Source organism: Paenibacillus sp. MY03, from assembly GCF_002165585.1.
Classification (GTDB): Bacteria; Bacillota; Bacilli; order Paenibacillales; family Paenibacillaceae; genus Pristimantibacillus; species Pristimantibacillus agaridevorans.
The window spans coordinates 1-53547 of sequence record NZ_MXQD01000063.1; the positions used below are offsets into that span (position 1 = coordinate 1).

Genomic DNA, 53547 nt, shown 5'->3' on the forward strand with positions numbered 1-53547 from the left:
TTCACCTGTCTACCTAAAGGGGAGCATATCAATATCTGGCTGACCTAATAATACGAAGGGGCTGTCCCAAAAGATATAAAAACAATAGTGAGCCAGTAATATACACAGTTAGACACGGAAATGGTCGGTCAGGATACCAATCCTTGACCAACCACTGTAACAAATACATCCCATTGGCGTTATTAACGACTATGGAGCTCGTAACAGCAACAAATACATCCCATAGGCGTTATTAACGACTATGGAGCTCATAGCAGCAACTATAACGACGTTTCGGCTGCCAAAGGTAAGACTTGAAGTCGGGAGGCTTTCGCTCGCTCACAATTTCTCAAGAAGGCGGCAATAGACCAAAAGCCAGAAATGGCGGTGAAGGGATAACGCCCTAGCACCGCCATTTCTTCATTTTTGACGTTTCATTCATCAAGTGAGCTATTTCATCAAACGAACTATCATGCTTTCGAGAATTGTTGGACGGATCTCCGTCGGCGTCGCCTTTATTCCCTCATCTTCCTTTGCCAGACATATGGCTCGTCATACGACCATGAATCCCGATTTATAAATGCCGCCACCAGTGCGATTAACGTCCCGGTGATGCTAAACAAACCGATCAGCCAAATGGATAATATCGCGTAACCCGATGCCATCCTATTTCCTCCTCGCGCCTTTTTATTACCATATGCGCTGCAGAGAAGGAATAGTAGAAGCACTTCCGCCCATCACAAAGGTATATTAACAATCTATTCAGATAGGCCAATATGGTATCGGCGAAGCGTCTTCCCATCTGCCTATCCTTGACTCCCATCGTCGCCCCCACGAAGACAACCAGACGGGTGGACATCACCATGATCATGGTGGAGGACATGGAAACGGAGATAGCGGAAGCAGCGACGGCGGAAGTGGTAGTGGAGGCGACGGCGGCGGAAGCGGCGGCGACTAAAGGACGCCTCCCTCCCACGCTTTTGCTTCAACCTTTCCCGCGAACGACTTTATTCCCCGCTATGAGGTCATGAATGCGGCGTTTGTCCTCGCGCAGCCCAACCATAAACAAGTAGAAAGCGATGAAAATGCCTGCAATCGGTTTGACGTGAAAAGCACGGTTCATTCGTCGTCGCCTAAATGGCATATACCGGGGACCGGACGGCGCCGAATTGCTCGGGTCCATCTGGAAGGCCCGTTCCTTCATCCGGGTCGCGGCGGAGCCCAGGACAAACGGCATCTCCGTTCCGCGACCAAGGATGCACCGAAGCGCCATATCGAAGCGTCACACCCCCATTATTTGTATTGTAAAGAGCCGGCCCCGATTCCGCACAACGGCTGTCTTTTCTTTTATAGATCGAAACGATACAATACTTGCATTTATTGAATAAGCTTGAAGCGTTAAGGGAAAATAAGGAGGTCTTGCCCATTAAACCAGAGGAGTGTTGGATATGCGAGAAGGAATGATTCCGGCCCTGCTAGGAACTGTCGTAACGGCTTCCGGAGCCGCTCTAGTGAAGAGGAACCATAAGCTGATCGGAACCGGCATTCTGGGATTTGGACTTGCTCATATCGTGCTCGGAGCCATCGATTTGGTCGAACACCGATAGGTGCGGCAAGACGACGGAGGATGCGTATGATCGCATCCTCCGTTTTTCCAGATCTTTGTTTTTGTTGTTTTTTGAATACCGGTCCGCGTAGTAGCCGCTTAAAATAACCTGTCCTCTCTTTCCCGTTCAGCCGAACATTAGTCCGGCCACCTGACCTGGCAGAAAGTGCCAGTCTCGGCGGACTCCTTAGCCTTCAGACACAATAAGGTGCTGTTCAAGCCATCCTCCAGCGTGGACAAGGACGTTTGAGTCTTCCCCTGCATGATCGTGATGAAATTTTCAAGCAACGTAGCGTCTCCCCCTCCATGGCCGACTGCTGTTGCCGCGTGATCGATCTCGTACGATTCGACTCTAGGCGTATGATGCATATACACCTGAATTCGATTCGTGGCCCAATCGAATTCGACCGTCCCTTTGTAACCGAGAAAACGTGCGCCTCTTGCGGCCGCTTTTTTTCTGACGAAAAAATTTTGCGAATAGGATACGTGCATGCCGGATTCATAAGCGATTAATGCACTGCCCGAATCCTCGTTGCCGGTATCCTCAGCGAAGCAACAGTAAGGTCCAAGCGTTTCCTCGAAAGCAAGTCTCCGAAGATTGTCCGGACTTTCCGGACATGTGCTCGTCTCTTCGCAGTCCTAAGCATTGCATCCCCGCTCGCTTGTTCCCCTTGAAAATTTGCTTCGACGTCATCGCGCATACGGTTATGTGCTTCAACCCCAGAATATGATTGATATAATCGAAATCGTGCGTCGCTTTCTGTACGAATAATCCTCGCGTTCCGACGAAAATGCCATCGAATTCCCCTCCGTTCAGCATGTCATCTGCATTCTCGAAAAATGAAATCCCTGACATGTCGACCCCGTCGGCTTTCATTCGCTCGCGTATTTCTTGATGGCGAACGTCCGCTATCGCTGAAATTCCGCAATCGCTGTCCATCTCCTGCATCATACCCAGTAGTCTTTTGACTTGTTGACCGTACCCGACTACCCCTACTTTACTCATATTTTTTTCTCCTGATCCATTTAGCCCTTGACTCCGCCCATTGTTGCGCCTTCAATAATTCTTCTCTGAAATAACACGTATACGATAACGGTAGGTATGATCGTGATGACAAGACCCGCGAGCAGCGTTACCCAATCCGCCTTGAATTCCATCATAGCGTTGGCATTATACATGTTCACGCTGATCGGATACTTGTCTGGATCGCTGATGAGAATAAAGGGACCCAGGAAATCATTATATAAGCCCACAAACTTGAAAATGCCGATCGTGACGATGCCTGGCATCGACAGTGGCAAGATGATTTTGCAGAAAACCTGAAATAACGTGGCCCCGTCGATAAACGCGCTTTCATCCAGTTCCTTAGGCAAAGAGCGCATGAAGCTGCCGAGCAAGAGCAGTTCGAAGGCCCCGACAGGCAGACCGGCTAGGAGCACCAATCCGTTCAGACTGTTGGTCAGATCCAAGGCGCGCATCAACGTATACTGGGATACGAGAATGTTGATGCCCGGCAAGAACAATGAAATCATGATAACGCTCCACAACAAGGATCTCAACTTCCATTGGATTCGCGTGAAGGCGTAAGCGTTCACCGTGGAGACAAACAGACTGATAAGCAGACTCAGCCCTACATAATAAAGAGTGTTAATCACCGATTTGCCGATGCCGAGCTGCGTCCAAGCCTTCTCGTAATTGCCCCATTTCAGGTGCGATGGGAAGGCCCATATATCGGCAAAAAACTCTTGATTCGTTTTAAGAGATTGATACAAAATCCAGAATAAAGGAAGCAGGACGGTAAGCGCCCAAACGAACAACACCATTCGCCATAGCCATGAAGTGACCCTGATTCTCATAGAACCCCTCCTTTCAGTACTCGACGCTGTCTTTGGCGAAAAATTTGTCCACGACCAGCTTCAGACCGACGAGCAGGACGAAAATCATCATGCCGATCGTGGAAGCGTATCCGTAAAAATGCTGACCGAGGTTTAAGCCGCCGAAAGCAAGATTGAACATATATAGGGAGATGACTTCCGTCGAACCGCCGGGACCACCCTTGGTCATGATGAGCATATATTCGAAGCCTTTGATCACGGACAGAATCAGGAAGATCGTCCCGACCCGAATGACACCGGACAACAAAGGAAGCGTAATCTTCGTAAACCGTTGCATATGCGTGATCCCGTCCAGAGTGGCGGACTCGTACAGGGATTTAGGAATACCTTGCATGGCATTCATGAATATAACGACGTAAAACCCGACGTAACACCATACGTATAACGGAATCATGGAGAGCAGCGCCGTACTTTTACTGCCTAGCCAGTTATGTTCTCCGCCTAGGCCGAACACCTGAAGCAATCCGTTCAACAAACCGAAAGTACCGTCGTAGATGAACGACCAAATGAGCGCGATGACGACTAGAGACAGCACGTTCGGGAAAAAATAGAGGACTTTATAAAACGAATTTTCCCCGAAGGTACGGTTGACGAGAAGATCGGCTAGTACCAACGAAATCGCAAGAGTAATGGGAATGACCGTAACGAGCAAAATCAGATTGTGCTGCAAAGCCCGCGAGATGAACGGGTCCTGGAACAGCCGGATATAATTGTCCCATCCAATAAATGTTTTGACGCCTATGCCGTCCCAATCCAAGAAAGAATAGAAGATGGAGAGGGCATTCGGATAGAGTGTGAATAACACATAGGCTGCAAACGCCGGGGCCACGACAATGAAAAGAAATATCGCTTTTTGAAAACGTGCGCTTTTCAAGAAATGCATAGTGGTCTTCTCTCCTCGCATATCACGGTCGAAAGGCAGTTCGGAAGACTTCCTTTCGACCGCTTATTAATCCACCTACTCTTTGTTTTGGGCTTCCTTGTCGTTCGTAATGGCGTTCTGCAGCAGCTTCTCCGCGTCTTGTAAGAACGGCTCGGGTTGTTCCTGCCCCGTCAACACAAGAGCCATATTGTCTACGATAACCTTTAGCGATGCCGCATAATCGGGATGCGTGAGCTCGATCTTGCGATTTTTCAGTTCGAGCACGACCTGATTCTCCTTCATATACGTGGCGATCGATTTCTGCAGCGGCTTCATATTGTCCGCCCGCGTCGGAACGTCTAAGTAATCCTTGCGCAGCGGAAGCGCGCCACCCTTCTCGACCAGCTCTTGCTGGACTTCGTTCGACATGAGCGAGAGAAGGAACTGCTTCGCCCATTTTTTGTTCAATTCCGGCTTGGCCGCCCAAATTTCGAAAGAGTAACTCAATCCGTTATTCATATAAATCGGCCCGTCCGGATTATTCGTGAACGGTACCGCCATGTATCCCCATTGGAAGTCGTCCGGAGCGGATTCCTTCATCTCATTCTCGATCCAATCGCCCGAAGGTACCATGGCCGCTTTATGTTGAAGAACGAGCATTTGCGACTGCGTGTGATTCATGCCCACGCTTTTTTTGCTGATATACCCCTTCTTGCCCATGTCGTAGAGTCGTTTGTACACTTCGATATTTTCCGGAGAAGTATTCTGCGGACCATTGAAATACTCAAAATCATTGCGGAATTGATTGTTTTCGTTTTCTTCCGCAATTTCGAATATTTTTGTATCGAAAGCAAACTGCGCGTAATTGTACAAGCCGGCATACACGATCGGATCAATGCCTTTGCTCTTGATCGCTTCGCAAAGTTGGATAAACTCGTCATACGTCTTAGGACTCTTGTTCCAGCCATTCTCATCGAACAGCTTCTGGTCGAAGAACATGCCGCCAATGTAGTTCGCAATCGGGAATACCCAGGCATTATCTTTATAATATTTCTCCGGATCGTTGAAGCCCGGAACAATCAGATCGTTCAGCTTCTGCCCTGGCGCGTCGTCCGGCGACATCTCGAAAATACCGGTTACCGGCTCCAACTTGTTGGCATTGACGTATTCCGTCCAGGTGTCGCTGTAGAACAAATCGAACATATCTTCGTCGTTGCCGGCGGATGCCTTAGTCGAGACAAGATCACCGATCTTCGGAGATGCCGTAATATCGAATGTAACGTTTGGATATTTTTCCGTGAAAAGTTTGACGGCATAATCGAACCATTCTCTTCCATACCCCGATTCGAGCAAGCCGACCTTTAACGTCACTTTTTCATTCCTAGGCAGCCCGTTCTCGTAATTGTCAACTTCTTCTGATGATTGTTCGCCTGTCGCGGGTGTCGTGGATCCGGGATTTGTGTTGCTTGCACCGCCCTTTGTATTTGCAGCATTCGAGCATCCGGCAGCAAACAAGACCATGCAGAGTATGAGCGCTAAAGAACTCCATGTCATTTTTTTATTCATCGTTAGACCCTCCCAGGTTTTTACTTGTATTTTCAATAAATCGAAAGACCGGTCAGCCAAGCGCCGTCATCATCTTTCAACCGCTGATCGGCTTTACATCCTCCTATGAAGCGGAAGTCCAGTTAAATTCTCGACTACCACCTTGTAGTCCGGTGGGGCGTCGATTTGATATTCCACTCGTCCGTCCACCTTTGACCATTCTAAGCAAACCGCATCGTCCCCTAGAGGAAGCACCCCCTCGCAATAGGGAATTTCCAGATCGCAGAACCTTAGTGTAATGGTTTGCGCGATCGGGTCGATTCTGTAGATGCCTAACACGTCGCGAATCAAGCTGTGTACGACATGGGAAGCGAATCCGTGATTGCAGCTGGCATAATCCCCGTCGTTCTCCCAGAGCGTCCCGGTTCGCTCAACCATGTAATGGAGGTAGTCTGCGGATTCGTCAACCGCCTGCCGCACATATCCGCACCTTGCCAGCAATTCGAGACGTAAATAATTCCCGATAAAGGCATTCGCTTCATGAACGTCTGGATATGTGTTCGTCTGATTTCTCGACGGCCCAAACCGGGTTAACAGCGTATTCCAAAGTTCGGGACTGCTGTCGGGGTCGGCCGTTCCGAAATAGAAAGCGTAATACTGACAAATTTCGCTCCTATTACGAGTAAGAACGAGGCTGCCGTTCAGCCGCACGGCATTGTCGATGAAAAATTCTCCATCATAGGACTGCCTTCGGATCACCTCATGCACCTTCTCGGCTTCATGCAACAGATCAGGCAGTTGGTATAATCGACCCGCGGCAGCCAGCGAGGCTGCATAAAGCATATTGGTTGGATAATTGACGTCCTGCACGAAATCGTTCGCCTTTGACCATTCCAGGAATACCCAACTTTCAAGACTCTCCAGCAGCCCGTCTTCGTTCTTGAACCGTTCGAAGTAGTCGAACAATTCAAGGATTCTCGGCTTCAACGCATCGATCAACTGCCTGTCTCCGCTCCGTTCCAGATATTCCTCCAGTTCTATAACGAACCATAGCGACCAATTCGGAATAAAGACGCCGTCGTTATGATCCGCTGGATAGCACATCGGAAGCATGCCGTCGGGCAAATGCGGGAAACGATCGGGCAAGAGGTAATTCTCGAAGAAGGCTCGCTCCACCTTCGTCTCCCCCGTCAAGTTGAATGCGGCTCGTCCCATGAAGAAGCTGTCGCAAAGCCATCCTGCGCGTTCCCTTGAGGGACAATCCATGAACAGATCCACCACGTTCTGTCGAAATGTTTCCCTCCCAGCCTCGAAGATTGCGTTGAGCCGTTCGTCGCCGGATCGAAACCTCGCCTTGCCGGCATCGGCGTTCGCATATTCTCTCATGTAAATGCCCGAAACCTCGCATTCCCCTTCGGCTGCGATCCACTTCATATAGCGAAGTGTATACGGCTCGAACGTTTCCAGCCTGTAGGTTCCGGGTTCAAGCTCATACCGCAGAGCATTGACGCAGCCGAACCGCAAATGATCCACATCGTCTTCACGCAGAACTTCGTCGAATGTCACATACAGCAAGGTCCTACGGCTGCAACGGACGGTGCCGCCAATGAACCCGGTCCGGTTGATTCCCATATCCAGAATTCCGAACTCGTGTGTAGCGAGCAACACAGAATCTTCTTGCTCATGCGGTTGCTGAACGATTTTTTTGCTACGAACCGGCAGATCGGCCAATTCATCCGACAAAAAGAAGGTCAGATCTTTCATTTCGAAGCCTCCATACTGAGGGCCTACGCCTGTCAAAGAACGATCGCGCCAATAATCTCCTTGCAATTCCCGGTGAATCACTTCTCCCCTCGCATATACCTTAAGCGGATAACGCTGGGTGAATTCAGCCATGGGGACGCCTCTAGAAATTAACGTCTTTGCGACCGTCTCCATACAGGCAACCCGGTTGAAGGAAATACTCCCATCCACTCTCCAGCGGTCAAAGCCAGGTTGGAGCGAATAAGCTTCTACGAACGTTCTTTGAAAGCTGAATCGCTGCGCCTTCTGTACGCGTTCCTTCAAGATCGTCGCCTCGAATCCGTCATCGCCTCCCGTCGCCAGAACGGTTTCCTTGCCTGCTTGAACCTCCGCCTGCAGGAAAGATGGCTGGTCGAGTACGTAATAGCTGTTGATATTATAGCCGGCCACCTCAATGGCAATGAGGTTATCGCCCTCCTTCGCGAATTTGCTCAAGTCCCATACATCGACTCGATAATGCCCATGGGGTCCGCGAGCAGGCCCGTGCCCGACGAAATTGCCGTTTATATAGCATCGGTAGAGGGTTGACGCGGCAATATGCAACGTCAAACTTGCATCCTTGCTTGCAGTTGCTACACCTCTGAACCCGGCAGTGATATTTTTTTCCTTTTCCATTTCCTTTGGCCATATGGGTTTTGCCGATCTAAAATGATTGAGATTTGACGTACTAGTCACCTTGTGCCTCCTCCAACCTCTTGATAAGAGACCTTTAGTCTGCCTGTAAAAACGACGCCATTGCCCTTCATTCGCGTGCTTCCTTGCTGGCGGCCGCTATGGATTGCCCTGGATGATCGCCAGTCGATAGAAAGTCGGTCTGTGGGCAGAAGAACGCTTTAATTGCTTCTTGTTGGTTCAACAATTCTATGGCTTGATCATAATCCGCGAATGACGAATGATGAGTCTGAAGGCATTCGGTATTAAGACCCTTATTCATGACAAGATCGATTAACAGTTGATGATCCCTTGGACCTACGGGCCTGTATTTGTACGATTCCAGCTTTGTACCCCGTGCCCACAAGTCTTCCGAATAAGTAATATCTCCGCGCAGCACTCCGAAGATGACAACATGCTCATTCACATGCGACAGTACATTCTGAACGGAAGAGGCCGCGCCCACGCAGTCGTAACCGAGCTCGAATCGTTGATTCTGCAATTCGTTCGCATGCATGACCGTTCCAAGTCCTAAATTTCGAACATATTGAATTCTGCTCTCGTTGACGTCGATCCCGACAACCTCTGAAGCCCCCCACAGACGAGCCACCTGAACGGCAAGAATGCCGGCAGGGCCGAGACCCGATACCAGAAGCGACTTTCCTTTAAGATCGCCTAGCTGCATTAATCCGATGACCACACATTTCAACAGCTCGAACGAAACCGCCTGCTTAAACGTTATGCTGTCAGGAAGCTTAATCAGTTCCTCCTCACGGAAAGCGGCGTACTCCGCATAGGCTCCTTTAGGGACGATATGCTCTAGAGCCGCGACACGATCTCCAACGGCGAAGCGGTATACACCGGATCCTACGGCCTTGACGACGCCTGCCATCTCATGCCCCGGAAAACCAATAGGCAGCGGATACTCCGGTGATTCGGCATAATTAAACATATCTCGACCAGCCATCATGTTGATGTCCCAGCGCGGGCAAGTCGATACCATCTGTATTTCGACCAGTACTTGATGATCCTGAAGATCGGGCAATTCGGCATCCACGATTCGGAATTGTCCGGCTCCGACGATTTGTAACGCTTTCATTGTTGTTCCTCCCAGCATATATTCGGCTAAATGCCTCTAGCTTAATTTTATTGTACTAGGGTAATAAAGCTGCGTCTTTGCAGAGTTTATTGTTATGCTTCGTATGACTTGACCATCATTAGGGCATTCGAACGGCGTTTGCGATAAGACGTTTGCACTATACTGACTTTCGCTTCGACTTTCATCGACTAAACGGCCAACTGTCCCAATTAGAAAACCGTCAGAGATACGTTCGCTCCCTGACGGTTTCTAAATAAGGGGACTTCATTTTCCCTATGATATTGAGATGCATTCATTCTGCGGAGCTGCCAACTCTTGTCTAGCCTTTCACGCTACCCACGACAATTCCCTTTATAAAGAACCGCTGCAGAAATGGGTACACCAGCAAGATCGGCAACATACCGACGAAGATTTGCGCGGTCTTCACATTTCGTGTCGTCACGTTCATCATTTGCGATACATCATGTAATTTGGACATGTCGGGTTGAGTAATGATCGTCTGCAAGAAGGTCTGCAACGGATAATTCTCCGGACGGTTCAGATAAAGCAGACCATCGAACCATGCATTCCAATGTCCTACCATTGCAAACAGGGAAATCGTGGCTATCGAGGGCAGCGAAAGCGGCATATAGATCTTGAATAGGATCGTCCAATGACCTGCGCCGTCAACGAATGCCGACTCCTCCAGCTCCCTTGGCAAACCGCGAAAAAAATTGAGCATGAGAACGATAAAATAAACGGATACGGCTCCGGGTAATATGAGCGCCCATAGGCTATCAATCAAACCATATGCTTTGATAGCCATATAATTCGGTACGAGTCCCCCACCTATGAGCATCGTCAGCATAAAATACCAAACGTAGACGCTCCTAGCTGGAAAATGGGTGCTTTCTTTGGACAGCGGATAGGCGACAAGAACGCAAAGCAATACATTGATCAAGGTTCCGAGAACGGTTCTTTGCAAGGAAATCCAGAACGCTGAGCCGAATTTGGAATCGCCTAAAATATAAGAATAGGCATCCAAATTGAAATCGACCGGCCACAGCTTAACAAGCCCCCCGTTGACTGCTGCCGAATCGCTGAAGGAGATCGCCCAAATATGAATAAACGGCAGCAAACAAAACAAAGATAAAGCGATCATGATGGAATAGTTTGCTGCATGAAATAGTTTGCGCGATAGGGAGTTTGGTTCTACCATAATCCTGGTCCTTTCTTCAGAAGATGCGGTAGTTGGCAATTTTATATACCAATCGATAAGAGATGATGATCAGCACCATGCTGATGACGGATTTGAACAAATTAACAGCCGTCGAGACGCCATATTGAAAATCCTGAAATCCGATTCGATAAACCATCGTGTCGATAATGTCGCCAGAGCGATATACCTGTGGACTGTATAACATAAAAACTTGTTCGAAGCCCGCGTTAAGTACATTGCCAAGGCTAAGCAGCGCAAGAAGCACCACGATCGGACCAATCCCAGGCAAAGTAATATGCAAAGTTTGTTTCCAGCGATTGGCTCCGTCAATATATGCAGCCTCATAGAGCGATGGATTGATGGAAGTTAGCGCAGCTAAATAAATAATAGTCGAAAAGCCAAATTCCTTCCAAATGTCAGACGCGATCAGGGTAATGGGAAACCAGCTATTGCTGCCTAGAAAAAAAATAGGCTCAATGCCAAACACCCCAAGCAACTGATTCACTATTCCGCCATTCGTCGAAAGAACATCTACGAGTATACCGCCCAATATGACCCAGGAAAGAAAGTGAGGCATATAGATGAGCGTTTGCACAGTTCGGACAACTCTTCTGTTGCGCATTTCATTAAGCAGCAACGCGGCCATGATGGCTACAAATTGCCCTAAAACAATTTTCGACATCGCTATGAGTACGGTGTTTCTGACTACATCGTAAATATCCGGCATGTTGATCATGTACACAAAGTTGGCAAATCCCACCCATTCGGATCCAAAAAGCCCCCGGTTCGGGATAAACTTCTGAAAAGCCATCGCAATTCCGCCCATCGGAATATAGGCGAACAAGAAAATAAGGATCACGCCAGGTATAATCATGAGATGAAGAGGCAGATTGCGCTTCCAACGATTGCTTTTCATTTCATCGTTTCCTTCCTGCAAAGTATAAGGGGGATCGAAATCCCCCCTTAACATGACATCCTGCACATCCGTGCATGGATATGGATTAATTCATTTCGTTGACTTCTTTAGTGATTTGCTCTCCGCCCTGCCTGTTCCAATCCTGAACAAATTTATCAAACTCTTCGATGCCTACATCCCCCATGATAATTCTAGTCATCATGGTAATTTCCATCTTGTTCAACGTAGACATCTTCTCGCTCATCGTTGGCGTTGTCGGGACGTTCAACGCATTATTTACATATAATTGATTGTCCAAATACGAAGCTACGACTTCCATGGCGCTATGACCCTCTCCGAATATACGATCCGTCAACCATCCCCCTACATCTTTAGGGTTTTCACGATAGGCTTTGATCGATTCGATTTTAATTTGCGAGTCTTCTGAGATTGTTGACGTGTCACCGCTCTGGAGTGCCTTGACCACTTCATTGTGTTGCGTCAGGTGAATAAGTGGAGGCGAGAAAGACAATATCGCATAAGGGTAATACGCAACGCCGGTCTCGGCATTCTGTCCAAGACTCCGATCAACATCCACATACTGAGTATGAACCCAATAATTTGCCAACTTTACGGCAGCCTCCGGGTTTTTGTAACCTTTCTTGACCACAAAGAACGAGCTCGCTGTCGATCCAAGATAGGCATTCGCCGGTGTCCCGTCGACCGATGGCAATGGATAGGCATTCCAAACCGCACCGTCCACGTTAAGAATCGTATCCTTGTTCGCATAGATAGGAGAGGCGAAGTCTCCGTAGAACATACCCGTTTTGCCAGCGTTCAGCGACTCAAATACCTTGGTCGAATCTTGTACGCCGAACTCTTTGTCTATCAGCCCTTCCTTGTACATCTGATTCAGCATCTGCAGGGCCGGCTTCATCTCCGGAAGGATGCTTCCATATACAACTTTGCCGCTTGAATCTTGAATCCATGAGCCGGGGTAAGCGCCGAACCCTTGGAATAATCCGTCCACGCCAGGCGCGTTCCACATGCTCGTGATATCCTTGTTAACGCTTAAACCATACGTATCCTTCTTGTTGTTTCCATCAGGATCATCATTCGTGAATGCCCGCGCAATCTGTAATACTTCTTCTGTAGTCTGAGGCGGCTGCAATTTCAATTTATCCAGCCAATCCTGGCGAATCCATAACATCTTAAGCGTTCCGATCGCCGGTGTCAGTGCCGGTATGGCATACATTTTGCCATCGAAGCTTGATGCATGGATAGCCTGATTGTTATCCTGACCCATAATTTCCTTGAGGTCTTCGCTTGCATACTTCTCGTAAATCTCCGTTAAATCCTCGATCATACCGGCCTCTACAAGCGTCTTAAGCTGTATTGCGTTGACGCTCAAGAGATCCGGAATATCATTGGAGGAAATCGATACGTTTAATTTGCTTTGAAAGGCCTCGCCGCTTGGCACAGTCCACATATTGCTGACTTTAATGCCCAAGTCACGTAAGTAAGCGTCATACCAGATATTATCGTCGATCGTGTTCTCATCGTCGAAAGTCAACCATTCTGTCGATCGCACTACGGACAGGTCGATGGGCGGATCGTATTTGCCCAACGGGTCGATTGTTTCATCTGCAGCCGAGCTTTCACCATTAACTGGGTTATTCTGCCCAGTCGCTGGTGGAGAAACGGATTCTCCATTGGACGACGTATTACTCGTCGAACAGGCGCTTAAGGTCAACGTTACGGCGAGCAATGCAACCATTCCTGTTAAAACATGTCTTCTACCCTTTGACAATTGAATACCCCCAGGCATGTTATGTTATTTATGCGTCCGGTAAACGCCGGGTTATGATCAGTGGCCACCATCATAAAATCTGTCCCGTTATTCATAATTGTAAGCGTTGTCTCAACTTCCAACAACGCTATTCGATTGTCAAAGTTCTCATTTATTGCTCACTTCCAACGCATTTGCAACTTACCGTTCATCAGGCCATGCAATCTGCTGGAAGGTGCCCTTCTCCGCGGATTCCTTCGCTTTCAGACAGATCAATGCGCTCGATAATCCCGCCTCTAGCGGGGCGACAGATTCCATGGTTTCTCCCCTCATAATGGCTGCAAAGTTGTCCATAAGTACCGAATCCCCGCCGCCATGGCCACCTGCGAATGCAGCCGTATCAATGGTATACGTCTCGACACGAGGCGTATGATGCATAAACAGCTTCACCTCATTGGAGGTCCAATCAAATTCGACCGTACCTTTGTAGCCCATGAATCGCGCTCCGCGCCTGGCAGCTTGCTTGCGAATAAAGAAGTTCTGCGAATAGCTGACATGCATGCCTGATTCATATTGAACCAGGGCGCTGCCCGAATCCTCATTGCCGGTATCGATCGCGAACCCGCAATATTCCCCATGTCGACCTTCGCCAGAACGCAGCAAGTTTTGCGGACTCTCGGGGCAAGTCACCTGTTCTTCGCAATCGACACATTTCAACCCTGCAGGTTTATTACCCTTGAAAATTTGCTTCGATTTCATCGCGCATACTTGGATAGGTTTCAGACCCAACACATCATTGATGTAGTCAAAATCATGAGTTGCTTTCTGGAGAAACAACCCTTGCGTCTCAAGCTCATCCCTGTACCAATGATGGAAATAGATAGATCCATACGAAACGTTGTTGACGGCCTGAACATGTTCGACCGTACCGATCTTCCCCGATGCGATAATTTCCTTGATAAGCTGCGTATGATATGTAACTCGCAGCGGAAAGGAAACGACGACCGGGCTATTCATTCTCCGATGCGCATCCCGTAGACGCATCAAATCATCTATCGATGTGGCAACAGGTTTCTCCAGATAAAGTGGAATCCCTCTGTCCATCACCTTTAAAGCCATCTTTGCATGCTGCGAACAGCGGGTGCCGATGAATACGCCATCGTATTCTCCTTGCTGCAACATCTCGTCGGCATCGTCGAAGAAACGGATCGCCGAGCAGTCAGTCCCTGCTTCGAGCATCGACTGCCGGATAGCCGAGCTCCGCATATCCGCGATCGCAGCGATGCGGCATTCGGGATGCCTTTCCTGTAAAATTCCGATTAATCTGCTCACCTGATTGCCGTAACCGATTACAGCGATTCTTATCACATGCTCGTCCCCCTCATATTTAGAAAACTGGCGTTGTTGAAGTGCGGATCGTTTATTCTGCCTTTGAATCCTAGCGACTCTTGGAAGGTACAGCTGGAATCAGTGGAACGAAAGCTTCATAATAAATGCGATGCCCATAATCATTTGGATGATTGATATTGTTGAGCAGCAGACTTTCATGCGTCTTACCGGCACGCAGCTCTTCGTTCCATAACCGATGTACATCTGCAACCGCAATGTTGCATTCCTTGCCTATCCGTTTAAGAATATCCGCATAGATCGCCAAATCCCCGCTGGAATGCTTCCACTGCGGATTCGATTCACACGGCGTAACCAATATGATGTCTGCACCCGTTGCTTCCTGGATACGAGTAACCATCTGTCGTATATTTCGTTCGAATTCACCTGGAGGAACTCCATTCCTGATCTGCTCGCTCATCGTGCACTGATCGTTCATCCCATATCCGATACTGACAATATCCGGTCGAAGCGCGATCACGTCATCTTCAAACCTCTTTAATCCGTCCACGCTGGTTTCGCCGCCGATCGCACGATTGACCACCTCAAACTCCATCCCCTCGAACCTCTTTCTTAATTCGCCGGCAAACAATTGATAGAACGCATATTCATCGCGGCTCGCATCGCCGCCAGCGCTTATACTGTCACCGAAAACAACATAACGAATGTTTTCGCCCGCCGCTATTTTTGCTCGAACCCGCCGCAGTTGTTCGCCTTCCGCATCCGCGCAATCCGCGTGCGCTTCCTCAGACTCCTCGATATATTCATAATCCACGTAAACAGTGAACTTTCGGTTGCTGCAATCCGCGTAATCCCGATGGTCAAAACTTTCCTTGCCATACACGACATGACTGCGCCAATCTGGAATGGAACTATTCTCCGTTCGGGCAATCGTCCCGGCTTCATAATCAATCACGAAGTCTTCCTGTTCCATATAGGTCACATCTTTCGGATGATCCGACCCTTGACCGGTACCGACGCTTAAACAACGAACCACGTTTCCATGGCGAAGCTTCTGCGGCGTTTGCCCAACGAATACAACACTCTCACCTTTATGCATTTTGTTCAACATCCTTTGACCCTCCTCAAGTAGAAAAATAACAAACATTGGGCATCCAAGCTTGTTATTATTGTAATATGGCAATATGGCCGCAACTACGGCAATCCCTTGCACTCTTTATAATCTATTGCCGAGAATCCTATGACTGATAGCTTTGCTTATACTCCTTGGGTGACATCCCCAGGCTGTTCCTGAAGAAAGTCGTGAAGTAGGGGACATTCTCAAAGCCTAATTCGGCCGCTACATCCTTGATTTTGATGTCGTCCTGCAACAGCAATTCCTTTGCGCGATTCAGCTTTTGCTCTTTGATTTTCTGATAGATTGGATATCCTCTTTGAGAATGATACAGTCTGGATAAGTAGAATTTGCTTAGATGCACATGATCAGCGAGCTGCTGCAAAGTTAGATTCCGACTTAAATTTTGGATAATGTAGTTGTCGACTTTCTCTGCGATTTCCTGCTTTTGCTCCTTGGCGTCATCTCCGACGATTAGAAATAATATTTCAGCAAGCCGCACACAGTAGTCCCCGAAGGACTGCCAATCCGTATGTTTGTTGAAGTTGGTCAAATAGGTTAAGTCCAGTTTCATTCCGACTTCGGTTGTCATTTGCCGGGAGTTCATATAGGAAAGATATAGGCCGGCCAACGTGATGAATATTTCCGATTGCCTTTCGTACGTCAGAAATACGGATTTCCGAATCGTCTCGAAAAAACTGCGCAATTCGTTCATGAAGGCCAGGAACTCACCTGCTTCAAGCAATCCGGTTAACGCAAGCAGCTGCTTCTTTATCTCCTGAGGCTGCAACTGGATATCCTGATAGCGGGACATGGCTTCTCCCGCTTGCTCCACCTGCATAATTTCGCTCTTCAATCCGATGGCTCGATCAAGCAGCTCCCCCATCTTTCGATTCACATCGCCAATTTGCAGCCAATCGACCTCGTGGCCGGAAATTACGAATGAACACGAAAGCCCCATACGCTCTTGAATGGTGAACTGCACTCGTTCCAGCTCTTCGCTTAAATACCAGTGGAGCTGCGGCAAATCACAGGTTTCGCTGTCATGATCCATCCTCTTCACTTGGAGCAGCCATACCAGATGTCGAGAACCGTTATAGGGAACAATGCTGCATTGAGGTTGGAGCATGGATACCATCAGTTCCATGATCATCTCCCGCTGCCGCATCTTCTCGATCTCGGTATAAGTTAGCGGCCATTGATCGACTTTTCCATTCAACAGAATGAAGCATTGATCTACGCTCAGCGAAGCCTGTACATACGATTCTTCCTTGTCAGCCAGCTGTTGCGGCGTCAACGGCTTCTCCAGAAGCTCCCTCAGCAATTCGTCGTTCAACATACGCTGAGCTTGTTTCAACCTCATACCATTCTGCTTTTCCTGTTCCTTCAATCGACGTTCCTCTTCAATGATCAAGCATAGCTTGCGCACGGCTTCGATCACGGTCTCGTCGTCCACAGGCTTAAGTAAATAATCAAAGGCTTCCTGGTGCAAGGCGGTCTGCAAGTATGTGTAGTCGGAATATCCGGAGAGAAACAACGTTTTCAGTTCCGGAAAGCGACTTTTGATCAAGGCGGACAAATCCAAGCCGTTCATACCGGGCATCATGACATCCGACATAAGAATGTCGATTCCTTGCCCCTCCGTCTTTTCGATTATGTTGATCAAATCGAGTGCTTCATCGGCCGAGTAAGCTTTCCATACTTTCAGCGGCAAATCCTCCTGCCCTTCTAACAAGCGATGCAAGCTATCCACGATAATCGATTCATCATCAACCAGCATGAATTGAATCATGATATCGCTCCTTCCCAATAGATCGTAATAACATTCGTCAAACCACCGTACTCGTTGCTCTGCAATTGAAGCCCGCTTTCCGGTCCGAATAATATCTCTAGCCGCTTATGCACATTAATTAAGGCATGGCTAGTATCGCACTGTCCCGCATGAATCTTTTTTTGAAGCTCAGCGATATGTTCCGCTCCCCCGCCCATCCCGTTGTCCGCCACATGAAGTTCCATGTAATTCCCATAGTCCTTACAGATAATTCGAACCCATCCCTCTTTGACAGTATGTTTGTGGCCATGCTCAACCGCATTCTCGATCAACGGTTGAATGAACAATCTCGGTACTTTCCGATGAAGAATCGAGTCTGCCTGATCCGCATCATCCGGTAATTCCCATTGGAAAGATATTCGATTTCCGAAGCGCATTTGTTGTATCGATGCATAGCTGCTTGCATGTTTGATTTCCTTGTCCAACGTGATAAGGTCGTCGTGATTATTCTGCGTAATATATTTAAAGTAATCTCCCAGATGTCTCGACAGGTGGGAGACGCCTTGAAAGTCTTTATCCTGCGACATTCGATATAGAATATATAAACTATTGTACAGAAAGTGCGGGTTGATCTGAGACTGCAACTGCCTAAGCTCTGCCAATTGCCTGTAAATCGTTTGTTCATAGACTTCGTGAACGAGCACCTTAAGCTTCCCTACCATGCTATTAAATCTGGTATATAGAAACTCGAACTCATCCTTCTTGCGATACTGGAGATTCAAGTTGAAATTACCATTCTCAACCATCCTGAAAGCTTGAACGAGCTTCCTTAACGGTTGATGAATAAACTTGATCAACAAATAGGAAAACGAAACGATGACGATCAATGCCAAACCCCACAACATGTAATTCCATTCTGTAAACTTGCGAAGCGGCTGTAGCAACTGATCTTGCCGATCATAGACGATCAGCGACCAGTTCGTGAAGGAAAGCGGCTTCTCGATCGAAATTAAAGTCGGATCATTTCCCAATTCTTCGCGAACAAAGGAGTTCCCCTCAATGGAGGGGAACTGATAGCTGCTTACAGTATCCACGATCAAGGATCTTTCCCCTAAACTGGTGCCGATCATCGATGGAGAAAGCTCGACCACGGTCAAATATTGCGTTTTTGTTCCAGCCGGATAACCGCTTAATAAGTAATAATGTTGACCGTCCTTCTTCACATTCGAAGTACCTGCGGCGAGATCCTTATATCGTTCATATTCGCCAGTGTTCAGATTCGTTAATACAGAAGTAGAGGACAGACGTTTTTGGAAATTCGGCATCAACACGAACACTTCGGATATATAACGGCTGGATGAAGCTAACGCGGATATTTTAGAATACACATCGTTGATCAGCTTGATCTTTTCGTAATCTCGAAGCGAGTCGGAACGTATGCTTAAATCCTGAAGATCGGAATCATTATTGAACTGCATCTGCAGTTGAACGATACGATTCAACTCCGCATCCAGGGAGCTGGCCAAATAATCGACCTTTTGTTGCATGACTGCTGTTATTTGTTGGCGTATAATATCGACGCCGGATCGATGAATGAAAGCATTGATAATAAAAAAAGGGACAAGGATCAAGATGAATCCCAACAGCGTTTTGAAAAAGATTCCGCGATTAAAAGTATACATTTCCATCAGTTTCAACGAGATCGGAACTGGTCTTTAATCCATTCGAATCTTCGATAACGAAACAATATGCAGTAGAATGATCCGGAATAGAACAAAACAATTTTTTTTCGCGAGCTTCAAACTTAGCTGGCATAAGATCCCAATTTCTTGAAGTATAAGGTCCGGATTCGGTTGTATAAAGAAGATGTACGCTCTGTACAGTGCGGTTCCCTTCATAATACGCCCAAGCCTCAGTTCCCGATTGGCCGGATGAAATCGCCCGTAAAAGCGGGGGTTCATCCTTCACGAACGAATCCGCGTAGACGAAGAACTCTTGGGTCGACCAAGGCGTGTTATAATCATGCTCCCAATTGGGTAGAAGTCTGAGCGTTCGCGTTCCTTTAGCCTCCCGATACGTCTTCTGCCAGCCATTCAAATAAAAGGCTGGGTCATTCGTGCCGGTTGCCCAAAGCATCGGAAGCTCGGATTGTCCTATGTATTGGCTTACGTCGAAAGCGGCGTTCCATCTTTGCTGATGTTCTATATTCATCCCCCGCAAAATTTCTTGCCAGCAAGACCCTTCCATGTAATATCCCGCAGCGTAGACAGGCATGGCAAAAGCCAACCTAGACTCGATCCCCGCGACGATTTCCGTTACGTAACCTCCCCATGAAATCCCCATCATTCCGATACAGGCAGAATCGACATTACACTGATTAGCCAAAAAACTGACGGCTCGTATGGCCGCCGCTACGGCATGGTAGCTCCACATGTCCGTTAATTTGCTCCCGGATTTGGAAATATCGTGAAACATGGTGTCGTCGGTCATGTCTGGACCGCCTTCCGGCATCCTTGTTTCATCGGCGTCTCTGCCTGTTAGATCCATTGCAATCGCCGCATAACCGCGCTCTGCCCACTGCTCCGCCCACTCGGAGAATGCCTTGCCTCCTCCGCCGTGTACAAGAACGACTCCCGGAACAAGACTATCTCTTGCGCGGTTAGGAACAGCATAATAAGCGAACACTTTTGTCGCTTTCCCTTCATAAATCTCGTTGTTATAACAAAACTGACGCACTATAAACCCGGGATGCTCCTCCGTCACCCCCCATGTGATCTCCGGCGTTTGCATTAACCGATCAACATCCCATGGACCGGTATATCCATCTTTTTTCATCCATAACGCTCCTTGCTTCTTTTTATTTTTCAAACGGGATCATGACAATTTCACTTAATCCGGCAATCGCCGTTCTGCTTTCAATAGCTCCTGTTGTTCCGGGGAAACGTCTACACGGCTTGCCTGCTTCTGATCGTCCAACAATTCGTTGGCGCCTTTCTTGAATTCGCGCATCGTGCGCCCGAACGCTTTGGCCAGTTCAGGAAGTTTATTCGGCCCGAAGAACAACAACAAGATCAACACAAGCAATACAATACCGGAAACACCAATACCAGCCATCTTATAACCTCCACATCTTGAATAGCGAGTGTTCCTTTGAATCTTAAATTTGGTAGTAGCTACTTGAAGACTCGCATGGTATAATTTCGAACAAATTCAACAACCACTCTAGGGAGATGATTAAGTGCACATCCGTATGTACAATTTCGTCAGCGACCTTAGCATTTCCGCTCATCATGTACAGGCTCCCGAATTTTCTCCGCTACTTATCCACCCGGATCACCATGAGATGCTATATATAATTGAAGGAAAAGTGCAGCTAAACAGTATTGATCATAGGTATGAAGTTACAGGCCCTGCTTTAATTTTAATACCACTTAATACGTTTCATCAGTTGATACATATATCCAAGCAATACAGCTATGCTTATTGGGAGCTTAAAGATAATGCACATGCGTCATTTCCACAGCCGCACCAATGTATGATCTGGAATAATCTTCAGTGCTCATCAGTCCAAAAGCCCCCCCTAATTGATAATCTATTTCAGCGCATGAATGCACTGGTTGCATTGCTGAGTGCCGACTGGGTGCAGCAACATCCGGATATCATACATGAAATGGCGCATTCTGATCTAGCAACCATATTGTCTTTAACCCGACATGTGCTGAGTTCTTATGATAAACTCGGTGACAATATACCCGCTCCGACTAACAAGCGGATCGCTTCTACCAAAGAAACCGTTGAAATGCTAGTCCGTTGGATGGAAGAAAGCTACTGGGATAACATTACCCTGCAAACTCTCGCCGAAAGAGTTCATTTTAATTCTTCCTATTTAGTTCGAATGTTTAGAAGGTATCAAGGGGAAACCCCTTTTCAATTTCTAAACCGATTGCGAATGAAAGCTGCGATAAGCTACCTGGCCAACAGCAATTTGACTGTGGAAGAAATTTCTTATACGATCGGATACCAAAGCATTCATTATTTTAGCCGATTATTTAAACAAACATATGGCAAAAGCCCCTCCCAATGGCGAATAGAGCATAAAATCCCCTCATCATGACAGGAACCGAGCATCAAAAAGCAGCTCTTGCACCGCAGCATATAAAGGCGATGCAAGAGCTGAAATCCTTTCGCCTACCAGCCCATTTCTTTTCTCAGCTTCATTGTACTTTCATTAAATTTATCTACCCGTGAAACAAGGGATGTAATATCGAATTCTTTGTACATGCTTTCAAACAATGCCGCATCAATGTTTTGGAATTCATCAAAGTCTGGAATAGTCGGTCCCGGCAAGTAACAACACATTTCTTTGGTCATTTTGATAACCTCGGTGTTCTTTCCTTTCCATGTCGGAGTCCGGTCAATTTCATCATCAATATCAGGATGAATGACAAATGTATTGGAGCCATTTTTCACATTCCACTTCTGTGCTTCTAGTTCAAATTGAAAGCTGATCCATTTAAACGCAGCGTCCTTATTCTTGGATGCACTTAGCATCGCGATCGGTCCAAGAAGCTGAACGGTTACCTGTTTCTCTTTGCCTCTTGGCAACGGCAACACATCCCAGTCGAAAGTGGCCAGCTCATTGTAGCCTGGAATAACCCAATCTGCGCCTAGCGTAAACAATACCTTTCCGGTCAGGAAGTTATTCGCTTTCTCCCAACCAAGCTTTTCTGCTTCTTCATCGCTAGGCCGAACATGCCACTTGGTCGTTAATTCCTGCAGCCACTTCATGTCGGCCAGTACATCAGGCGTGTTCAATAAATTTTGAGACAAATCCTCATTGAAGAACCGCAAATTAGGCGCATGACCGTTAGCAACAGGCAAAATCCAATTAAAATGAGAAGCCATCAAGGAGTCATAGGAAATGCCGTATTCATTTGCCGCAGGATCTGTAGCCTTCTTGGCCATTTCCAGCATATCGTCATAAGTCCAGTCATAGGGAGGCATTTCCATGCCATGTTTTTTCAATAAATCTTTATTGACAATAATCCATTCCGATATTGCGGTATACGGAACCGCCCAAAGCTTGTCATCCGGTGTTTTAAATGCCTCCAGAAAGCCATCTATAATCTTTGCATTTTGTATTGTGGGGTCATTCGCAATATAGGGAGTCAGATCTTCCAACATGCCGTCCTTCAGCCAAGGGCTCAGCCCTGTTATCCAAACTAAATCCGCGGGTTCACCGGCCGCCTGCATGGCTATAGCTTTATCAATGCCCCACTCCTCCACTTCGATTGTAATCCATGGATACTTTTCATGAAACATATCAAATAATTCTTGATGAGCCCCTACATGCCAAGCCAGCAATTTCAAAGTGACCGGCTCGTGTTCTTCTTCCTCTTTTGGAGGATCAACATCAACTTCTTCTTGATTCGTTTGTCCGGTTTGTTCAGTTTCTTTAGGATTTGCGTTATTTATATTGGAATCTGTTTGCGAACAGGCCGTCATAACCATTAGACATACTAACGCTACCGTCAGTAACTGGCAAATCAAAACCTTCCTCTTCATACTTTACACCCCTTTTGAATAATGGATTAATAACTTGCTGCCACCAAATTGCCGCCATTGTCGACCGTCACTTTATAACGGGTGCCATTGGGCGACCTGAGAATAATACCTTCTCCTGCTACATCAAGCGACCTATTTAATTCATTAATCAATGAATTCCGGTAATGATTGTCTACTCTCGTGTACATCTCCATCCCTGTAACAAAGGTGGATCCCGCCTCAGCCGTTATTTTAATCCTCCCATAAGCAGCGTCTGGCGGAATATTTACATGGACCATGAAATCCGACCAGCCCGTAGTCATGTCATCTGTTCCGATCAATCTAGTTTCTAATGTGGAAGAAGCTGTACCATCGGCTTTTGACCAGACGATTCGGATGCCTGCTTGCCCAGAACCATTACTTATTCTCGCTTTGGCCTGAAAGACTGCCTCTGCATTGGCAGCCAAAGTAAAAGGCTTTGAAAGAATATATGCCTCACCGGATGCACAAACCTCGATAGAACTGCTATATCCCTCGGGAAGATCGGAATTCGATTTGCAAAAGTATGTTCCAAAGCCATGCACATTCGTCCAGATCCAGCCCGATTTTTCATCCGTATTATGCGTGGTAGCCATATTCTCTCCAGTTGTGTCTACGGAGGAGAGGAGATTAGCATATTCTCGCTTGTCATGAATCGTATATCGTTTCAATTGATTACCCTGCGTATAAGTAAAGTGGGAATCGGTCACAAAAATCCGGCTTCTTTCCTTAGGTATGGCAATCTTCTGAGGATTCCAATCCCCGAAATCGCACCCACCAATGCTGACGTGGTAATGCGGCGCCCCGTTCAAACCAGAAATCATATAATTGGTAAGATAACCGCCTACGCCAGCGCTTCTGATCATTCTAATATGATTAAGGCGTAAGGAACCTTCTGCATTGGCAGCGATTTCAAACATAGGCAACCCGGAATCGCCCCCCATAAATCCGCCGTGAACGCCTTCAATCGATACATCGCCCTCGGCCACTACCCATGTACAAGGCATTTCCATCACACAATTCGTTATGATAATGTTTTTCCCCTTGATCCCGCAGCCTTCCAAATCTATCACTTTCAGAAGCTCACTATCTTCCACGGAAACCTGACCAATTTTACAATAAATCAAATAAGATTCTGCTTTTTGAAAAGGATTGCCTTCCATCAGCGACCACTCTCGCTCATGGCAGTCCAGCGTGCTCCCTGAAATTTTCAAAAATCCGTTGGGTTGGTTGCTGATTAGGCAGTTCTGTGTGCCTCTTGTGACATACCCATACAAATAATTTTCACTTTGCGAAGTATCATATGGGTTGGGATCGTCAAGCCAGGCTCCATACTGAATGCCAACCAGGATGTTTCGAATAAACAAGCCGAATATATTTACATAACCAGAATGCGCATGGCCAGGTCGCGAATACCAATGAATGGCTGCTTTGTAGTTGGTATTAAATTGGCCTTCAATTTTAAGATTATGCAAATGCAAATAAATGCCGGTTATTTTCAAGATCGCGTCTTTATCGGACTCCGAATGGCTGCCTTGCGAAATTCCGATCAGAAAATACCCGTTAAAATCAATCGTTTGCACATCCCCCTTCATTTCTACGGATCTAACATAGTAATTCCGAGTAAAAATTACGGTTTTGCCAGAATCAAATGCCGCCTGTACAGCTTCCGTATCATCAGGACCCGTGCCCGCCTTGTAAAAATCGGGCGTTACGGCCCGACCGCCAAATTCAGAATCAATACGGTCGAAATTCCCATTGACATCATTAGGTGTCAGCGGATCTGATTGATTCAGCTTTAAATAGGTTGACGTCGATAACGAAGCACCAGATGACAAAGGTATACAACCACCCGCCATAAAAACCAATCCCCCCGCTCCAAGCGCGGTCAGCAACTTTCGTCTGCTGATGGCCTTGCTTGTTTGTCCCTCTTCATTATTCATGCGCGCATCCTCCTTAATGTTTGTTCGGTTTAATAACTTACGCCCCCTCTCCTTTATAACTTTAGTCTACAGAGAGGGCCTGGCAACGTCTTTGCAAATCCTATTGTTTTTATACGCTCACTTCTCTACTGAAAACCCCTTCCGTAAGAAAGCGTTTGCATTTTATTGACTTCCTTTTTCTTTTTACATTCATTTTTCCTCGCTTCAACGTCCTTATCCGCCTCTAAAAAACCGTAAGCAAGGATCCAAGGCTGTAAGTTGCAAACGGCTGCCTAAGGCAAAAAAGCAAGCCCGGCAGCCGTTTCATATGGTTTGGATTGTTTATAATCGATTGTATTCCTCAGGATGCTAGCGTGGTAATCGTTTTTTACTCTACAAGCCCGGTACGCTCAATTCCCTCGGAAAACCAGCGTTGTGTAAATGTATAGATAATAAGGGGAGGCAAAATAATGAGAAAGGCCGCGGCCATCTTCGGTCCTTCCGAAATCGGATCTTTCCCTACGCCTGCATTGAAGTTAATCGCGCTGTTGCCCATAAGCTCCTGCTGCATCAGGTTAAGCCTTAACGACAAAGGTAAAAACTCCTTATTAAGAAACATCGAAGGTTCATAATACATATTCCAGTACCAGATAAATGAAAACAGAAAAACGACAATGATGGCCGGGCGAGCCAGCGGCAGCATAATGCGAAAAAACAGACGATATGCGCTCGCCCCATCCATTTTGGCAGCCTCCTCCAACGCTTTCGGCTGGGTCAGGAAAAACTGGCGAAATATAATGATGAATAACGCTCCTCGCAGCCCCTGGGCAAACATAGCCGGAATAATGAATACCAGCGGGGTGTTCAGCCAGCCGAGCTTACCGAAAATCGTGTACATCGGGATGATCGTAATTTGCGGCGGAACCATAAATGTGATGATAATCAAAATAAAAGCCGCCGTCTTCCCCGGGAATCGTAGCCTCGCCAACGCGTAGCCCGTGATTGCACAAGATATAACTTGCAATAGCGAGCACGACAGAGCGATAACAAGCGTGTTCGTGAACGCCTCAGGGTAGTGAAGTCCTCGCCACGCATCGGCCAGATTTTGGCCATGGAGCTTGCGCGGAATCCATTGGACGACCGGATCAATCAGATCACTCACCGATTTAACCATAGTAGACATCATATAAAATAGTGGCTGTAAATATAAAAATGCAATGACAGCCAGCAAAAAATAGATGAGTACTTTTGCCAGCCAACCGTCATTCAGATTTTGTCCTAGGAGCACTTTTTTCACTCGCCCCGCCTGCCGGCTTTGCATATACTGCCTGATATTCATTTTAACCTGGTAATAGCCCTCTGTAATTCTCATCGGAAGCCTCCCCGCTTTATTACCGAACGGTATGTTATCCAGAGCACCGCACCCAGCAGAAATAGAATGAGTAGGAAATACATCCAAGCCTGCGCGCTTGCGTAACCGTATCCCGTTTGAGGGCGAAACATATTATCTCTTACCGTATACATCACCGGATTGAAAGGAAAGGTGAATAAATCCACGACTGTGAATATGGCATTAAGCCCAATAAATGGTATCATCCCCGGAAGTGTTATTTTCCAGAAGCTTTCCCACGGCGTTGCGCCGTCAATGCGGATGGCTTCGTATACGGAACGGGAGATGGTTTGATAGCCCGCAATAAAGATTAGAATCTGCACGCCCGAATACCATAAAATAATAACTGCCTTGCTAAGCACATTCAGCAACGGCTCGGCGATTCTCGGCCCCACGAATTCCCGGATCACCCCGTCAAGATTATACTGTGCAATAAACGGCAGCTTACCTGCCCCTTGACCGAACAATTCCATCAATACCTGTCCCGTGGCGAAAATAACCGGAAGGAAAAAGATGGCCCGGATCAGCGACCTGCCGGGAAGTCTCTGATTCAGCAGCAGTGATACAAAAAATGAGAATATGAGGATAAGCGGTATGATTAGCAACATTTCTTGAAAATAGGTAAGAAGTTGGATCGGATAGATGTTATCCTCCGTTAGCACACGCCGGAAATTTTCGAGCCCAACCCATTCATATTTAAAGCCGTCATTGGTTAAACGAACGTTATTAAAGCTGTTGAATAATGACCAGCCCACCGGAAAGCCAACAAACGCCGAAAAACCGATCGCCCATGGCAGCATAAACAGGTATCCGGTACCGTAATCTTTCAAGCGGAAGCTCCAATATCCCTTTTGCCTACTCACGGTAAGCCCCTCCTTTCTCCACCTTGAATGTGCTGCTGTTATAATCGACAGTCACCCGAGTCCCATCATCATAGGTCATCGTATAGACGCCCTCTGCCTGCTTGACATGTTTCACCATCTGAAGATGGAGCAGTGGCGCCAACTGATCGAACTTCTTATACTCCTCGATGACCCTCTTCTTCCAAACCCCGTACTCACTACTGTACACATGTTCATAATGCGTTCCTTTAAGCTCGCGGCTGCGAGTATACGTTAACCGGAAGAATGGAATCGCTCCATATTCGATCGCTTTAAGCATCTCTTTGTCGTACTCGTTGCGGAGATTGCCTTCTTTACCGGAATACAGGACATAACCGTGTACCGCCATCGGATAAAAAGGAACTGTCTCATCCACGAAATAATCGTAGCTCGATTCCAGTGGGAAATTGGTGAGCAAATCGCTCGCAACCAAACTATAATCGTTGCCGCGCCCAGTGGAGGATAAACCGAGCCGCTCTTGCGTATATGCCAACAGCGACTTGTACAGATGAGCCGTGTCCTCCCGTTGGACTCCACCATCGGCATAGTCGCGGAAAACAGCACTGCCCGCTCCATCAAATAGAAGTCCGTTCACCCCCAGCTTCTCCAGCTTATCAATCGTATCCTTGGCTGTTCGGACAGCTGTTTCAGGTTTCAGCAGGAAAGTGCCTCCGCGCGTCTGAAATACCGTGGTATCGATGCTGCGGATGCCTTCCGTTTTCATGGAAAGCTGTGTCGCGTCGATTTTCATTGAAGCGAGAGAATCTTTCAGCAGAACTGGAAATCCCCGCTGCTGCATGCTAGCCGTAAATTGCCGCAAGCCCTTTGCTCCTCCCAGCTTTTGCTGTACAGGAAAGCGCCGATCCGTTTCCCCGGTGCCGCCCGCCTGCCAACCTTCATAGACAATAGTCATATTGGCGACTCCCTCGGATACTAGCTCATCTATCATCTGCTCGGCCTGCACGAAGGTTGTCGTCGGTACATAGCTTCTGCCGCCGAACACATCCTTTGTACCTCCGCCCACAAGACCTAATTGAAGCGGAATATGCTTAAAGGTTGTCACTTCATTAGGCAGCTGATGCGTCTGAAGCAAATAATCACGATAGGCAGCCGCCATCCCGCTATAATCGGCCTTCTCCCCGGATAGCAGCCGGTATTCAATAACCCGATCTTGGCGGATACGCTCCTTCTGCACGGAATTGACCGGCTGGGCCATCATGCTGACCTTGCGCCAATACTCCTCTCGATAAGCAAACTTCGCCCCGATGGAGTGGTAGCTGGTCTGAACGCTGGCAGGCATTGCAGTAATACGCGTCGTATATTTGCCGTCTTTGACAATAGCCGCATAAGCCTGATCCCCGCGCTTGATGCCGAATACGGGGTAAGCAATCGCCTCCTGCGGAACCTTCTTCTCCTGTAGATTGGCCGGGTCATCGTCATAAATCATATAATCATAGCGGTTGCCGGAAGGAGGTCGAATGCCGTTATAGTAGACAAGTCCGCCCGGACCGTCCGGAACAAACAGGTACCCTTCCTCTTCTGTGCCCGAGACCGCCCCGAAATAAGGCAGCAGCTGCAAGGAGAACAAATAATTGTCGCCATTTTCTTGAATTCCCTGCGTCGGTACGGTCACCTCCAGTCCATGTTCCGTTAGCTCATAACGTATGGCAAGCGTTAAAAAGAGTTTGGGATAGTGATAGGTAATCTCAACCCCCTGCTCCGTCAGAATCGCTGTTTTGTCCACATTCTCCTCCAAGGCGTTCGTCATATTTCGTTGCGTCTTGCCCGCGCTCACATATTCCAGTACAAAGGGCGATTCCAGATTCGAAAGAATCATGCCCTTAACCGTTTCTGCGGCTAGTTGATCCTTGGAGGGATTGCTGCGCCACAGAAAACCGCTGGTTTTATCCAGCACAGCAATCTGGGTTGTGTCAGGCGCAAAGAATAGCGTAAAACTAGAATTTTCAGTAACGGTCGCAAAGCCATTCTCATTAAGCTGCTTCGGCAGCCAGGCTTCGCCCTGTGCCAGCGGAATAAAGTGTTCCATACGCTCAGAGATGCCCATCTCCCGCAGCCTTGGCAAAGTATCCCGATTCCCCCAGGCGATTACGCCCGCCAAAGTAGCGGCCAGTAGAAGCAGTACGACAAATAATCGCTGCCTAGGCTTCCGTGGCCATAGCTGCAACCATTTCTGTGGACGATGCACGTTTTCAACATACCGATTAACATTCGGATCAGCCATAGAACGTCACCTCCCGGTAAATTTGCTTCAAAAAGTCAAACAGGTTAAAACTCAGGCCCGATAAAATAACAGTGAATATCCAGATGATTGCAATAGTAAGCAAAGTAATAATTGCAATTTTCAGCGATTCGAGGAAATCAAAGTTATGAATGACCTGATTCATAATAAAAAATTGGATCGCGATCCATATCCACATGACCTGAGTGATCGCATCGACCAGAATTCGCTCTTCCAGTACTACGATGTTCGATAGAATGATAGCTGGCAGCATTAGTACGATATAAGGCACCAAGGCGTAGACGCTTGCCTGTAGCACCTCTCGAAACCGTCCTTCGCCGCCTTTCACGGCACTGACGAGATAATTGGCTATAATCCAAGTTGTCCATGGCACGAGCAGCAGACAAACCTCCAGCAGCAAGTTCACCTTGCTCAAATCATAGGGATGAAAGATAAACCCCATTTTGAAGATAGAAAGCAAGCGGACGGCTATTGCAAGCAGCACGATCGTCAAAATCATAGCCCATGATATGGTGCGCTCTTTCAGACGGTAGAAGCCCTCATACGGATGAAGCAGCATGTACCATGCATCCCTGGCTTCCCTTCCATACTGAATGGCAAAGGCCGGCCGCGCCCGCCCCTTGACAAACCTCCTGATACGTTTGAAAAAATAACGTAAAAGTAGAGCGAATATAGCTAGTAGTACTACAGCAAAAAATAAGTTGTTTTGTATCCAGTTATTGCGGATGTTCCAGAAAGCTTCGGAGTAGCCTGCAGCGTCGAATGAATCCCGAAAGTGGTCCATTGCTTCCTTATACCGCTTCTCATGCAAGGCGATTTCCCCAAAACCTTTGTAGGGCAGATTCATCATGCCATTCTGCTCCACCACTTCCTCCCAATAGGGTTTGCTTTGCTCGTAGCTGCCTTCCGTATACAGCTTCACCGCTGTCAGAAAGCTATCTCCGAAAGCAGTCCGCTTAAAAACTTGCAAGACATTCAAACTGCTGTCGGCAACCCAAAGCTCCTTCTTGCTGTTCACCCCCAGACTTGTCGGATAATTGACAATGCCATGCTGATGTGCCAATTTATCCGAAGCCCCGAAGTACAGAAGCACTTGGCCATAAGGATCATAGACTGATATTTCTCCCGACTCGCTGTTCATGCTATACAAAAAACGATCCGAATCAATAGCGGTATCCACCAGCTTGCTTTCGTAAAAGGATTTATTTAAAAAAGCATCCACACCGCCGGCATTCAGCTTTTTAATTTGGCCTTTGTCAACGCCGAAGCTGGTCGTTAGTAGAAAGCGATCGGTAGAATACGTCACATTAGAAATCGCCCCGGGACGTTTGGCCACTTCTTGATCGAGCTGATGCTGATTAAGAATCGACCGCTTCAACCGTGTCAGCCAATCAATTTGGGTTTTATTAACGCCAAAGAAGCCTGTGAACTGTCCTTCCCCGTTCATCCTCAGCAGCCCCTGATAGGAATCTTTATTCACGATGTACATGACGCCCCTATGATCCACAACCAGCTTGGTTGGCACATAGAAGTATCCTTCAGGCAGCAGAGACGATTGCGGCTTATTGAAGGCGCGAACAAATTGCCCCTCCGCTTCGTATACGACCACCCGTTTATTGCCCGTATCGGCCACGTAGATCATACCATCTCCGGTAACAAATACACCTTCCGGCGCATTCAGGCTGCCCTCGCTTTCACTTCCCTCCTCACCAATCGAACGGAGGTAGCGCCCCTGCTGATCGAACACCACTATACGGTTGTTCCCGGTATCTGCGACATAAACCAGATCATCGGCGGTGATATATAGATCGCTTGGCTCCGATAAGGGCACATCGATATCCGTGTAACCGATTACTTGTCCGGGTACATAAATCGGTTGAATCCTGATCGCCCGATTTGTCTCCTGATCCATAAACCAGGTTGAATAAGGCAGGCTGGCCGAAGCCTTCGGCGGAATTAATGTCGCCATAGCAAGCTGCAGCCCTGCAAAGCAAGCAACTAGCAGCTTCAATGGAATTCGTCCTTTCATTTATTTCACCCCCGAATGCAGCATCGTCTGAATCATTTTGCGCTGAAACAGGAGAAACATGATGAGGTTTGGAATAAACATCAACAGCGCCGCCGCTGCCGCCATACTTTGACCGGCCACGCTGTTCTGAAGATTGATCGTCAGGCTCGACACATAAAAGCCGATCGTCTTCATCGTTTCCTTCGTCGTGTACAGTGTTGAGCCTTCTATATCCAGGTAAACCGCTTGGAACGTTATAATCGATATTGTTGCTACCGCAGGGGCCGCAAGCGGAATCATAATACGCGTAAAAATATACAAATCATTCGCTCCATCGAGTTTTGCTGCTTCTATTAGCGCATCCGGAATCTGATCAATAAATTGCTTCATCAGAAAAACCGCTACCGGCGAAGCAATAAACGGCAATATATGAGCCAGGTACGTATTTGTAATACCGAGGCTGCTTACGATCAGATATCGGGGGATCGCTACCGTCTCGGGCGCAAACATAAGCGACAGCATAATCATCGATAAGATGAGGCCTTTGAAGTGAAATCGGTGCTTGGAGAGTACATATCCCGCCATCGTGCTGACCAGAATGACAACAACAAGCGAAAGAAAAACGACAATGACGCTGTTGAATAAATAACGGGTAAATGGCACGACAGCTGCTCCCGCATGCAAAAATAGCTGCTCGAAATTACGCATCGTCGGCTCCTTCACCCAAATCGTAGGCGGGAACAAGAATAGCTCATTCATCGGTTTAAAGGCATTGTTGAACAAAAAAATAATGGGCAGCAGCATAAAGAATGCCAGGCCGATAAAACAAACAATAAGCAGGGATTTAGATATGGAAACCCGTTTGAGCTTGGAGAGCCTTAAGAATAAAGGTTTCTGGAAGCTCCTGAAGAGCTCCAAAGTCCTGGACAACTGTGAAAGCTTTGGAGGCGGCAATTGGGTCATCGACTATTCCCCCTCCTTTGCAGCAAATAATCGATAGCAAAACCGCATAACCAGATACGAGATAACTAATAGAACTACCGAAACTGCCGAGGCATAACCCCATTCATAACGTAAAAATGCATAATCATCGATATGATTCGTCATCAAATGGCCAGAATAGCTCGGCGTAATGGCTAGGCCTGTCAACTGGGTCGAGATAGCGCCTGCCTTAAGAGTTCCTACTATGGCCATCACCGCACTAAACAGCATCTGAGGTTTCATTGACGGTATTGTAATGTAGTACGCTTCTTGCAGTACATTCTTGATTCCGTCAATTCGCCCAGCCTCGTACAGCTCCGTATTTACGGTCTGCAACCCGCCCAGCATAGCGAGAAAACCTACGCCCATACTTGTCCATAACGTCACGATAATCATAATGTTCATCAAATATTTCGGATCCTGCAGCCACAGCTGCGATGTCTCTATCAGCCCAAGTTTAAGCAGGATATTGTTCAAATAGCCTACACGATCTCCGCTGAAGGTAGCGATCCAAATAACGGACAGCGCTACTCCCCCTGCCATCGAAGGCGCATACAGAGCTAGTGTAAAGTAGTCGCGAATATTCCGGGGCAACTGATGAATGAGCCAGGCAAAAACAAAAGACAGCGCGTAGCCCCCTGGCCCTACGATTAGTGCAAATTTGAACGTATTGGGCAGCGTGTGCTTCATAAATACAATGTCTTGCGTCAGCAGGGCGATAAAATTATGGACGCCGATAAATGTCGGAAACGAAAAACCATTAAACGAGGTAACGCTGAGCAACAGGGCCATGAGCACTGGAATTAAAATAAAACCGCAAAAAGCGATAAGAAACGGCGCCAAAAACAAATAGGACAGCCGGCTATCCCAGCATTCCCTTAAGAATCGGCGGAACCGCCGAACGAAGCGGGCTCCCCCAGGCGAGGAATGCGATCCCTTAGCTGGAAGAGTCAGACTTTTATTGTTCATTCGCAGCGCCTCCTTCTTTCAAGCTTTTGCTAAATTTTTCTTCACTGCGCGTTATATTCAGATTCGTATCCGGTCCAAAGCCAAACTCCTTCTGCTTGCGCGTCATTTCCCGCTGCAGCGATATCGCTGCCTTGCGAAGCGCTTCATTGGGCGGCATGCCGCTCAGCACTGTGTTATTCCAGGCAAAATCCATTTCCCTTCCCAGAAAGTAATAACCCGGCACGTATGGCATATTTCGCCCCCAGCTTGCCTGCTCGGTAAGCACCCGCATATCCTCCTCGGGCCATGGCACATCCTGCAAAGCCTCCAGATTGGCCGAATTCCAACGGTATTCAATCCCCGCGAACGATTCTATATCATTAGCATAGCTGGCTTGGGTGTCCCGCGAGGTCCACCAATCAAGGAACTTCCACGCCTCATCCTTTCGCTCGCTTTTCTCCATCACCATTGCGGCTGTCGTGCTCTGAGCTGACCAGCGAACAACCGTTCCATCCTCCTTTAACCGCCCCGGCAGCGGCGCCATTTTCCACTTGCCGCTAATTTCCGGTGCCGCTACACTAAGTTGGATATACGTATTGTAATCGGCAATGCCGATGGGCATATCACCGAAACGGAAATGGTTAAAAAAGGCCGGAACCTCCTTCGGCACGTTGTAGATGCTGAACAAGTCCGTCCATCTCCGAAATGCAGTCTGTGCCGCCTCGCTATCGATATTCGTCCGCATCCCATCTTCGGTATAAAACTCAACCCCCTCCTGATAGAAGGGCATAATAAATTCTTTCGCAGGGTAATAAAGCTCCATGCCGTTCTCCTGCAGCGTTGGCATTAGGTCCAGCATCTCATCCCAAGTATCCGGCGGATGAAGGCCAAGCCGTTCAAAGACATCGGTCCGATAAAACATCACGGCAAAAGATTGAGTTTCCGGCAAGCCATAAATGCCCCCGTCATACGAGTAGGAACGCATCACACCTGGACTAAACCGCTGCACAATTTGCTCGAAACCCGGCTGCACGGATAAGTCCGCTGCTGCTCCGCGCATCGCATAGTCAACCGGTGTTTCCATTCCTATGCCCAACGCAATATCCGGTTGATCTCCGGCAGCATTACCCAGCATAAGCACATTGGTGCTTGGCATCAGATTCACGTTGACCTGTATGCCAGTACGAGGAGTGAAATCAGCCTCAATCATTTTTTGCAGCAAATCGACATAATCCCGCCCCCGTTGCACCCAAATGGTAAGCGCTTCGTCCTCATTCAAATCCTTTAAATCATATTGTTGAAAAAAGGTGCGCACAAAATTATGCGTACCGTAGCTGATTCTGTCCCAGAGACCCGGCAGCTCCAGCTCCGGCTCAGCTTCTCGCTCGCGTACGACCAGAAAGTCCAGCAGAAGCGCCTGGCTTTCCATCGGCTTAAGCCATGTATTGATGCTCGATTGAATATCCGCAAATACCTTGATTTGATTCGGAATATCATTGACATTCTCAAGCAGCTCTTCGAGGCTGTTCATGGCCGCAGAAATGGCCGTAGTCGGATCGGTCACATGCTGATTCAGGCCATTGGCATAATCCCGAACCGTCCGAAGTCGTTCGATAACGTCGGATAGCTTGGTCTCGATGTGCGGATCATACGTCTTTAACTGCCAGTTCCTTCCTGTATCCAGATTTGAGCCGCTCCCGCTGCCGTAATTGCCGGAAATCAGACGAATATCCCGCTCCACAACGCTTAGATCCGTCAATGCGTCCCGCAAGGACTGCACAGCAGGGGCAATCAAAGCGCTATCGGCGATAAGCCTGAGCTGATGATCTCCTTCTTCCAGCCAGAAAAGGTAAGGTTGTCCCAAGTCATCCATGAATGGCTTGATCGTCATATCCGTTTGAGCCGGCAAGGCATAATGCAGCAGCTCGCGGAATGGCACCTTCCCGTCCAGCAGCACAGTGCGATATACAGCTGCCTTGCCGTTATAGGCCTGCAAATACTTCATGTCAATTACATACCAACCGCTTGAAGGTACGGTAAATGCCCACTCAATCCAGTCCCCGGCCTGCTGCCAGCGTTCTCCGCCAATCGTATTATAAACAAGCCTTCCTTTGGGATCGGGTGAAATATAAGGCTCCGCCAGGCTTTGTGTCTGAATCCCTATCGCAGATTTGGCAGCGTACTGCTCAGCCTCGATAACCGTATACCAGCTGCTGCCTGGTAATTCGGCTGGGGTAGAGTTAGCTGCTACATAGTCGGCATACGACGGAATCCGTTGGGGAGCGGCAAAAATTAAAGAAGCCAGCGCTACTGGCTCACGTCCCCCTGTCATCCGAATCGTGTTTTTTCCCTTCTTGAGCGGCCACAAAAGCGGCTCGGACGACACCGCATAATCTACGACCTGCAACGTGCTCCATTTGGTTATTTCGGTCTGCACCGGACGAATTTCGTTGCCGAGCCCGTTGCGCTCATACGGATATTGGCCGTCCTTCCAAAGCCTCTCGAGTATGATTCGCTCCGCTTCCTGATACGGATAACGCTCGTTAATCTGGATGCCGCGTGCGATACTCGCATAGCTGCCCTTTAGTGGAAAATATTCAACCGTAAGCGCATACAATCCCTCCTGCGGAGCCTCCACCGTCCACTCAATCCAGCCTTCAGAACTCGTCCAGTCGATCACGTTTCCCTTTTGCTCATCGTTGCGTGCTTGGATCTGGCTGTCATGCGAGATTGCTGAATAGTCCACCGCTTGGATCATAATTTCCCCAGGCTTCATCTCCTCAGCCTGATTGCCGCGCAGCCAATGCGCATACACCGGTAACGGTTGCGCTTTAGGATCGGATGGCTCCGCAAGAACAGATCCCAAATAGATCGAGCTGGCTTGATACTCGGGAAACAACTGTTCTTCCTTAAAATGACCTTTTGATATCCACAGCATAAGGATTAGAAACAGGATAAAGCACCAGCTGATTATTTTCCGCATCGAGTATTCCCTCCTCATACGGAAGCTCCCCCGAGCAAAAGCGATTCTCCGCTCTCCCGCTCAAATAGATGCACTTTATCCATTCGCAGCACCAACTTGATCGTATCCCCTATGCGCACGGGTATATGGGCATCCGCCCTCGATACGATGGCAGTCCCCCCCAGATCGGTATGTATATAAGTATCAGAACCCATGGGCTCTTTCATTGCAACGGTTACTTGAACCTGCCACTCGCCATACGGCTCGGCTTGCAAGGCATCAGCGTCACATAGCACATGCTCCGGGCGCAGCCCGAGCACAACCTGCCGCCTGCTGTTCGGCAGCCCTTGACTCATTCCTTGCAAGTGCCGTGCATATGCCTTCGGCAAAGGCAGCCTCAAACGTCTATTTTCAAAATAAAAACCATCCTCATGTGAGGCAATTATCCCGTCAATGAAATTCATTTGAGGTGATCCAATAAAACTCGCTACAAATTTATTTGACGGTTCATCATAGAGAATCTGCGGAGCGGCCACCTGCTGAATTCTGCCATCGCGCATGACCACGATCCGTGTGCCCATTGTCATCGCTTCTGTCTGATCATGCGTCACATAGACGAAAGTGGTCTGTAATTGACTGTGAATTTTAATAATTTCCGCACGCGTCTGCGCCCGAAGCTTGGCATCGAGGTTCGAGAGTGGCTCATCCATCAGGAATGCTTTTGGCTCGCGCACTAATGCTCGTCCCAATGCTACCCGCTGCTTCTGCCCTCCGGACAGTTGGGCGGGCCGCTTCGTTAATAGGTGTGAGATTTCAAGCATTTTGGCCGCCCGGCTGACGCGCAGCTCCACCTCATGCTTAGCCACCTTGCGCAGTTGCAGGCCTAGTGCCATATTTTCATAGACCGACAAGTTCGGATATAGCGCATAATTTTGAAACACCATCGCAATATCCCGATCCTTTGGCGAAACATAGTTCGTAAATTTGCCGTCGATGTAAATATTCCCTTTAGACACATCCTCGAGTCCGGCAAGCATTCGCAGTGTTGTAGACTTGCCGCAGCCAGACGGGCCAACCATAACGAGAAACTCCCCATCCGCCACTTCGAGATGAAAATCGTTTACCGCGGGATTGGGCTCACCCTTGTAATGTTTGTATACATGTTGAAACACCACGTTTCCCATAGTTCTAAAAGCGCCTCCCCTCAGCTTGTCCGCAAAGCTTGCAAAGCTTTCTTTTAATATCTAATTTTTCGCCCGTCCCCTCTTCCCGCCTTTGTTACTCTTAGTTTACCGGGGGAGTATGGCAGCGTCTTTGCAAATCTTATTGTTTCTTGTTCGTTCGTATTACTTATGATAGTCCCTTCCTTTAGAGAGCGTTTGCATTTTATTGACTTGTTTGATGCATCCACATTTACATTCACAAAGCCACATCAATAAAAAAAGGTATCTCAAGGACATAGTTCAAGTCCCAGAGATACCGTTTTTTTATACCGGATGTTGCCCATCATTAAAACAGCTGCTACTTCCCTTCGACAATTTCGCCTTGCCACGCCAGCATGCCGCCAGCGACATTAACGACGTCAAAGCCCTGGAGTGTCAAAAATTCGCATACGCGTCCGCTGCGTCCGCCGCTGCGGCAAATAAAGACAACTTCGCCCTCCACGTCATGCACTTCGTGTGCGCGCGCTTGGAATTGAGAAAGCGGAATGCTTCGGGCCGAGCTGATATGTCCCTCTTCCCATTCGTCCGGCTCGCGGACATCGATCAGATTTAAAGTTACGCCTTGGTTCAACTGCTCCTGCAGTTCGTCAGTCGTCATTTCGCGGTACATCGTTCCATCACCTTTCACCGTGGAAATTAAGCTTTCCTAGCATTGTAACGCGGCTGGGCCGTCTCTGTCCAATCCAGCTCGACAGGGTTACTTTCCGCCTCGATTATTGGATCTGTTTTTGGCAGCGAGCAGCCGGTTCATCGTTCCGGTACTCTCTTGCTGCCGGGAAGAATTCGGATTCGCCGACTGAGATGCGGGAGGCTGCGGCTTGTTCGGCGAAGCTCCTTGCTGCGAATGTTCTTGTTGCGAACGTTTTAGCTGCGCATCCGGCTTAGGCGCGGAGCCACGAGAGCTAGGCGATGGAACGGGAGGCGCCGTCGGCCGAGTGCCGGAACGATCCAGAACCGATGCGCTTTGCGAGGGTGACTTCGGTTCGGTCGATTGCCCCATTCCGGTTGGGACTTTGGCTTGCCCTTCCAACTGTTTCCTCGTAAGTTCCACGCCAGCAGCCTTCCCGCTATCATCCGCTCCATAAAATCGGGAGCTGGCTGCCGCCTTTCGTTTCAACTGCTGAAGGGCGGTTGCTGTTGCCGGAGCGACTCCGCCGTCCGCTCGCCCCACGACCTTGCTTCGCACTTGAAGCCGAGCTATCGCCTGGCCAACCAGCAACCTCCATGGAATCGATAATCGGCGCACGGCGATGTCCAAGAGCCATAATAATAAAATCGTAATCAGCATCTCCCGCGTCCAGTCGTACGCTTCCCTTCGAACCGTCTTATCGCCGCGGAAGGCTAATAGCGCATCCTCCAGTCCCAGCTCTCGCCCGCCTGTAAGGGATGCTATCCGCGCAAGCGTCTCTCCGCCTTTGTCATCCTGTATGCGATACTCCGGCGAATAAGGGATGACGAGACCCGCCGTCTGTCCGCCTTCCGATACGAATTTGCCTTCCTTCGACACTTCCCCCACTTTTGCGAGATAGGCGCCAGGCTGCAAACTTCCGATGGACGCCTCGTATTGCCCAGGCGCAACGGGCATCAGCTCCGTCGGTTTCGCGGAACCGTCCTTAGCCAATCCTTCGATTGTCGCACCAAGCTTCGTGCTGCCGCCTGCGCCCGCATCGCTGCTGCTTTCTACCTTTAACAGCCCGGCTCCGCCCGTCATTTCGGCCGATACCCGGTAAGGCCTGCTGTCGAATTGCGGGAACGTCCACTTCACCCATTCTGCGAACAGCTTCGGAAACGACTCCCACTGCATCCATTGCGGTGACCACTTGCCAGTAACGTCGCTTGTCCATGCAACGGTCCGTCCGGAGCCGTATTGCCATCTGGCCAGCACGGGATCTCCCTCCGGCGACCAAAGCGCCACCTCGGCAAGCTCCTTGGAGGTTGTCGCGATATACGCCTGTAAGGGCGGTACGCCTTCCTTCCATAACGACGCCCATTCTCCGCTGCTGCCGATTGCCGGGACGAACTCGCCGTCTACCACATACGTTCTGGTCATCAGGACCGTTTCGCGGCTGAAAATGGCAGGTAGCGTACTTTGATCCCGCGTAAAATAATACCGGCCCTTCGCATCATTCGCCAGACGCTGGAGGAGCGCCTGATCCGCGCCGTCTCCAACCGCCACAGTCGACAGCGTCATCAGATGATCGTTCATGGCATCCGTGATGACGGAGTAATTCCCCGAGCTTCCGGACTGTCCGTCCGTCAGAAGAATCATATGCTTCCGTTCCGCTTCCAACTCAAGCAACCCTTGATAACCCGATTCCAGGGCCGTATAGATTTCCGTGCCGCCTTCAGGCTGAATGCCCTGAATGTTCTCGATGACGTCTTCCCGGTTCGACAGCTTAGTCGGCTCGACGACCCACCAAGGCGCGGAGTCGAAGGCGACGACGCCTACCGTATCCTCGTCCCTCATCAGCTCCACGGTGCGAATGGCAGCTTCCTTGGCAAGCTCCAGCTTGCCGTCCGACATGCTTCCCGAACGGTCGATCACAAGGACAAGACCAAGCGAAGGAATCTTTTTCCTCCCCTCAAGATCCATACGGACGGGAAGCGCATCTTCGATAGCGGTTTTGAAGTAACCGCCAAGCCCGTAGGACTGCTCGCCGCCAAGCATCATGAGGCCGACTCCGTAATCGGAAACCGCGGAGCCCAGCCACTCCATAGGTTTCTCCGCAATGCGGGTTGCAGGGACATTATTTAAAATAATGCTGTCATATGCCGCGTATTCCGCCAGCTCCTGGGACAACTGCTCAGGCTCAATCGTGTCAAAGCCGATCAAAGAAGAAGCAAGCGCTCCCTCCAGATTGACGGATGATCCCGGATCTCCTTCGACGATGAGCACTTTGGGAGGACCATTGACGCGGCTAAAAGCATAACCGCTGTTGTTTGCCGCCTGCTCGTCTCCATCGACGTGGATTTCGGCGCGGAATCTGTGGAAGCCGGGTTCAAGCGCCGTACTTTGCAAAATAAAGCTGTTATCGCCAACCTCCAGTTGTAAGTCGCTGATGCTTAGCTGTTGATCGTTCTGGTAAATCCGTAGCTCGGCTTCCCCGGAGAAGGTGCTCTTGATTGTAATCTCGAAACCGAAGGTTTCGCCTTGCTTCAATGAGGACGGCACCTTGAGCTGTTCCAATGCGGCATCGCGCTTCAGCGATGAAACGATCGGCACCACGTCTACGGCGATACCGGCGTCCTTCAGCATTCTGGCTGCGCGAATGGCATCGCCGCTGTTCTCCGAGCCGTCCGACAGAACGACAAGTCGTCCTCCCCCTTGTTCGCGAAGCATCGCGGCGGCAAGCTGAAGACCTTTGGCCAGGTCCGTATAACCGTCCGACAGCCCCGTCCGGAACCGGTAGTTACCTTCTTCGGCCAACGCTTCCGAGGTTAACCCGCGATCCACGACAGCGGACAGTCCAAACGATACGATGCCTCCTGCATCGCTTTTGTCCTTGTCGCGCCAAGCCTCCGCGATCCATTGGCCCATACGCGGATCTTCATTCATGCTGGCCGAACGATCCGCTACGAACACCACGTTGCGTTGCTCTTGCGTGCGATAGGGCTGCACTTGCGCAAGCAGAAGTACGATAAGCAGCAGGATGATGGAACGAATCGATATCGCCGCGACTTTGCGCGCGCCCGAAAGTCGGCTTGCCGTCCGGCACATCCAAATGACATAAGCTGCCCATGGCACAAGCAGCCATAGAGCTAACGCATGCTCAACCGATATGCCCACGGCGGTACACCTCCCACTCCAGCATAATCAAGCCCAGCAGCAAGACGGCTGCCCAATGGATCAAGGATTGCTGCATGCCGTTGTTTTGCTTTTGTCCGGCATTAACGGTTTGATTGTCTTCATCATCTTGCTGCACGGAGTGAAACGCAAGCTGTTCGCCAGAAGAAGAAGAACGAACGGCCTTCAGCTCCTCCATATCCGGCGAAACGGCCAGTAAGCGGGAGGCGATCAGTTGGCCTGTCGCATCGCGTTCTTCCAGACGATAGAGACCCGGCACATCGGGAACGCGTATTTGACTATCGTTCCGTTCCACCTCCATGGTAAAGCTGCCGGTCTCTTGTTCGCGCGAAATGAGCGCAGGACCGTCCAGCTTCGCCCAACGGGCGGTCTCCGTCTCCGCTTGCAGCGCGACAGACATAGAAGACCCGGCAAGACCGGATCCCAGCTGGGGCAGTGAACTGCCGTTCATCCACTCCGCGGCTTGCACGATAAGAATGGGAAACTCCGGCCTAAGCGGCAGATCCGTGTCCTGCAGGTTAAAGGTAAATCGAAGGCGAGGACGTCCCTGCTCCGTTCCGGCAATAATTGCGGGATATCCCCCGTACGTAAGAACAGGATTTCCCCATGCCGCGTCTTGACCGCCAACCTCGTACAAACGCCCGATATGCGTGTCCTGCAACGTAATGTATGCCGTAACGGGATGCTCCAAGGCCTTCGCTTCCGTACTTGTCGGTACAACCGTGCCAGTGCCATCCGCTACCGGATGATCCATATTCCATACCGGCATGCCGCCAAGCCACTCCGCCCAACCTGCCGATTCCTTCAGCTGTTCTAGCTGCCCATCTACTAGAACCCAGTCCAGGTCGCGGGCGATCTCCCCTGTCGGAGGAGGTTGATCGGGACTGCTTTTTACAATCTGAACGCCAGCCAGAGCAAGTGCTTTCTCCAGGAACATGTTGCCGCTAGTGACAAGCAGCGCTTTGCCTGTCTGAGTACCTTGCGGAAATTGGAATGCCATGTTATCCGCCGTAATGAAGTCCGGCTCGCCTCGAAGCTCCGCGGTATAGTAATCGGCCGGAGGCAAGACGTCCGTCTCCTCGCTTTGCCAGCTCAGAGCATCCGTCTCCATGTCCACTCCCGTACGGTAAACTTCGCCCTCATCCAGCACGAATGCCCTTATTGTCACGTTATAGATTCGAGAATGCTCGCTATCATTGCGCACTGTAACGGTCGCAATTTGATGCCCCGGAGAGCTTCCGGATTCGCGCAGGCCAAAGCTTAGAATTGAGCCATTCTCAAACGGCGAGTCTGCCGCCTCTGAGGGTCCAGCGTGCCATCGCTCCGTTTGCGCGTTCAGCAGCAGCTCCGAAGCTTCCTTTGCGTCGATCCATTCCCCATCCGTCAGTACGATCGTCTGACCACCCTCCCCGCCATGAAGCGAATCTGCAAAGGATAACGCAGCCGAGTTGTCGGATCTGCCGTAGAACGGAACGATGCCGTCCAGAATCTCGGCCAACCGTCGATGGTCGCTCTCGCGAGACGCCAGAACCTCAGGCTCCGCGCCAGAGACGACAAGCGAGATCGGTCTCCCGGACGGCTGCTCCGCCAGCCAAGCCTCGGCTTGCCGGAGTCCGTGCTCCAGTCTGGTCAAACTCTCGGGTCCTTCGTCGCCCCTACTTGCGCTCATGCTGCCCGAACGGTCGATAAACAACACGGCATGTCCATCCGGGGAGGCCGCCCCCCATCTCACGGGCTGCATTAGCGCAAGCACTGCAATAAGCGCGGCAAGCAGCTGCAGGAGCAGCAGCCACCTGCTCCGCAGCTTCTGCCAAGGCCGGTTGGCTTCCTGCTCTCGAAGCAGGCGGTTCCATAACATATGGCTGGGTACGACGGTATCGGTATATTTTTTTTTGAGGATGTACATAAGCGCGATAATAGGCAAAGCAACTGCGAACCATGCGGATGCTGCCGATAGGAACTGCATGCCGATATTGTCCCCCTTATCTTCATGATGCGAATGAGAACCAGCCGCTAAAGACGCAGCGTATTCGGTATCGTGGCAAGACTGGCTATTATATCGGAGATGGATCTGGATGTGTCGATGAAAACAAACGGGATGCCGCGATCGGCGCATTGCCGTCTCAGCTCGTCCTGAAATTCTGCCAGCGTTTGACGGTATTGTCGCAGCAAGCCGCCGGACAACGCCACTTCCTTGCCAGTGCCGAGCTCCGCGTCGATCAACCTTAATTCCCCATCCAGGCGCGGATCGAGCTCCTGCGGAGACAACAATTGGACGAACACGACATGCTGACCGGCAGCTGCAAGAGCGAGCAGCGTCTCCGCGATCCCCGATTCATACCAGCCATCCGTAAACACCCAGCTCACCCCCGCTCTTCTGGGCAATCTCCCCGGTTGCCGAAAGGGCCTAGACAAATCGGAGATACTGGCATCTGCTTCCCGCGTCTCTGGAGGGTTAATTGAATGGGGTGATGCAGATTTCGCTGGCTTCTGATCGGAGATGCCGATTCCTGCTGCCGTCGCCTCTGACCGTTTAGACGGAAGGTCTGCTGCCGGGTTCGATGGTTTCTGATCGGCCAAGTACCGAAACAGATGCAACGATGACGCGCGGCCGCCTGCCAGCCGCACACCTTCGTCCATCCCTTGTCCGGCGAACGTTCGGACGGAGAGACGATCGCCGCCGCACAAGGCGGCGTATCCGACGGCTGCCGCCAGACGGAGGGCGCATGTCAGCTTATTAGCCTCTACCCCGCCGAAATTTGACATGGAAACGGAAGTATCTATATACAACGTAGCATGCAGCTCCTGTTCATCCCAATATTGGCGAATGAACGGTTTGCCCGTTCGTCCGTACACGTTCCAGTCGATCCGTCTAATATCGTCGCCAGGCGCATACGGTCTGTAATCCGCGAATTCCTGGGAGCCGCCGAGCGAGGTCGAGCGTCGTTTGCCTGCCAATGTCCCTTGCACGCGGCTTCCTCCGGCCAGACTCATTCGCTCCAGCTTTGCGAGCAGTCCGGACTCCGGGAACAAATAAGAGAAAGCTTCGTCTCCGCCCTTTATCTGCTGGAGCTCCTTCGTCGAAGTCATCGCTTGGCCTCGATCTCGCGAATAATTGACATCGTCATGGCATCCGTATCCATCCCGAGCGCCTGCGCTTCGTAGCTGAGCACGATGCGATGCCGCAGAACAGGCAGCGCGACATCGCGGATATCTCCCCATGACACATGAAGCCTGGCAGAGGCAAGCGCTTTGACCTTCGCTACGGACACAAGCGCTTGCAGCGCGCGCGGTCCTGCTCCGAATCTCGCATATCGCTTGATCTCTTCCGGCGCATCCTCCTCGCCGGGATGGGTCATCATGACAAGCTTGACTGCGTTATCCAGCACATCCTCGGAGACAAGCAGCTCCCTCGCCGCAGCTTGCAGCTCCAGCAGCTCGCTGCCGCTAATGATCGTGCTCGCGCTTGGTTTCGCGCTAGTTGTCGTGCGGCGAACGATTTCCTTCAGATCTTCTCGCGTCGGATAATCCACTCCGATCTTCAACAGGAATCGGTCCAACTGCGCTTCCGGAAGCGGGTACGTACCCTCCTGCTCGATCGGATTTTGAGTAGCCAATACGAAGAACGGCCGAGGCAGCTTATGCGTCTCGCCGCCAGCCGTTACCGTGCCTTCCTGCATCGCTTCCAGCAGCGCGCTCTGCGTCTTGGGCGTCGCGCGGTTAATCTCGTCCGCCAGCACGAGATTGCCGAAGATCGGTCCCGGTTGGAATCGCTGCGATGCGGCTCCTGCCGCGCCGAAGTCGATCAGCGTCGTCCCCGTAATATCCGACGGCATCAGATCCGGCGTAAATTGAATGCGGGAGAATTGCAGCGCCACGGCGTCAGCTACGGTGCGGACCAGCATCGTTTTGCCTAGTCCCGGAATCCCCTCCAGCAGAGCATGTCCCCCTGCCACAAGACACCAAAGGAGCTGATCCACAACCGTGCGTTGCCCCACGATTACCTTCCCGACTTCCTCCCTTAGTGCCGCAATCCGTCCCGCAGCCTCCGCAAGCTGCTCCTTCGACTCTATCATTGTTAATGCCTCCTCTTATGATCGCAGGGGCTTAGGGGTCCCTGTAGTATTCGGAATCACTTTTCTGAATCATGTTCTCTCTTTATAATCGTGTTCGTCTCAATCACTTTCACATCTTCCTGCCGCAACTCCAACATGATAATGGCAGGGGTTTAATGACGATTCAACATGGTGGCGCCAGGCACTGTGTGACGAGTGATTGTATATGAAAAATCATACACAATAGTGCTCGGAAGCTACTTGTTGAGCAATCGTGTATGAAATTTCATACACATCTTTGTCGATTCCCCTTGCGCGACAAGTTTGTGTATGAAATATCATATACATTCGGGGTGCCTGGTACTTTGACGAGTGATTGAGTATGAAATATCATACACAATTATGTTCGGAAGCTACTGGTTGAACAAATGTGTATGAATTTTCATACACATCTTTGTCGATTCCTCTTGTGCGACACGTTTGTGTTTGAAATATCAATTTCGTCGTGCAGTCAGGTCCTTCTGTTACGTACTACATGAATACGCCGACCCGGGAGAGCCGGCGCGCAACACATGGAATCACGGAATCGTTAGTCCGGTTGTATTTGATCAAAATATTGTTTGACTTTATCCTGCATACTGGCAGGCAGTTGAGTTCGTCCCAGTGTCCACTTCGCTTCAGCGGCGTATTCGCCGTACACTTCGTTGTATGGACGAGTGGTACCGTCGATCATCGGAGATTGTCCGCCATTCTGTGTGGTTCCACCGGTCGATGGACCAAAGTCGTTCTCAATCTGGCCATCACCCTGCATACTTCTGGGCGTTGTCACCAATTCCCGACCGCCGACTCCTGATCCGGCACCAGAGCCTTGACCTGCTCCGCTGCCGGAGCCTTGACCTGCTCCGCTGCCATTGCCTTGTCCCGCTCCGCTGCCGGATCCTTGGCCCGCTCCGCTGCCAGAGCCTTGGCCTGCTCCGCTGCCGGAGCTTTGGCCCGCTCCGCTGCCAGAACCTTGGCCCGCTCCACTGCCGGAACCTTGGCCTGCTCCGCTGCCAGAGCCTTGGCCCGCTCCACTGCCAGGGCTTGCCCCGCTGCTGCCAGTGCTTGCCCCGCTGCCGCTGCCAGGGCTTGCCCCGCTGCCGCTGCCGGGGCTTGCCCCGTTGCTGCCAGGGCTTGCCCCGTCGCCGCTGCCCGCTTGGCCAGCTGCCCAAGACGGCGGCACAGCGCCGCCTTGAGCGGCCAGCGACTCCGCCAGCTGGCGGCCGCTTTGCCCGAGCTGGCCCGCAGCCGCCCGGGCCAGCTCCTCCAGCTCGCCCTGCGTCAGCCCGCGGGCGAGCGCTTGCTCCAGGGCGGCGAGGCCATCGCCGCCCTCCTCGCCACCGGCGGGCTCACCCTCGGCCGCCGAAGCTTCTCCGGCGTCGCGCACCTGCCGCGCCGCCTCATCCAGCGCCGCCGCGAGCTCGCCGGCGGCGCCTTCTTGCGGCTGCTGCCCGGCCAGCCGCTCCAGTGCTTCCGCCAGCGCTTCGCGCTCCGCTGGCGACAGCTCCCGCAGACGCGAGCGAAGCTCGTCGATCGCGTCTGCGAGCGCTTCGGCGGCGCGGGCTTGCATCGCCTCGCCGATCTTTTTAAGCTCGCGCTGCTCCGTCATCGCGTCCGCTACAGCCTGCAGCCGCTGAGCGGCAGCCTGCGCTTCCTTTGCCGCGAGCTCCAGCTCCTTCATTGCCGCTTCAAGCTCCTTAAGCGCCTTCGCGGAGTCGACGCCCGGCTCTTTGAGCTCCTTGCGCAGCTCGTCGAGCGGTTTCAGAAGCTTGTCCTTCTCCTCGTCAGGCAGCTCAAGCTCCTCAAGCTTTTTCTCGAGCTCCTCGCGTTCCTTTTCCATCTGACGGATCGCCTCTCTGGATTCCGCCAACGCTTCCGCCCTGTCATCCAACGGATTAGGCAACAGCAGAAGCAGAACGATCATCAACCATGCAGCCAACGCCCCAAATACGAGGGGGCGCCACCGTTTCCAGACTGGCCATGGCAAAGTTCGTCTCAAATCCGACGTATAACGTCTGGCGGCTTCTTCTGCCTCCTCGCGCTGCAATCGCACGATAATCTCATTAGCGGAACGAACGGAACCAGGCTCCTTCGGCATTAAACCTTCCAGGGCCGTCGAGATGGCATCTTGCGGTTCGCCCCGATCCATCTGCCTGGCCGCGTCACGTACGCTTGCGCGCCGCCAGATCCCTAATCCGATGCCAACGACCAAGCCTGCGCCTACAACGATCAGTAGCATCTGCCGCGAATGCAGCAAAGGCCAAATCCGGCTGGCCGCAAGTATAATCGCGCCCGCCAAGCTCCCCCCGAGCAAGCCGTACAACCCCATCCGGGTCAGTGCGAATAAGGTCAGGCGCTTTTTCACTTTGCTTAGGTCATGCAGCAATGGATCCTTATTCATCCTGAACCTCCCCCTAAAAAGTCATGTTTCTCCTGTTTTCTCGTTCCTTCCTTCGCCCCGGCTTACTTACGTCCGGTTCTCCCCCTCAGCCGAGGGCGCAAATGACGGATTGCCATCCAATTCGCGAAGATTGCTAGTACGCCGAATACAATCATAAATTCTTGCCACAAAGCCATCGGCGCGCCTTTCGGCTGCGTGTTCCCGCTCCAGCGGTTGACCATAAACGCCTGATCGGAAATGGAAGGGTCAAGAATGCTGTACAAGGCGCCTACAGGATTCAGCGCGATAATATGGCCGACCCATGAATAGGAGGTAGTAGCCGAGATCGTTCCCGCTGCGCGAGCCTGATCCATGACGCTTTGCATGACGAAGAACAAAATAGCTGTTCCCGCGAACATAAACAACGTCACTCCATAGGTGGAGATTACCGATATCATCGTACGTTTTAACAGGGTCGAGAACAAAATGCCGAACGAACCCAGCACAATCATCATAAACAAGTAGAAAACAAATACGAGCACAAGCTGCTTCGGCGAAACACCGCCATAGAGAAACATCATGCTGTAAACGGGTACCGTGGCGAACACGATGAGAATCATAAAGCTTAAGGATGACACCAGCTTGCTGAGTACGATCGTCGCGGAGCTTTGCTGCGTCGTAAGCAGCAAATTCAGCGTCTGCTTCTCCCTCTCGCCGCTAATGACGCCTGCCGTCAGACCTGGCGCCATAAAGGCAATCAAACCAAGCTGCGCCATGCTCAGAAAATAGAACAAAACCTTGCTTTGCTCGGGATTGAAGGCCGCGCCTCTGCCCGACATTCCTTGCGTCAAGTAGATGGCGCTCAGCGACATAAGTCCGAGAGCGAATAAGTAGAAAAACAGCGTCCACATGGCACGCGGCGTGCGCATGCGAAGCCGGAACTCTTTGTCGAGCACCGGGTTGATCAGCTTCGAACGCCAATTGAATTTGTTTCTTCCGGCAGCGGCATGTTCATTCATCGGCGGCTCCCCCTCTCGTAATTTCCAGGAACACGTCCTCAAGATTCGTCTGCGCCTCGCTAAAGGATACGATACGGAAGCCCTGCCCCATCAGTCCGGACAACAGCTCCGCCTGATCGGAGTCATCGCCGCCGTAATGGATTCCAATGCCGCGATCGTCGCGCAGCAGTTTATTGACGAATGGCTGCTCTTCCAAGTATGATTCGGCTTCCTCCAGACGGTCAAGCAATCGGATATGCAGAATTCGTTTAACGCGCAGCCGGCTCTGAATATCGGCTACATTGCCTACCGCAACCATTTGACCGTGCTCGATGACACCGATTTCGTCTACCATCTCCGCCAGCTCGGGCAGAATATGAGAGGAAATAATAATCGTTTTGCCCATCAACTTCAGTTCCTTCAATATTTCCCTCATCTCGATCCGGGCGCGGGGATCTAGGCCGGATGCGGGTTCATCGAGAATAAGCAGATCCGGATCATGTACGAGACATCTGGCGAGGCACAGTCTTTGTTTCATCCCTCTGGACAAGCTGTCCACGTAAGCATCCCGTTTGTCCGTCAGGTTTACAAGCTCCAGCAACTGCGGGATGAGCGCCTCGCGCTCCGCCTTCGGAATGCCATAGCTCGCTCCATAGAAATGCAAGTATTCAACAGCTTTAAACTGGTCGTACACGCCAAAAAAGTCCGGCATATAACCGATTCGCTTGCGAACCTCGTGCGGATGTTTGGTGACGTCGAAGCCGTCTACTTTAGCCACGCCTGCTGAGGGCGCCAGCAGCGTCGCGAGGATGGACATCGTTGTCGATTTGCCCGCGCCGTTGGGACCGACGAATCCGAATACGGTTCCTCTACCGATCGTGAGATCAATGCCTTTCAACGCATGGAAGTTGCCGAAGGACCTCGCTAGCCCGCGTATTTCGATCATCGGAGTTGCAGCGGCTTCCACAGCCGTATTGGCTCCGCTCTCTGCTTCGTTCTCGTATACAAAAGTTGCCTTTTCTTCGCTCATGGCTGCAAAACCTCTCCTTCCAACGTCAGCTGCGGCATCCAGATCATGCCTTCCGATGTACTGACCATCTTGAGACGTATAGATTGCGCGGGAGTCAGGTAAGCAGCCGGCGCTTCCAGGCTGCCGCCAAGCTCGACCCATTGACCAGTCGATTCCTGCCAGATGCTCCACACCGCGTTTGGATTGCTGTTTCCATTTACGAAATTAATATCCAGTTTGTCGTAGGCGACTCCATATCCGTTAGGCAACAAATATTCCATCTCCATCTCTCCCGCGCTGATTTGCATCGTTCCATCGCCATATGAGCTGTAGCTTTGAATCGTATTCGAGGTCATAATGGGCGACATGGCTCCTGCGGGGACGTGCACCCGCCCGCCAGTCTGGATAACGGGCTCCAGTTCCTTGATCCACATACGTAAATTATCGGATTGAACTTTGGCGCCGTCGACCAAGTATTGGCTCGCATGGTCTTCGCTGAAACCTACGATAACGGGTTGTTGTGCCTGCAGCACTCCGTTATTAAATCGATTGAAGTACATGTCAAGCAGCTCGCGTTGTCTGCGATGCTCATCGACTTGCCTGTTATTCATTGGATGCGGGAACACGCTTCCGCCGTAATAATAGTAGCCTTGAGCGGGTATGGACGGCAGTACGGCTTCGCCGCTTTCCCCTTTCTTAAGATCGCCAATCGACGTTGAAGATCCTTGCGCAAGCAGATAGACGTCGGTCAAATCAACCGTCGTATTGTTGGTGACGATGGCTTTGGAAGTACCGTTGTCAACCTTATAGCTCACATCCAGAGTACCTGTCTCTTCTGCAGCGGCTGCTTGCCGATCTGTCCAAAGCTTGCGAGTGGACCAGTACGGAACGCCCTTCCAGACGGCCTTTGTCTCCGCGTTGCCACTCCACAATTGATAATGCCCGTTCGAATTGAGGCCGTTTCTCATTCCGTTATCGCCATAGAAACGAATAGGTTTTGCTTCGTCGAACAACGCCGTAACGGTGCCGCCGGCCGGAGTAAAGATGCCTGTGCCTCCCGATATGACGGCATGCCCGTCACCGGATATTTCTACGATCTCCACCGTATGCGACATAACGGACCGCTTATCGCCGGAGCCGATGAAGAATACCGTGACCCCCATGACGATCGATAATACCGGGATGAGCCACCATGCCCATTCTCTGCGATCGGCTTTCGCGAGCACGATATACAACATAGGCGCAATTACTAATATATAAATACCTAACATAGCAATAAGCAGCAGCAGCTCGGGTTGTTTAATGGATGGGAACAAATCGAGAATATTGTTTAGCTGCCAATATTGATTCAAATATCCGCCAGATCCCATTGCCGCATTCACAGATGTCGGCATTAAGGTGTCGCTAAGTAGCTTGGCCCACAACAATGAGCTTCCCGCCCACGAAGCCATCGGCTCCAGGGAAGGATCAAATGCCGCGTATACGATTTGTCCGAAGCCTTGTTCGGCGGACACAGCGAGCGGTACCTCGCCTTCAACAACGATAGCCGTGCCGCGGACGGCTTTGCCGTTTGATACCGTAAGACCATTCGGCAGCGCCAGACTCTCCCCGCCAGCCGACTCCAGAGCCAGGGCGCTTGTTAATTGCGAAGTGCCCCCCGCTACCACAGGCGCCAGCTCGGCAAATGCTCTTGACGTTTGTTCATAGCCGGCGCCGCCGGAGAGGACTAACGTTCCTCCTCTAATGACCCAATCCCGAATCGCCTGGACCCGGCTCTCGCTCCAGTCTCCCGTGGGGATATCGTTGATAACGATAACGTCCAGCGAATCCAGCAGCTCCGTTTCGTCCGGCAAGTCTTCGGGTTTAAGCGGATAAACGGCGATATCGTACCCTTTCTGATTCAACTGTGGCATAAAATTAAAGGTATCCGGATCTCGCGATACAACTCCGATCATGTAGCTTAGCGAATTTCGGGAATCAAGATATCCTCTCTCGCCAAGCTGTTTCCCCGTGCCTTTGTCATTGTAGCCACCCTCGTAGAAGGCGATTCGGTTGCTGTCTTTGTTCAAAATGACGCCCGGCACGCCTACAGTCACTTGCACCGGCGATCCCGGCGGAAGTTCCAGCGGAACGACGGAATTCGTCGTGACATTATCTCCGTTAATGTAGGATAATACGAGATCGCCTTTCAACGTATCTTCCGTATCGTTCGTCAAGATTAGTCTGGCCGGATACCAGCGTCCGTCCTTGTAGCTGCCTTGATAGCCGATCGTTGACTGAAGACTAATCCCGGATCCTTCGCCATCCGCATGGACTGCGAGCGCCGGCCAAGCCAGCAGGAATACAATTAGGGCCAACGCTGCTCTCGCAAAAAATGGCTGTCGATATGTACGTTCTCCTCTCACGCCTCTTCCCCTTTTCTTTCAACATTCAATTAAAAGTATGCCTTGCCTCTTTCTATTGTAACGGTTTTTAACGCCATAAAGTTGCTATTTCTTCCAAATATGAAAGATGGCATAAGGCGCAGCTTACAGAGGTTTTTCAAAAAAAGTCCGGTTCTCATTGCAAAGTATTCCTCCTGATGCTTAATCCATATCGAATTCGGTACTGAAAACGTAGGTTACGATTGTAAAAATAAAAAAACAGCGTATTCATTCAACGCTTCAGGAATAGCTTATCCTGGCTTTTGAATAGACCGCTGTTTCTGTCTTTAATGTCCTAGCTCTTCGAATTTTACGCCGCGTGAAGTATCCGTCGCGACTTCTACCGATACGGTAACCCGGACGCCGAATTCCCGACCGCTCTGATTGAGCCATAGCCGGAATTTTTCTTCGGCTATCCCCTCCCCAAGCTGACTTCGCCCTTCGTATTTGTAGTCGACGATGGCGGCTCCGTTATACGCCTTTGCCGTTTCTTGCACGGCGAGCCTCCCCCACTTCGCATAAGCGGGCGCAGCTGCCTGCACAATAGACGTGTGTTCCTTACCGGATGAGGAAGTATGCAGCAATAGTGGATCGTGGTGCAATGCCGAAACGGATTCGCCTTGAGCGAGACTCATGAGGAGAAGAATGGTTTTCACCACCACATTCCGAAGCACTGTGTTTCACCCCGCCTTCTGCCCGCTTCTTGCGGGCAGTTGTCAGCTTACCCCTTTCTGCGGAAATTTATGCGCAGAACTCCCATTTCCAAACGATTCAATGTATTTTGCATAAACGATCTTCGCGCCATCCATCACCAAATGGACGCTGCCCTCTAACCAGAAGCGGACGTTTGCAAAGTGAGCACAGGCTTAGTGTCTGTAGAGCAATGGGCATCAATAGGACATTATATGGAGGGAGAGACGTTTAACGCGGGATAGTCGACATCGGTACGATGATTGTGAGTGCATTGTGAATGCTGCCACTCAATAAGAATAGAAGATGTTAAAGGAAAATCACCCTCTAATTTTGCTTTTAAACCAGATTTTCCGACTTTAAGGGGATTAACGCCCTCAATTCTCGATCCAATTGGCATTTCCCGATGAAGTAAAATAGTTTGTGTACCAACAT

At 50.1% G+C, this 53547-nt stretch carries 40 protein-coding genes and 1 pseudogene; 3 read left to right on the forward strand and 38 right to left on the reverse strand.

The genetic code is table 11. From position 1 onward, the window contains the following. Window positions 1-494 precede the first annotated feature (494 nt). Window positions 495-644 (reverse strand): hypothetical protein, encoded by a 150-nt coding sequence (locus B1748_RS37075; RefSeq protein ID WP_179215930.1) that lies wholly within the window; start codon window positions 642-644, stop codon window positions 495-497. A 198-nt stretch (window positions 645-842) separates the two neighbouring features. Here B1748_RS37075 and B1748_RS37080 point away from each other — a divergent pair, with 198 nt between their 5' ends. Continuing rightward, a complete protein-coding gene (locus B1748_RS37080) occupies window positions 843-1010 on the forward strand; it encodes a hypothetical protein (RefSeq protein WP_179215931.1) in 168 nt (55 codons plus the stop codon). A 417-nt stretch (window positions 1011-1427) separates the two neighbouring features. Further along, window positions 1428-1586, forward strand: a complete 159-nt coding sequence (locus B1748_RS32335; protein WP_087572097.1) for an asparagine synthase — start codon at window positions 1428-1430, stop codon at window positions 1584-1586. 137 nt (window positions 1587-1723) lie between these two features. Here B1748_RS32335 and B1748_RS37730 read toward each other — a convergent pair. The 16 genes and pseudogenes from B1748_RS37730 to tatA form a co-directional block, all read right to left on the reverse strand. Beyond that, a pseudogene (locus tag B1748_RS37730) lies at window positions 1724-2119 on the reverse strand (Gfo/Idh/MocA family protein); the annotation flags it as partial. Between the two features lie 10 nt (window positions 2120-2129). Then, window positions 2130-2591 carry a Rossmann-fold NAD(P)-binding domain-containing protein gene (locus B1748_RS37735; protein WP_256976081.1) on the reverse strand — a complete coding sequence of 154 codons (462 nt, stop codon included), beginning with the start codon at window positions 2589-2591 and terminating at the stop codon, window positions 2130-2132. Window positions 2592-2611: 20 nt separating this feature from the next. Beyond that, a complete protein-coding gene (locus B1748_RS32345; RefSeq protein WP_087572098.1) occupies window positions 2612-3442 on the reverse strand; it encodes a carbohydrate ABC transporter permease in 831 nt (276 codons plus the stop codon). A gap of 13 nt (window positions 3443-3455) precedes the next feature. Beyond that, window positions 3456-4364, reverse strand: coding sequence for a carbohydrate ABC transporter permease (locus B1748_RS32350; protein ID WP_087572099.1), 909 nt, complete (start codon window positions 4362-4364; stop codon window positions 3456-3458). A 75-nt stretch (window positions 4365-4439) separates the two neighbouring features. Beyond that, on the reverse strand, window positions 4440-5909 hold the full coding sequence (locus B1748_RS32355) for an extracellular solute-binding protein (RefSeq protein ID WP_087572100.1): 1470 nt from the start codon (window positions 5907-5909) through the stop codon (window positions 4440-4442). A gap of 93 nt (window positions 5910-6002) precedes the next feature. Continuing rightward, window positions 6003-8366 carry an alpha-L-rhamnosidase-related protein gene (locus B1748_RS32360; protein WP_087572101.1) on the reverse strand — a complete coding sequence of 788 codons (2364 nt, stop codon included), beginning with the start codon at window positions 8364-8366 and terminating at the stop codon, window positions 6003-6005. A 67-nt stretch (window positions 8367-8433) separates the two neighbouring features. After that, window positions 8434-9441 carry a zinc-dependent alcohol dehydrogenase gene (locus B1748_RS32365; protein WP_179215932.1) on the reverse strand — a complete coding sequence of 336 codons (1008 nt, stop codon included), beginning with the start codon at window positions 9439-9441 and terminating at the stop codon, window positions 8434-8436. A 319-nt stretch (window positions 9442-9760) separates the two neighbouring features. Beyond that, complete coding sequence (locus B1748_RS32370; RefSeq protein WP_087572103.1) at window positions 9761-10639, reverse strand: carbohydrate ABC transporter permease; 879 nt, start codon at window positions 10637-10639, stop codon at window positions 9761-9763. A 16-nt stretch (window positions 10640-10655) separates the two neighbouring features. After that, window positions 10656-11555, reverse strand: a complete 900-nt coding sequence (locus B1748_RS32375) for an ABC transporter permease (RefSeq protein ID WP_087572130.1) — start codon at window positions 11553-11555, stop codon at window positions 10656-10658. Between the two features lie 85 nt (window positions 11556-11640). Further along, window positions 11641-13344, reverse strand: a complete 1704-nt coding sequence (locus tag B1748_RS32380; protein WP_179215933.1) for an extracellular solute-binding protein — start codon at window positions 13342-13344, stop codon at window positions 11641-11643. A gap of 180 nt (window positions 13345-13524) precedes the next feature. Further along, window positions 13525-14691, reverse strand: a complete 1167-nt coding sequence (locus B1748_RS32385) for a Gfo/Idh/MocA family protein (RefSeq protein WP_256976082.1) — start codon at window positions 14689-14691, stop codon at window positions 13525-13527. A gap of 70 nt (window positions 14692-14761) precedes the next feature. After that, window positions 14762-15781 carry an SGNH/GDSL hydrolase family protein gene (locus tag B1748_RS32390; RefSeq protein ID WP_179215934.1) on the reverse strand — a complete coding sequence of 340 codons (1020 nt, stop codon included), beginning with the start codon at window positions 15779-15781 and terminating at the stop codon, window positions 14762-14764. A gap of 127 nt (window positions 15782-15908) precedes the next feature. Continuing rightward, a complete protein-coding gene (locus B1748_RS32395; RefSeq protein WP_087572106.1) occupies window positions 15909-17576 on the reverse strand; it encodes a response regulator transcription factor in 1668 nt (555 codons plus the stop codon). Next, window positions 17573-19102, reverse strand: a complete 1530-nt coding sequence (locus B1748_RS32400) for a sensor histidine kinase (RefSeq protein ID WP_179215935.1) — start codon at window positions 19100-19102, stop codon at window positions 17573-17575. The genes B1748_RS32395 and B1748_RS32400 overlap by 4 nt, the downstream gene beginning before the upstream one ends. 121 nt (window positions 19103-19223) lie before the next feature. Continuing rightward, window positions 19224-20390, reverse strand: coding sequence for an alpha/beta hydrolase family protein (locus tag B1748_RS32405; protein ID WP_087572108.1), 1167 nt, complete (start codon window positions 20388-20390; stop codon window positions 19224-19226). A gap of 54 nt (window positions 20391-20444) precedes the next feature. Beyond that, on the reverse strand, window positions 20445-20669 hold the full coding sequence (tatA, locus tag B1748_RS32410; protein ID WP_087572109.1) for a twin-arginine translocase TatA/TatE family subunit: 225 nt from the start codon (window positions 20667-20669) through the stop codon (window positions 20445-20447). 124 nt (window positions 20670-20793) lie between these two features. On the opposite strand from tatA, the gene B1748_RS32415 reads away from it, so the two are divergent. Then, on the forward strand, window positions 20794-21669 hold the full coding sequence (locus B1748_RS32415) for an AraC family transcriptional regulator (protein ID WP_087572110.1): 876 nt from the start codon (window positions 20794-20796) through the stop codon (window positions 21667-21669). Window positions 21670-21743: 74 nt separating this feature from the next. On the opposite strand, the gene B1748_RS32420 is transcribed toward B1748_RS32415, so the two are convergent. The 21 genes from B1748_RS32420 to B1748_RS37285 all read right to left on the reverse strand — a co-directional run. After that, window positions 21744-23120: an ABC transporter substrate-binding protein gene (locus B1748_RS32420; RefSeq protein ID WP_087572111.1), complete on the reverse strand. Its 1377-nt coding sequence runs from the start codon at window positions 23118-23120 to the stop codon at window positions 21744-21746. A gap of 26 nt (window positions 23121-23146) precedes the next feature. Continuing rightward, a complete protein-coding gene (locus B1748_RS32425) occupies window positions 23147-25081 on the reverse strand; it encodes a hypothetical protein (protein WP_087572112.1) in 1935 nt (644 codons plus the stop codon). A 367-nt stretch (window positions 25082-25448) separates the two neighbouring features. Next, a complete protein-coding gene (locus B1748_RS32430) occupies window positions 25449-26432 on the reverse strand; it encodes a carbohydrate ABC transporter permease (protein ID WP_087572113.1) in 984 nt (327 codons plus the stop codon). Beyond that, window positions 26429-27313 carry a carbohydrate ABC transporter permease gene (locus B1748_RS32435; RefSeq protein ID WP_087572114.1) on the reverse strand — a complete coding sequence of 295 codons (885 nt, stop codon included), beginning with the start codon at window positions 27311-27313 and terminating at the stop codon, window positions 26429-26431. The genes B1748_RS32430 and B1748_RS32435 overlap by 4 nt, the downstream gene beginning before the upstream one ends. Beyond that, window positions 27306-29573, reverse strand: coding sequence for a DUF5696 domain-containing protein (locus tag B1748_RS32440; protein WP_087572115.1), 2268 nt, complete (start codon window positions 29571-29573; stop codon window positions 27306-27308). The genes B1748_RS32435 and B1748_RS32440 overlap by 8 nt, the downstream gene beginning before the upstream one ends. Continuing rightward, complete coding sequence (locus B1748_RS32445) at window positions 29566-31620, reverse strand: YIP1 family protein (RefSeq protein WP_087572116.1); 2055 nt, start codon at window positions 31618-31620, stop codon at window positions 29566-29568. The genes B1748_RS32440 and B1748_RS32445 overlap by 8 nt, the downstream gene beginning before the upstream one ends. After that, window positions 31621-32562 carry a carbohydrate ABC transporter permease gene (locus B1748_RS32450; protein ID WP_087572117.1) on the reverse strand — a complete coding sequence of 314 codons (942 nt, stop codon included), beginning with the start codon at window positions 32560-32562 and terminating at the stop codon, window positions 31621-31623. A 3-nt stretch (window positions 32563-32565) separates the two neighbouring features. Continuing rightward, window positions 32566-33549 carry a carbohydrate ABC transporter permease gene (locus B1748_RS32455; protein ID WP_087572118.1) on the reverse strand — a complete coding sequence of 328 codons (984 nt, stop codon included), beginning with the start codon at window positions 33547-33549 and terminating at the stop codon, window positions 32566-32568. Continuing rightward, window positions 33539-36511: an extracellular solute-binding protein gene (locus tag B1748_RS32460; RefSeq protein WP_179215936.1), complete on the reverse strand. Its 2973-nt coding sequence runs from the start codon at window positions 36509-36511 to the stop codon at window positions 33539-33541. The genes B1748_RS32455 and B1748_RS32460 overlap by 11 nt, the downstream gene beginning before the upstream one ends. Window positions 36512-36525: 14 nt before the next feature. Further along, on the reverse strand, window positions 36526-37674 hold the full coding sequence (locus B1748_RS32465) for an ABC transporter ATP-binding protein (protein WP_087572120.1): 1149 nt from the start codon (window positions 37672-37674) through the stop codon (window positions 36526-36528). A 337-nt stretch (window positions 37675-38011) separates the two neighbouring features. Beyond that, complete coding sequence (locus B1748_RS32470; protein ID WP_087572121.1) at window positions 38012-38323, reverse strand: rhodanese-like domain-containing protein; 312 nt, start codon at window positions 38321-38323, stop codon at window positions 38012-38014. An 87-nt stretch (window positions 38324-38410) separates the two neighbouring features. Beyond that, window positions 38411-41500: a VWA domain-containing protein gene (locus B1748_RS32475; protein WP_087572122.1), complete on the reverse strand. Its 3090-nt coding sequence runs from the start codon at window positions 41498-41500 to the stop codon at window positions 38411-38413. Continuing rightward, entirely contained in the window at window positions 41484-43484 is a 2001-nt protein-coding gene (locus B1748_RS32480; protein WP_179215937.1) for a vWA domain-containing protein, read from the reverse strand. The genes B1748_RS32475 and B1748_RS32480 overlap by 17 nt, the downstream gene beginning before the upstream one ends. Window positions 43485-43531: 47 nt before the next feature. Next, window positions 43532-44608, reverse strand: a complete 1077-nt coding sequence (locus B1748_RS32485; protein ID WP_087572124.1) for a DUF58 domain-containing protein — start codon at window positions 44606-44608, stop codon at window positions 43532-43534. Beyond that, entirely contained in the window at window positions 44605-45594 is a 990-nt protein-coding gene (locus B1748_RS32490; RefSeq protein WP_087572125.1) for an AAA family ATPase, read from the reverse strand. The genes B1748_RS32485 and B1748_RS32490 overlap by 4 nt, the downstream gene beginning before the upstream one ends. A gap of 568 nt (window positions 45595-46162) precedes the next feature. Further along, window positions 46163-48013: a hypothetical protein gene (locus B1748_RS32495; RefSeq protein WP_087572126.1), complete on the reverse strand. Its 1851-nt coding sequence runs from the start codon at window positions 48011-48013 to the stop codon at window positions 46163-46165. A gap of 62 nt (window positions 48014-48075) precedes the next feature. Further along, the gene (locus tag B1748_RS32500; RefSeq protein ID WP_087572127.1) at window positions 48076-49011 is read right to left on the reverse strand and encodes an ABC transporter permease; all 936 of its coding nucleotides are present in this window, start codon (window positions 49009-49011) and stop codon (window positions 48076-48078) included. Then, window positions 49004-49936, reverse strand: a complete 933-nt coding sequence (locus tag B1748_RS32505) for an ABC transporter ATP-binding protein (protein WP_087572132.1) — start codon at window positions 49934-49936, stop codon at window positions 49004-49006. The genes B1748_RS32500 and B1748_RS32505 overlap by 8 nt, the downstream gene beginning before the upstream one ends. 80 nt (window positions 49937-50016) lie before the next feature. Then, window positions 50017-52404, reverse strand: coding sequence for a hypothetical protein (locus B1748_RS32510; RefSeq protein ID WP_087572128.1), 2388 nt, complete (start codon window positions 52402-52404; stop codon window positions 50017-50019). 305 nt (window positions 52405-52709) lie between these two features. Further along, window positions 52710-53096 (reverse strand): DUF3889 domain-containing protein, encoded by a 387-nt coding sequence (locus B1748_RS32515; RefSeq protein WP_087572129.1) that lies wholly within the window; start codon window positions 53094-53096, stop codon window positions 52710-52712. Window positions 53097-53323: 227 nt separating this feature from the next. Next, a partial coding sequence (locus B1748_RS37285) for a hypothetical protein (RefSeq protein WP_218781682.1) occupies window positions 53324-53547 on the reverse strand: 224 nt, incomplete at its 5' end.

Bases quoted from the DNA above. Each gene is read 5' to 3' on its own strand.
- B1748_RS37075 (WP_179215930.1), bottom strand. From the start codon at position 644: ATGGCATCGGGTTACGCGATATTATCCATTTGGCTGATCGGTTTGTTT.
- B1748_RS37080 (WP_179215931.1), top strand. From the start codon at position 843: ATGATCATGGTGGAGGACATGGAAACGGAGATAGCGGAAGCAGCGACG.
- B1748_RS32335 (WP_087572097.1), top strand. From the start codon at position 1,428: ATGCGAGAAGGAATGATTCCGGCCCTGCTAGGAACTGTCGTAACGGCT.
- B1748_RS37735 (WP_256976081.1), bottom strand. From the start codon at position 2,591: ATGAGTAAAGTAGGGGTAGTCGGGTACGGTCAACAAGTCAAAAGACTA.
- B1748_RS32345 (WP_087572098.1), bottom strand. From the start codon at position 3,442: ATGAGAATCAGGGTCACTTCATGGCTATGGCGAATGGTGTTGTTCGTT.
- B1748_RS32350 (WP_087572099.1), bottom strand. From the start codon at position 4,364: ATGCATTTCTTGAAAAGCGCACGTTTTCAAAAAGCGATATTTCTTTTC.
- B1748_RS32355 (WP_087572100.1), bottom strand. From the start codon at position 5,909: ATGAATAAAAAAATGACATGGAGTTCTTTAGCGCTCATACTCTGCATG.
- B1748_RS32365 (WP_179215932.1), bottom strand. From the start codon at position 9,441: ATGAAAGCGTTACAAATCGTCGGAGCCGGACAATTCCGAATCGTGGAT.
- B1748_RS32370 (WP_087572103.1), bottom strand. From the start codon at position 10,639: ATGGTAGAACCAAACTCCCTATCGCGCAAACTATTTCATGCAGCAAAC.
- B1748_RS32375 (WP_087572130.1), bottom strand. From the start codon at position 11,555: ATGAAAAGCAATCGTTGGAAGCGCAATCTGCCTCTTCATCTCATGATT.
- B1748_RS32390 (WP_179215934.1), bottom strand. From the start codon at position 15,781: ATGTTGAACAAAATGCATAAAGGTGAGAGTGTTGTATTCGTTGGGCAA.
- B1748_RS32395 (WP_087572106.1), bottom strand. From the start codon at position 17,576: ATGATTCAATTCATGCTGGTTGATGATGAATCGATTATCGTGGATAGC.
- B1748_RS32400 (WP_179215935.1), bottom strand. From the start codon at position 19,102: ATGCAACAAAAGGTCGATTATTTGGCCAGCTCCCTGGATGCGGAGTTG.
- B1748_RS32405 (WP_087572108.1), bottom strand. From the start codon at position 20,390: ATGAAAAAAGATGGATATACCGGTCCATGGGATGTTGATCGGTTAATG.
- tatA (WP_087572109.1), bottom strand. From the start codon at position 20,669: ATGGCTGGTATTGGTGTTTCCGGTATTGTATTGCTTGTGTTGATCTTG.
- B1748_RS32420 (WP_087572111.1), bottom strand. From the start codon at position 23,120: ATGAAGAGGAAGGTTTTGATTTGCCAGTTACTGACGGTAGCGTTAGTA.
- B1748_RS32425 (WP_087572112.1), bottom strand. From the start codon at position 25,081: ATGAATAATGAAGAGGGACAAACAAGCAAGGCCATCAGCAGACGAAAG.
- B1748_RS32430 (WP_087572113.1), bottom strand. From the start codon at position 26,432: ATGAGAATTACAGAGGGCTATTACCAGGTTAAAATGAATATCAGGCAG.
- B1748_RS32440 (WP_087572115.1), bottom strand. From the start codon at position 29,573: ATGGCTGATCCGAATGTTAATCGGTATGTTGAAAACGTGCATCGTCCA.
- B1748_RS32445 (WP_087572116.1), bottom strand. From the start codon at position 31,620: ATGAAAGGACGAATTCCATTGAAGCTGCTAGTTGCTTGCTTTGCAGGG.
- B1748_RS32450 (WP_087572117.1), bottom strand. From the start codon at position 32,562: ATGACCCAATTGCCGCCTCCAAAGCTTTCACAGTTGTCCAGGACTTTG.
- B1748_RS32455 (WP_087572118.1), bottom strand. From the start codon at position 33,549: ATGAACAATAAAAGTCTGACTCTTCCAGCTAAGGGATCGCATTCCTCG.
- B1748_RS32460 (WP_179215936.1), bottom strand. From the start codon at position 36,511: ATGCGGAAAATAATCAGCTGGTGCTTTATCCTGTTTCTAATCCTTATG.
- B1748_RS32465 (WP_087572120.1), bottom strand. From the start codon at position 37,674: ATGGGAAACGTGGTGTTTCAACATGTATACAAACATTACAAGGGTGAG.
- B1748_RS32470 (WP_087572121.1), bottom strand. From the start codon at position 38,323: ATGTACCGCGAAATGACGACTGACGAACTGCAGGAGCAGTTGAACCAA.
- B1748_RS32480 (WP_179215937.1), bottom strand. From the start codon at position 43,484: ATGCAGTTCCTATCGGCAGCATCCGCATGGTTCGCAGTTGCTTTGCCT.
- B1748_RS32485 (WP_087572124.1), bottom strand. From the start codon at position 44,608: ATGACTTCGACGAAGGAGCTCCAGCAGATAAAGGGCGGAGACGAAGCT.
- B1748_RS32490 (WP_087572125.1), bottom strand. From the start codon at position 45,594: ATGATAGAGTCGAAGGAGCAGCTTGCGGAGGCTGCGGGACGGATTGCG.
- B1748_RS32495 (WP_087572126.1), bottom strand. From the start codon at position 48,013: ATGAATAAGGATCCATTGCTGCATGACCTAAGCAAAGTGAAAAAGCGC.
- B1748_RS32500 (WP_087572127.1), bottom strand. From the start codon at position 49,011: ATGAATGAACATGCCGCTGCCGGAAGAAACAAATTCAATTGGCGTTCG.
- B1748_RS32505 (WP_087572132.1), bottom strand. From the start codon at position 49,936: ATGATCGAAATACGCGGGCTAGCGAGGTCCTTCGGCAACTTCCATGCG.